Source organism: Citrobacter sp. On2M, assembly GCF_018035235.1.
In the GTDB taxonomy this organism is placed as follows: Bacteria; Pseudomonadota; Gammaproteobacteria; order Enterobacterales; family Enterobacteriaceae; genus Citrobacter; species Citrobacter meridianamericanus.
This window is the reverse complement of record NZ_WPCV01000002.1, coordinates 922745-980415: the sequence shown is the minus strand read 5'-3', so window position 1 is coordinate 980415 and position 57671 is coordinate 922745. Positions and strand designations below refer to the sequence as shown.

Genomic DNA, 57671 nt, shown 5'->3' with positions numbered 1-57671 from the left:
GCAAGGTTTGCGCCCCGTCAGTTTCGTTTACCACCAGCTCAATCACCGTTGCCGCCGGAGTACGCCAGGCGTCAGTCAACGCACTCTCCAGTTGCTCCCAGTTTTCCGGACGCTGGTATTTAAGGTCAAACATGGCGGCAGCATGCTCAAAATGCACGTTCTGCGGCATCAGATAAAACCGTTCGCGTTCGTTTGCTGGCGTCGGCAGCAGGGAAAAAATTTGTCCGCCGTTATTATTGACCACGATCAGGACAAACGGCGCGGAAACCTGACGCAATAACGCCAGCGCATTGAGGTCATACAAAGCAGATAAATCGCCGACGATAGCCAGCGTCGATTTCGCGCTGGCGCGCTGTACGCCGGCTGCAGTTGACAGCAGGCCGTCAATGCCGCTCGCGCCACGATTGCTATAGACCGGGTAACCAGCCGGAAGCTGCGACAGCGCATCAATCAGGCGCACCACCAGGCTGTTGCCCACGAACAGCTGCCCCTGTTCCGGTAAATAGTCGCGAATGCGATGGGCCAATTGCGCTTCACCAAACGCGTCACGACGGGCCTCTACCGCCTGCCAGGCCAGTTGCGCCAGGCGAGGGATCTCCACACACCAGGGCTGGCGTTTCTCCGCCGGATGCAGTTCCAGCCAGTCACCAACCTTCGCGACCAGCCTGCGCCCACGATGGTGAGCCGGATCGAGACGACCTTCGATATTATCAATAATCCAGTATTCCTGCGGATCACAGCTGGCCTGCCATTGCAGGAGTCGTTTTCCGGTCAGGCTGCTGCCAAGCTGCACCACAATCTGCGCCTGCTGTAATTCAGCCACCGCTTTCGCATTCCCGAGCCACAGGTCGGCGCACGGCAACGGTTGTCCGGTTTGCGACAGAACATCGCCAATCAACGGCCAGCCTAGCATCTGCGCCCATTGCGCGACTTTCTTACCTTCTTCCGCGCTCATGCGTCCCGCAATCACGACGCCGCGTTTTTGCCGCCAGAAAAACCAGTCACGCTGTTTGTCGCTCTCCAGCCGACGTGCTTCACGCAGCCAGGGCTTATCATCCTGCCACCAGTCGCCAAGGCGCTGCTGCCAGGCGATCCCCGTTTCGTCCATGTCTCCATACAGCGGCTCCGCAAACGGGCAATTGATATGCACCGCCCCGCTGTGCAGCGCAGCTAAAGCGTTATCAATGGTGGATACCAGCCAGCTTGCCGGAATATCTTGAGTCGGGCGCGGTAAAGAGAGCGTCTGCGACGGATGCGAAGCAAACATACCGGTCTGACGGATTGCCTGGTTAGCGCCACAGTCGATAAGTTCAGGAGGTCGGTCAGCCGTGAGTAAAATCAGTTTTTCACCAGTCAGGCCCGCTTCAATCAACGCGGGATACAAATTCGCTACCGCCGTACCGGACGTCACAATCACGGCGACAGGCTGTCGGCTGACTTTTGCCAGACCTAAGGCCAGATGCCCAAGACCACGCTCATCAAAATGAGTATGGTGGATAAAAGCAGGATTTTCCGCGGCTGCCAGCGTCAACGGTGTAGAACGAGAGCCAGGGGCAATACAGACATGCCTGACGCCGTGGCGAGTGAGTGCTTCAAGAATGACCGCCGCCCAGCGTCGGTTAAATGCGCTTACTGACATGAGATTGTCCGGTATCAATATTGCGACACAGTATAAAGAATCGAATAAATGGATTTTTGATATGAGTCGGTAATGTGTGACTCATTAGGCTTCCATCTGTAATAAAGTACGTAAACCCGCCGCTTTGTTGTCTATTTCTTGCCATTCCTGCTCAGGATCTGAGCCATGCACGATCCCTGCCCCGGCATACAGGCGTACCACGTTTGCGCTAATTTTTGCCGAACGTAATGACACGCAAAACTCACTTTGCCGCAGTGAAAGATAACCCGCAGAACCGGCATACCACTCGCGCTCAAAGGGTTCATTATGTTGGATAAAGTCTCGCGCCAGTTCACGCGGGATCCCTGCGACTGCCGCCGTGGGCTGGAGCTGCATCAGGCAAAGCGTATCGTCGGCCTGATTCAGTTCCGTCCAGATACAGCGGCGCAGATGCTGCACTTTGCGCAGTCTGAGCACCTGCGGCGGCAGCACGTCGAGAGTTTGCGTACAACCTTGCAGACGCTGGCAAATATCTTCGACCACCAACATATTCTCGCGTTGATTTTTATCATCTTTCATTAACCATTCGCCCAACTGCCAGGCCCGATGATCCTCAGGGTGGTTGGCAACGGTTCCGGCCAGAGCTTCAGTACGCAGAGCCTTGTCACGCCGCCGATACAGACGTTCAGGGGAAGATCCAAGAAAAGCGGAATCGGCGGAGAATGCCATAAAGAAATGGTAGCAGTTCAGGTTTAAGCGACGGCTGGATGCCATCATGGCCGCGGCATTAACCGACTGAGAAAACTGTAAGTCGGTCGCTCGCGCCAGCACGACCTTATCGAGTTCTTCCCTATTGATCGTTTGCGTGGCGAGTTTTATCAGTTTTGTCCAGCCCGCTTTGTCCGGCCAGTTCTGCTCGCCGGTCAAACTGAGACGCAATGCGGGTAGCGGCTTAACATTGGCGAGCGATAAGATAAACGCCACTGCCTGCGCGGCGTCGTCACGCAGCGATACGTCGCTGTAAAGATGTAGGCGTAAGCTCGCCACCCCGGCACAACGTCGCCATTCCAGTCGCGGCAGCAGCAAATTGCCGCGCTGGGGCTCAAAGGCATTCAGACCCCAAATACGCAGGTCGGGATGATTATCATGCTGGTGTAAAAAATGCTGAGCTGATTCCAGCGAGGAAAATGCGGCGACGGCTCCCAGTACGGCGGCCTCTTCGTCGCCGTTACGCTGCTGCCAGTAAAACTGGGGCCAGACGGGTTGACTGGCCAACCATCCTAAAGCGTCAAACGCATCATTCAGTGGGAAAGGTATGTCGTAAATACGAATTCCAGGTGCGGCTGGTATCTCTTGCGACAAATGACGCATCAGACTTTCCAGCGCAGTAGTGATTGAATGCACGCGGACCTCTCCCTGTTAAAAACCTCACATTATACGGGGTACTGAACAGAAAAAGCAGTACCCCCAGTTAGGGAGTACGTATAAATGCGCTGACGGAATGGAATTTATCGCCGTGCTAACAATAATCCCATCACTAAACCGACCGTTGCGCCAACGCCGATTCCGCGCCAGGGCTTTTCGTGCACATAGTCATCCGCCCGGCAAACGGCTTTTTTGGCGCGGTAATAGTAACTGTCAGAAGCGTGGCTGACGCGATTTCTCACTTCTTCTAACGCCCGCTCTGCCCGCGCTTTTAACTCCAGGTACTTTTGATCGGCTGGATCGCCCGAAGAACGCAACACTTCCTCCAGCGTTTCACTCAATAATTCCAGATCGTCATCGATGCGTGATTCATAAGAATGAAAAGACATTTTATTCTCCCTTTCTATTGACGTACCCGCTAACTATAGACAATCAGACGTATTTGCGCCTGTTTACGCGCGATGCGCTTCCCGCGCCATACCAATGTGTGGAATACCGTCTTCGTCATAGACATCCGTCACCGGAACAAAGCCAAAGCGCGCATAGAAAGATTGCAAATGCGCCTGCGCCCCCAGATACAGCGCCATGTGCGGCCAGTGTTGCGTACAGGATGCCAGCGTCTGAGTCATCAGTTGTTGCCCCAGTTTTTCACCACGCAGCGCTTCGCTTACAATCACCCGTCCAATCACCACCGGCTCCAGCTCGTCATCGCTTTTCAGAATCCTCGCATACGCCACCAGCTCATCGTTATGCCAACCCAAAATGTGCCGATTCTCACCCATCAGGTCATCACCATCCACATCCTGGTATGGACACTGTTGCTCAACAACAAACACCGCACAGCGAAGCTGGAGAATCGCGTACAACTGCTGTGTATTCAGCTTTGCATGGTGGAGATCTTGCCAGTGAATCATCGTCTGCCCCTTTGTTGTGATAACCTGAACACCCTGCCTTATTGATGGCGAAAAGTGTAACGCGAAAATGGAATTACTATTTTTAGGCACGTCTGCGGGAGTCCCCACGCGCTCACGCAATGTAACGGCAATTTTACTGAATCTGCAACACCCGACACAGGCGGGGCTGTGGCTTTTCGATTGTGGTGAAGGTACGCAGCATCAAATGCTCACCACGCCATTTAATCCGGGAAAACTCGATCGTATTTTTATCAGCCATCTGCACGGCGATCACTTGTTTGGTTTACCGGGGCTGCTGTGCAGTCGTTCAATGGCTGGGAACGTCCAACCGCTAACGCTCTACGGACCCAAAGGGTTGCGGGAGTTTACCGAAACCGCTTTACGTCTGAGCGGCTCCTGGACCGATTATCCGCTGGAAATTGTGGAAATCACCGCAGGTGAGATTGTCGATGACGGCCTGCGTAAAGTCACGGCGTATCCCCTGGAGCATCCTCTGGAGTGTTACGGTTTTCGTGTTGAAGAACACGACAAACCCGGTGCGCTTAATGCCAGCGCCCTGAAGGCGGCAGGCGTTAAATCGGGCCCGTGGTTTCAGGATTTGAAAGCCGGGAAAACCATCGTACTGGAAGATGGTCGCACAATTAACGGTACCGATTTCCTCTCCCCGGCAACCCGAGGAAAATCCGTGGCTATTTTCGGCGATACCGGACCTTGCGCATCCGCCATTGCCCTGGCGCGAGGTGTGGATGTAATGGTGCATGAAACCACCCTGGACGCCTCAATGGAGGAAAAAGCCAACAGCCGTGGGCACAGTTCGACCCGACAAGCCGCACAGCTGGCTTTGGAAGCCGGAGTGGGACGCCTGATCATGACCCACGTTAGCTCACGCTATGATGAAAAAGGCTGTCAGCGTTTGCTTGAAGAGTGCAAAGCGATTTTTCCAGACACGGAACTGGCTCACGATTTCGCCATTTTCACCGTTTAGTGCTCCATTTTTCCGCCTCAGTGCCGATAACAGTGGAAAGGCTGGCTTTCACACTGAGGACAGGATGAACAATTTCCAGAAAGATATTGACGACAGGACAAACCTAACCCTGTCTAACCGTTTTGAACTGCTGCTGTTTCGCCTTGGCAAATCCGTTGAGGAGCAGAAATCAGAGCTGTTTGGCATCAACGTATTCAAACTGCGTGAAATCGTACCGATGCCGACCTTTACGCGTCCGGCAGGCATGAAGGCACCACTTTTGGGGATGGTTAATATTCGCGATCAGGTCATCCCGGTGATTGACCTGCCTGCCGTCGCAGGCTGTAAGCCAGAGACCGGACTCAACATTCTGTTGATCACGGAATATGCCCGTAGCGTCCAGGCGTTCGCGGTGGAGTCAGTGGAAAACATCATGCGTCTGGACTGGCAACAGGTGCATACCGCCGAGAAAGCCGTCAATGGTCGCTACATTACCAGTATCGCCTGCCTGGACGACAATAAAGAAACCAACAACCTGGCGCTGGTACTCGATGTTGAGCAAATCCTGTACGACATCGTACCATCGAACCACGATCTGCGCGCAACAGAGCTGAAAACCAATAAGTTCAACATTACGCCGGGTGCGGTGGCGATAGTGGCAGATGACTCAAAAGTGGCTCGCGCGATGCTGGAGAAAGGGCTTAACGCCATGGAGATCCCACACCTGATGCATGTGACGGGCCAGGATGCGTGGGAAAAAATTCAGCAGCTAACTGAAGAAGCGGAAGCAGAAGGCAAGCCAATTAGCGAGAAAATTGCTCTGGTGCTCACCGATCTGGAAATGCCGGAGATGGATGGTTTTACGCTTACCCGTAAGATAAAAACCGACGAACGCCTGAAGAAGATCCCTGTCGTTATTCACTCCTCGCTTTCCGGTAGCGCTAATGAAGATCACGTCCGCCGAGTGAAAGCCGATGGCTACGTGGCCAAATTCGAAGTCAATGAGCTTTCTTCAGTAATCCAGGAAGTGATGGATCGCGCGGCACACAATCTTGAGGGACCGTTGGTAAGCAGACAGCTTTTGAATTAAATATTTTTCACGCATAAAAAAACCCGCCAAGGCGGGTTTTTTCGTTATTGCATGTAGCCTTACATCAGCGGAGCCGCTAACTGCACGATGCTGATCAGCGGTTGCGGGTAGATACCCAGCACCAGTACCAGCAGGGCAGAAATCAGCACCACAATACCGCCCGCGCTGTACTGCCAGTTGGATGGCGCATCGCGGTTCAACTGCTGTGGTGCGCTCAGATACAGGCTTACGGCAACGCGCAGGTAGTAGTACAAACCAATCGCGGAACCGACAACCACGGCAGCAACCAGCCACCACAGGTTAGCCTGCACACCGACCGCCAGTACGTAGAACTTACCGATAAAGCCCAGCGTCATCGGGATACCTGCCAGAGAAAGCATCATCACCGTCATCACTGCTGCGAGGATCGGACGATGCCAGAACAGGCCACGGTAGGAGAACAGAGAATCGGCATCCGGACCACGATACGGGCTGGACATCAGGCTGACCACACCGAACGCGCCGAGGCTGCTGAACAGGTAACCGGCCAGATAAACGCCAACGGCTTCCATCGACATCTCGCCGCTCTGCAGGGCAATCAGCGCCACTAACAGATAACCGAGGTGAGAGATAGAAGAGTAACCAAGCAGACGTTTGATATTGGTCTGACTCAGCGCCATCAGGTTACCAAAGATGATGGAAGCAAAGGCAATCACGCCCAGAACGATACGTACCGCTTCGCTATCACCGACCGGTGCGTACAGGAACAAACGCATTACCACGCCGAAGATAGCGATTTTGCTCGCCGTCGCCAGGAAGGTGGAAACCGGAGCCGGAGCTCCCTGGTAGACGTCTGGCGTCCACAGATGGAACGGAACCAGCGAAAGTTTGAAACCGAGGCCAACAATCATCAGACCGAAGCCCGCCAGCAGCAGCGGTTCGCTCAGCATGCCATCGCCGAGGCTCTTACCGAGCGCGACAAACGACAGATTGCCAGACTGCGCGTACACCAGCGCCATACCGAACAACAGGAAGGAAGAGGCTGCGGCAGACAGAATGGTGTATTTGATACTGGCTTCCAGCGAACGTTTCTGACGGAATGCATAGCCAACCAGACCAAACAGCGGCAGAGAAATAAGCTCAATACCAAGGAACAGCGCCGCCAGATGGTTAGCGTTAGCCAGCAGAATACCGCCGAGCGCCGCAATCAGTACCAGCAGGTAGAACTCTTCCCGGTTGTCGTCGTAGCCTTCCAGCCACGGGTAAGCGAAGGTACAGGTGGCAAGACTCGCCAACAGCACCAACCCGGTGTAGAGCATGGCGAAACCGTCAACCCGCATCAGCGGGGTGACGTCCATGGCGCCCGCCTGGCCAACAAACCAGAGCGAAACCAGCGCGGCGTTAAGCCCAATGACCGATAACGTGGCATTGAGGAAGTGATTGCGTCGCCACGCAATGGAGAGCATCACAACCACCACCGTCAAGCCGACGATCAGCAGCGGTAGCAGCGCAATCAGGTGTTGTGGAGTTATTGTCATGGCGATTTACGGCCTTGTAGTAGTAACGGAATTAACAAACCACTGCTGGATGTTGCTCATCGCAGAATGCGAGGTATCCAGAATCGGCTGCGGATAGAAGCCAAGCAGTACCAGAAGCACGACCAGCAACAGGATGATAAACAGCTCACGCAGCGACATCCCTGGCAGTTCAACACTGGCAATCTGGCTCTTCGCCTTACCGAAGTAAGCGCGATGCAGCATCGCCAGCGAGTAAACGGAGGCAAACACCAGACCAAAGGTTGAGATCACGGTAATAACCGGAACCACCTGGTAGCTGCCGAAAAGAATCATAAATTCGCCAACGAAGTTACCTGTACCCGGCATACCCAGCGTACACACTGCGAAGAACATTGACAGCGCAGGCAACCATTTCATTTTGCCCCACAGGCCGCCCATCATACGCATATCACGCGTGTGCAGACGTTCGTACAGCTGACCACACAGGATGAACAGGCCGGCTGCGGACAGACCGTGCGCAATCATCTGAATAACCGCACCCTGGTACGCCAGCTGGCTGCCGGTGTAGATAGCAATCAGCACGAAGCCCATGTGCGATACGGAAGTGTAGGCAATCAGACGTTTGATATCGTACTGATTAAAGGCCATCCACGCGCCGTAGAAGATACCGATAACGCCCAGCCACATGGCGATAGGCGCAAACTCCGCCGACGCGTTCGGGAACAGCGGCAGAGAGAAGCGCAGCAGACCGTAGGCCGCGGTTTTCAGCAGAATCCCCGCCAGGTCAACAGAACCTGCGGTCGGTGCCTGGGAGTGCGCATCCGGCAACCAACCGTGCAACGGAACTACCGGCATTTTCACCGCGAAGGCGATGAAGAAGCCCAGCATCAACAGATATTCCACGCCGTGGGACATCGGGGTGTTCAGCAGCTCTTCATAGTTGAAGGTCCACACGCCGGTCGCTTTGTAGTGCACAAACACCAGCGCCAGGATGGCAATCAACATCACCAGACCACTCGCCTGGGTATAAATGAAGAACTTGGTTGCCGCCGTGATACGCGTTTTACCGTCAGAGGCTTTATGCCCCCACAGCGCGATCAGGAAGTACATCGGCACCAACATCATTTCCCAGAAGAAGAAGAACAGGAACATGTCGATGGCAAGGAATACGCCGATTACGCCGCCTAAGATCCACATCAGGTTCAGGTGGAAGAAGCCCTGATATTTTTCGATTTCATTCCAGGAGCAAAGTACCGCCAGAACACCGAGCAGACCGGTTAGCACCACCATCAGCAACGACAAACCGTCGATAGCAAGATGAATAGAGATGCCAAAACGTGGGATCCACGGCAGGACAAACTCAGACTGCCACTGCGGAATGCCAGCGGATTGCGTCAGTGAATAGCCGCCCTGCAACCACAGTTGCAGGCCAAGCGCCAGCGTCAGTCCCATGGTAATCAGCGCGATCCAGCGCGGCACCTTCACGCCAAAGCGTTCGGTCTGCCAGCACAGGAAGCCACCGATAAAGGGAATCAATATTAGCCAGGGTAGTAACATGGCGATTTTTATTCCTTTTTAAGGCCCCTAACAGAGGCCTGATTTTCAACGAATTTGGATAAAATTCACTTTACGATCAACGCAGTACCATCAACAGTGCCAGCACAACAACGGCGCCGATGCTCATTGATGCCACATACCAACGCAGATAGCCGTTCTCGCTGAGCAGCAGGCCTTTACCTGCAAAGCGAGACAGGATCGCCGGAATGTTCATCATTGAGTTCAGCGGATCGCGTTTCAGCAGCCATGCCACGCCAAGGAACGGCTTGACGAACACTTTGTCGTACAGCCAGTCGAAGCCCCAGGCGTTATACCACCAGGTACCCAGCAAACGGCCCGGCGCACTGTTGGCAATCGACGTCACCAGCGTGCGTTTACCCAGCCACAGCCATGCTGCGATCAGGATGCCCGCAATCGCGACGATACCGGAGGTAATTTCCAGCGTCATAACGCGCCCATGCTCAAGCTCGGTCGTCGCAGGCAGTACACCATGAAGCGGCGGCACAATCAGCGCGCCAACGAAGGTGGACAGGATCATCAGCACAATCAGCGGCAGATGATGGGTAATCCCCTTCCCGGCGTGAGCGTGAATTTGTTCTTTTCCGTGGAACACGATGAAAATCATACGGAAGGTATACAGAGAGGTCATGAACGCACCGACCAGACCTGCCACCATCAGATTGATATGACCGTTCGCCATCGCACCGGCCAGAATCTCATCCTTACTAAAGAAGCCTGCGGTAATCAGCGGTAGAGCCGAAAGCGCCGCGCCACCGACCAGGAAGCAGGCGTACACCAGCGGAATAGACTTACGCAGGCCGCCCATCTTGAAGATGTTCTGTTCGTGGTGGCAGGCCAGAATAACCGAGCCGGATGCCAGGAACAGCAGCGCTTTAAAGAAGGCGTGCGTCATCAGGTGGAAAATCGCCGCATCCCATGCCTGAACCCCAAGCGCCAGGAACATGTAGCCAATCTGGCTCATGGTGGAGTAAGCGAGAACGCGTTTGATGTCGGTCTGTACCAGCGCAGCAAAACCCGCCAGCACCAGCGTGATAGCACCGATAATCCCCACCAGATGCAGGATTTCCGGGGTCATCAGGAACAGGCCGTGCGTACGTGCAATCAGGTAGACACCAGCGGTAACCATCGTTGCGGCGTGGATCAGCGCGGAGACAGGCGTTGGACCCGCCATCGCGTCGGCCAGCCATGTTTGCAACGGCAGCTGCGCAGATTTACCGACCGCACCGCCCAGCAGCATCAGGGTCGCCCACATCAGCATGTTGTTGCCGTCTGCAAAGTGCGCAGGTGCCAGCTCCACCATCTCGCGGAAGTTAAGCGTACCCAGCTCGTTGTAGAGAATGAACAGCGCGAAGGCGAGGAACACGTCACCGACACGGGTCACCACGAAGGCTTTCATAGCCGCTGCGCCATTCTTCGGATCGGAGTAATAGAAACCGATCAGTAAGTAAGAGCACAGGCCCACACCTTCCCAGCCCAGGTACATCAGCAGCAGGTTATCCGCCAGTACCAGTACCACCATGCTGGCGATAAACAGGTTGGTGTAGGCGAAGAAACGGGAGTACCCCTCTTCCCCGCGCATATACCAGGAGGCGAACATGTGGATCAGGAAGCCGACGCCGGTTACCACCGAAAGCATGGTCAGCGACAGACCGTCCAGCACCAGGTTAAAACCGATGTTGAAATCACCGACCGACATCCACGTCCACAGCGGCTGGCTGTAGACCTGCTGGCCATTAGCAAAGAAATCAACGCCAACAAACGCAGTGACCAGCGCCGCCAGGCCAATCGACCCAACGCCCACAGTCGCGGAGAGATTTTCTGACCAACGACCGCGAGAGAACGCCAGTAATACAAAGCCAATAAATGGCAGAATAATGGTTAAGGCAAGCATGTTCATCCACGCATCTCACTTACTGAATCAATGTTCAGGTTCTGGCGACGGCGATGAAGTTGCAGCAACAGCGCAAGTCCAATGCTCGCTTCCGCAGCCGCAAGGCTGATGGCGAGAATGTACATCACCTGACCATCGGTCTGGCCCCAGTAACTTCCGGCGACCACAAAGGCCAGCGCGGAGGCGTTAATCATGATTTCCAACCCGATCAGCATAAACAGCAGATTGCGGCGGATAACCAGACCGGTCAAACCCAGGACGAATAAAATCGCAGCGAGGATCAGTCCATGTTGTAAGGGGATCATGCGTGCTCCTCCGTTTTTCTTTTCGCGCGGTCATCGGTGCGATTGCTCAGCACTTCACCTGAACGCTCTTCGCGCCCCACGTGGAAGGCCACAACCAGACCCGCCAGCAGCAGCATCGAAGCCAGTTCGACCGCCAGTACATACGGTCCGAACAGGGAAATCCCGACTGCCTTCGCGCTAATTGGCGTCCCGTCGATGCCCTGATCGTTAACGCCCAGAATGGCGTAAACAATGACCACCAGCATGATGGCCGACAGAATCGCCGGTCCAATCCACACTTGAGGTTTCAGCCACTGGCGTTCCTGTTCAATTTCAGAACCACCGAGGTTGAGCATCATTACCACGAATACGAACAGCACCATGATGGCGCCCGCGTAGACGATAATTTCCAACGCACCCGCGAAGTAAGCGCCTAACGAGAAGAACACCCCAGAAATCGCCAGCAGCGAAATAATCAGATACAGCAGTGCGTGTACCGGATTGGTGTGGGTGATCACCCGCAAGGTTGCGAGAATGGCTATCAGGCCACAGATATAAAAAGCGAACTCCATTGCCCCTCTCCTTACGGTAACAGGCTCTTGACGTCGATAGGCTTGGCTTCGTTCTCAGCTTCGCCCTTATCTTTGCCGTCGATTGCCATACCTGCCATCCGGTAGAAGTTATATTCCGGGTATTTGCCCGGACCGGAGATCAGCAGATCCTCTTTCTCGTAAACCAGGTCCTGGCGCTTGTACTCACCCAGCTCGAAATCTGGAGTCAGCTGAATAGCCGTTGTCGGACAGGCTTCTTCACACAGGCCGCAGAATATGCAGCGTGAGAAGTTAATGCGGAAAAACTCCGGATACCAGCGGCCATCTTTGGTCTCTGCTTTTTGCAAAGAAATACAGCCTACCGGACACGCTACCGCACACAGGTTACAGGCAACGCAACGCTCTTCACCGTCTGGGTCACGGGTCAGAACGATACGGCCACGGAAACGGGGCGGTAGATAGACCGGCTCTTCCGGGTACATCTGCGTTTCGCGTTTCGCGAACGCATGCAGGCCGATCATCCAGATACTGCGTACCTGAGTGCCGAAACCTACGAACAATTCTTTTAAGGTCATGGTCTTTGTGTCCCTTATTGCGCCTGCCAGAGAATGACAGCCGCCGTTACCAGCAAGTTGACGAGCGTCAGCGGCAGACAAACTTTCCAGCCGAAGGACATTACCTGGTCATAACGAGGACGCGGTAACGACGCACGAATCAAAATGAACATCATCATGAAGAACGCGGTTTTCAGCGCGAACCAGACGAATGGCGGTAAGAACGGGCCATGCCAGCCACCGAAGAACAGGGTAACCATCAACGCAGAAATGGTGACAATACCGATGTACTCACCCACGAAGAACAGACCGAATTTCATACCGGAATATTCAATGTGGTAACCATCTGCCAGTTCCTGCTCGGCTTCTGGCTGGTCAAACGGGTGACGGTGACACACCGCCACACCCGCGATGGCAAAGGTGACAAAACCAAAGAACTGCGGAATTACGTTCCAGATATCAGCCTGGTTGTTGACAATGTCGGTCATGTTAAATGAACCGGCCTGTGCCACCACGCCCATCAGGGAAAGTCCGAGAAACACTTCGTAGCTCAGCGTCTGCGCAGACGCACGCATCGCACCGAGCAGCGAGTATTTGTTGTTGCTCGACCAGCCGGCGAACAGCACCGCGTATACCGCGAGGCCTGCCATCATCAGGAAGAACAGGATCCCGATGTTCAGGTCGGCAACCACCCAGTTCGGACTCACCGGCACAATGGCGAAGGCCAGCAGCAGCGAAGTGAAGGCGATCATCGGAGCCAGGGTAAAGATGACGCGATCCGAGAATTTCGGGATCCAGTCTTCTTTAAAGAACATCTTGATCATGTCCGCAACCAGCTGGAGCGAACCACCCCAGCCAACACGGTTCGGTCCGTAACGGTTCTGGAACAGACCCAGCAGACGACGTTCGCCAAAGCTCATGAATGCCCCGCAGGTGACCACCACCAGCAGGATCACCACAGCTTTGAGAATGCTCAGCAGGATCTCAATCAGATCGGGTGTAATCCAACTCATTGTTGTGCCTCCTGCAGATCCTCAAGACGCGCACCTGCCAGAACTGGTGCGATGCCCGGCATACCCATCGGCAAACCAACCTGCCCTGCCGTTAATCCTTCAGCGATTTCAACCGGCAGCGTGACCGTAATACCATCGTAGCTGAAAGAAACGCGCGTACCGGCATTGACACCTAACTTCGCGGCATCTGCCGGGTTGAGTTTAATGTACGGCTGCGGCATACGGGTCTGGAAGACCGGCGCACGCTGGGACATTTCGTCACTACCAAACAGGTGATAGTAAGGCGCGATACGCCACTGACCTTCCTGAGCCTGGAAGCTCGCCGGAACGGTCGTGAAATAATCCATACTCCCCGCGGAAGCTTCGATCAGACGCACACCCGGATCGCCATGGCGCAGTTTACCGCCCACTTCATCCTGGAACTTGTTCCACGCCTGTGGGGAGTTCCAGCCTGGAGCCCAGGCAAACGGAATTTGTGAACGCGGCGCAGACGGCTGGTTGTTCCCTTCCATAGAGAAAGCGAACATGGTGTCTTTGTCCTGCGGCTGACGCGGTTCGTGTACGCTGATGTTGGCGCGCATTGCGGTACGCCCACTGTAGCGGTGCGGTTCACGCGCCAGTTTCTGTCCACGGATACGGAAGCTTGCGTCCGGTGCGGCATCTTTAATACCCGCCAGTTGCGGCAACTTCTCAACGACCGCGTCGATAACGTGGTCGAGCTGCGTCCAGTCCACTTCACGGCTCTGCACGGTGCTGTGCAGCGAGTGCAGCCAGCGCCAGCTTTCCAGCATTACGGTGTTGCTGTCGTAGTAGGATGGGTCATAAACTTGGAAGAAGCGCTGGGCGCGGCCTTCGTTGTTAATCACCGTACCATCGCTTTCGGCGAAGCTTGCGGCGGAAAGCACCAGATGGGCGTTTTCCATAATCGCGGTGCGCTGATGGTCAACAACCAGTACCAGCGGCGCTTTCGCCAGCGCGGCATCAACGCGGGCGGCTGAAGCATGGCGATGCAGGTCATTTTCCAGCACCACAACGGCATCAGCGCGACCTGTTTCCAGCTCGGTCAGCGCATCGTCAAGAGACCCCCCCCCCATCATGCCGAGGCCCATGCTGTTAACCGAGCGAGCAATCATGGTGATGCCGACGTCTGCGCCACGGCCTTTCAGCGCCTTCGCCACGTTGGCTGCAGCCTGAATCACTTCGGCGCTACCTGCGTTGGTACCGGAAATAATCAGTGGTTTCTTCGCCCCGGCCAATGCCTGAACGATAACGTCAATTTTGTTCTGCAGGTCACGGTCGATACCGTCAACCGCCGGAGCGTTGTTATCCAGCGCGTGGGCGATAGCGAAACCTAAACGCGCCTGATCTTCAACCGGCGCACGGTAGGTCCATGCCGCGATGTCATCCAGACGGGTGTTATCGACGTTGGTAACGAACAGCGGGTGCTTGGCGCGCTGGCCGATGTTAAGGATGGCCGCGATCTGCCAGTCAGCCACTTTTTGTGCCGCCGCCATTTCGCGAGCTTTCCCTTTCACCGCCTGACGCACCGCCAGCGCAACGCGCGCACCAGTCTGGGTCACATCTTCACCCAGCACCAGGACTGCATCGTAAGACTCGATTTCGCGCAGTGCCGGCGTATGAATGCCGCTGTCACGCAGCACGCTCAGTGCCAGTTGCAGACGCTCCAGCTCACCCTGAGCAATACCGGTATAGAAGTTATCCGCACCGACCAGCTCACGCAGCGCGAAGTTACTCTCAACGCTGGCGCGCGGAGAGCCGATACCGATCACTTTCTTCGACTGACGCAGAATGTCAGCCGCGCCCTGCATCGCCTGTTCGGCGTTGAGGGTGATCAGGTCATCGCCACGGCGCTGTACTGGCTGACGCGGACGGTCTTTCAGGTTCACGTAACCATAACCGAAACGACCACGGTCACAGAGGAAGTAGTGGTTAACGGTACCGTTGTAGCGGTTTTCGATACGGCGCAGTTCGCCATAACGCTCACCCGGGCTGGTGTTACAACCAATGGAACACTGCTGGCAGATGCTCGGCGCAAACTGCATATCCCATTTACGGTTATAACGCTCGGAGTGCGTTTTGTCGGTAAACACGCCGGTCGGGCAAATTTCTACCAGGTTACCGGAGAATTCGCTTTCAAGCGTACCGTCTTCCGGACGACCAAAGTAGACGTTGTCATGTGCGCCATACACGCCCAGATCCGTGCCATCAGCATAATCTTTGTAGTAACGCACGCAGCGATAGCAGGCGATGCAGCGGTTCATTTCGTGAGAGATGAACGGCCCCAAATCCTGGTTGCGGTGTGTACGCTTCGTGAAGCGGTAACGACGGAAGCTATGACCAGTCATGACGGTCATATCCTGAAGGTGGCAATTACCGCCCTCTTCGCAGACCGGGCAGTCGTGCGGGTGGTTGGTCATCAACCACTCGACGACGCTTTCGCGAAACTGCTTCGCTTCTTCGTCATCAATTGAAATAAAGGTGCCTTCGGTGGCAGGTGTCATACAAGACATCACCAGGCGACCACGCGTATCTTCCGCGTTCTGATATTGCTTCACCGCACACTGGCGGCAAGCACCGACGCTTCCCAGCGCCGGGTGCCAGCAAAAGTACGGAATATCAAGGCCAAGAGATAGACAAGCTTCCAGCAGGTTGTCCGCTCCGTTGACCTCATATTCTTTGCCGTCTACATGAATCGTAGCCATAGTCAGCATGCTTCCAGTTGGCTTAGTCAGAGACTAAGCGTTAATCGAATTACTTATCGCGATGCAGGGGTAAGCCTGTAATCACCAGCGCTCTTTCAGCAGGTTCGGCTGAATACCACCAATAGCGTGGGTATTGCTGAAGGTCTGCTTGATGCCAGCTTCGAATTCTTCGCGGAAATATTTAATGGCGCTCTGTAGCGGTTCCACCGCCCCCGGTGCGTGTGCACAGAAGGTTTTACCCGGGCCGAGGAAACGACACAGTTGCTCAAGTGTCTCGATATCCCCAGGCTGGCCTTCGCCACGCTCCAGCGCGCGCAGAATTTTCACACTCCACGGCAGACCATCACGGCACGGCGTACACCAGCCACAGGACTCGCGGGCAAAGAACTCTTCCAGGTTACGCACCAGCCCAACCATACCAATCTCGTGGTCGACGGCCATCGCCAGCGCAGTACCCAGACGGCTACCCGCTTTACCGATGCTTTCGAATTCCATCGGCAGGTCGAGGTGTGCTTCAGTCAGGAAGTCAGTCCCCGCACCGCCAGGCTGCCAGGCTTTGAACTTCAGGCCATCGCGCATACCGCCCGCGTAATCTTCGAGGATCTCACGCGCGGTAGTGCCGAACGGCAGCTCCCACAGTCCCGGATTCTTCACGCGACCAGAGAAGCCCATCAGCTTGGTGCCAGCATCTTTGCTCTTCGAAATGTTCTGGTACCACTCCACGCCGTTTGCGAGGATAGCCGGTACGTTACACAGGGTTTCGACGTTGTTAACGCAGGTCGGTTTACCCCATGCACCAGAGCTTGCCGGGAACGGCGGCTTGGAACGCGGGTTAGCACGACGACCTTCGAGGGAGTTAATCAGCGCGGTTTCTTCACCACAGATGTAACGACCTGCCCCGGTGTGCACAAACAGTTCGAAATCGAAGCCAGTGCCCATAATGTTTTTGCCAAGCAGACCGGCTTCGGTCGCTTCAGCAATCGCGCGGCGCAGATGCACGGCCGCTTCGATATATTCCCCGCGCAGGAAGATGTAACCGCGGTACGCTTTCAGCGCAAACGCGGAGATCAGCATGCCTTCCACCAGCAAGTGCGGTAGCTGTTCCATCAACAGGCGGTCTTTATAGGTGCCCGGCTCCATTTCATCGGCGTTACACAGCAGGTAACGGATGTTCATGGATTCGTCTTTCGGCATCAGGCTCCACTTAAGACCGGTGGAAAAGCCCGCGCCGCCACGCCCTTTCAGGCCAGCGTCTTTTACCTGATTAACGATTTCATCCGGTGACAGTCCGGTCAGGGCCTTACGCGCACCTTCGTAGCCATTTTTGCTACGGTATTCGTCCAGCCATACCGGCTGTTTGTCATCACGCAGACGCCAGGTCAGCGGATGCGTTTCGGGAGTACGGATAATGTTTTTCATTTATACCGCTCCAGCAGTTCGGGAATGCCTTCCGGGGTCAGGTGAGCATGAGTATCTTCATCGATCATCATGTTCGGCCCCTTGTCGCAGTTCCCCAGGCAACAGGTTGGCAGCAACGTAAAACGACCGTCAAAGGTCGTCTGCCCCGGCTTGATGTTGAGTTTTTTCTCAAGCGCAGCCTGGATCCCCTGGTAACCATTGATATGGCACACGACGCTGTCGCAATAGCGGATCACGTGGCGACCGACCGGCTGGCGGAAGATCTGGCTGTAGAACGTGGCAACACCTTCTACGTCGCTGGCCGGGATACCCAGCACATCAGCGATCGCATAGATCGCCCCATCCGGCACCCAGCCACGCTGCTTCTGAACGATTTTCAGCGCTTCAATGGACGCCGCACGCGGGTCTTCGTAGTGGTGCTTCTCGTGCTCAATCGCTTCACGCTCAGCCGCACTCAGCTCAAAAGCCTCGGTTTGTGGTTGTTGATTCTCGTGCATAATTAGCGGTCCACATCTGACATAACAAAATCGATACTACCCAGATGGACGATCAGGTCGGACACCAGGCTGCCACGTACCGCTACCGGGATCTGCTGCAGGTGCGCATAGCTCGGGGTACGGATACGGGTACGATAACTCATGGTGCTGCCATCGCTGGTCAGGTAGTAACTGTTGATACCCTTGGTCGCTTCCACCATCTGGAAGGACTCGTTTGCCGGCATAACCGGTCCCCACGAAACCTGCAGGAAGTGGGTGATCAGGGTTTCGATATGTTGCAGCGTGCGCTCTTTCGGCGGCGGCGTGGTCAGCGGATGATCCGCTTTAAACGGGCCTTCCGGCATGTTGTTGAGGCACTGCTCAAGGATGCGCAGACTCTGGCGGAGCTCTTCAACTTTCAGCATCACGCGGGTATAGCAGTCGGACACGCCGCCGCCAACCGGAACTTCAAAGTCAAAGTTCTCATAACCAGAGTACGGACGTGATTTACGCACGTCGAAATCAATACCAGTCGCACGCAGCGCAGCACCGGTACAACCCCAGTCCAGCGCTTCTTTTTTACCATATGCGGCAACACCCTGAGAACGGCCTTTCAGGATGGTGTTGCGCAGTGCGGCTTTCTCGTAAGAATCCAGACGTTTTGGCATCCAGTCGAGGAAGTCACGCAGCAGTTTGTCCCACCCGCGCGGCAGATCGTGTGCTACGCCACCGATACGGAACCAGGCTGGGTGCATACGGAAACCGGTGATCGCTTCCACTACGTCGTAGATTTTCTGACGGTCGGTAAAGGCGAAGAATACCGGAGTCATTGCGCCGACGTCCTGAATGAACGTGGAGATGTACAGCAGGTGGCTGTTTATGCGGAACAGTTCGGAAAGCATAACGCGAATCACGTTCACGCGATCCGGTACGGTAATGCCCGCCAGTTTCTCAACCGCCAGCACGTACGGCATTTCGTTAACGCAGCCGCCGAGGTACTCAATACGGTCGGTGTACGGGATGTAACTGTGCCAGGACTGACGCTCGCCCATCTTTTCAGCACCACGGTGGTGGTAGCCGATGTCAGGTACGCAGTCGACGATTTCTTCGCCATCAAGCTGCAGCACAATACGGAACGCACCGTGAGAAGACGGGTGGTTAGGACCGAGGTTGAGGAACATGAAGTCCTCGTTTTCGGTGCTACGCTTCATGCCCCAGTCTTCTGGTTTGAAGGTCAGCGCTTCCATTTCCAGATCCTGTTTGGCTTTAGTCAGCTCAAACGGATCGAATTCGGTCGCACGCGCCGGGTAGTCTTTACGCAGCGGATGACCTTCCCAGGTATGTGGCATCAGCAGACGCGTCAGGTGCGGGTGACCTTCGATGTCGATGCCAAACATTTCCCAGGTTTCACGCTCATACCAGTTGGCATTCGGAAATAGTTTGGTGAAAGTCGGTACGCGCAGATCGTTTTCAGACAAAGCCACCTTGAGCATGATATCGCGATTGCGTTCAATGGAGATCAGGTGATAGAAAACAGAAAAATCCGCGGCGGGTAACCCTTCGCGGTGCGTACGCAGACGTTCGTCCATGCCGTGTAAGTCAAACAGCATGACGTAAGGTTTCGGCAGTCTCTTTAAGAAATCGCCAACTTCCAGTAATTGTTCACGCTTGACCCAAACAACGGGTACCCCGGTGCGAGTCGCCTGAACGGTAAAGGCATCCGGCCCAAAACGGTTGCGCAGTTCGCCAATGACCGGGTCATCAAGGTGATCCCGTGTTTGCCATACGGCGTCTTGCGCGGTTAAGTCGGTCATATTGTTCACCATTGCAAATGGTCCGTGGTGGTCGGCAGTGCTTCGCGCTATTTATGTAGTGGTAAGCGAAGGAAGTGCTGCTGCCGACAGGCGCAAATTAAATCTCGTCTGGTGTACGAAGATTCGTTACAGCAATACGTTCGCCGCGTTTACGCTCGCGTTCTGACTGCATATTGGCGCGATAAACGCCCTGATCGCCAACCACCCAAGAGAGCGGGCGGCGTTCTTTGCCAATGGAATCTTGCAACAGCATCAGAGCCTGCATATACGCTTCCGGGCGCGGCGGGCATCCCGGGATGTACACATCGACTGGAATGAATTTATCAACGCCCTGCACCACAGAATAGATGTCGTACATACCGCCAGAGTTAGCGCAGGCGCCCATGGAAATAACCCATTTAGGTTCCAGCATCTGATCATAGAGACGCTGAATTACTGGCGCCATTTTGGTAAAGCAGGTTCCGGCTACGACCATCAGGTCAGCCTGACGCGGCGATGCACGCAAAACTTCAGCACCAAAACGGGCCACATCGTGCACGGCGGTAAACGAGGTCACCATCTCAACGTAGCAGCAGGAAAGGCCAAAGTTATATGGCCAAATTGAGTTTTTACGGCCCCAGTTAACCATGTCATGCAGCTTGCCCATGAACACGTTTTTGTTAACTTCCTGCTCCAGGGGGTCGGTTACGATCTCCTGTTTTTGCAGGGGGTAACGGTCGTTCTCACCGTTAGGATCTATGCGGGTGAGCGTATAATCCATCTTAATGCCTCGCGGTTAGCGTTGACGATTAGCGATACTGTTCGTTTCCGGGTTCATACGCTCGCGGCGTGAACGCGCGGGCGTCCAGTCCAGCGCGCCAATACGCACCAGATAAACCAGACCTGCCAGTAACACAAAAATAAAAATTGCAGCTTCCACAAAGCCAATCCAGCCGCTTTCACGGATAGAAGTTGACCATGCGAACAGATACAGCGCTTCAACGTCGAAGATAACGAAGAACATGGCTACCAGATAAAACTTGGCAGACAGGCGCAAGCGGGCGGTGCCGACCGAGTCGATACCTGATTCAAACGGCACGTTTTTAGATCTCGCGCGCGCGCGACCACCTAAAAACCAGCCGCCGACGAGCATCAGGCAGCACAGGCCAATGGCAACAATAAGAAAGATAGCGAATGCCCAGTGATGAGCGATGATTTCAGTGGATGTTGACATACTCATTGCTTACTCATCAAAAGTAGCGCCAAATTCTCTGCTCTTTTCGGCAGATGAACGCCACATCGATTCATGGGGAGGAATAAAAAAAACCTTACAATCACTGTGAAAAATCATTTTAGACAGCTAATTGATAGGGTTTTTTACTCCTTTCTATAACCTTTTGTCAACTTTAACAAAAGTTTCCTCACATTATTTTACACTACTCCAACTTCATTAACATAAAGTGCTCTTTAGACCCATTTAGATCGTATCATCGGTCATTTTTAATGTTGTTGAATCGTGTCCGTAGTGAAGTAAAAAAATGATACCCGTCTATTTTGACAGGAATTCACACAGATGCCTCCCCCTAAATGGGAGTATTTTCTTGATCTGTGACACGCTTTTGTTAATTCACCATAAAAAACAGCAACAATTTCTCTAGTTTTTTAACATGGAAACAATTAGTAACGCGGTTGTTTATTTTTCACCCTCCCATCAGACTGTTTCTTTACTCGCTGATTTTGTTAAGTTTTAGTATAGCAAATGACCTAAATCGGCAATATTTGCATATAAAAAGAGCCACTGGATGTTTTTTCATCATCAGTGGCTCTTTTTCACACTTACATTTTAAACTGTTTTTTTGTGACGCGTTACTCAAAGTCGCCTTCAACAATCATCGAGTCATCTCCCCCTTCAGGGGTAAACTGATTGTATTGCCAAGGATTTTGATATGTTTGCATCGATTTAAAAATAACGTCTGCTAACTCATTTTGCACGCTCGGGTCGCTGCATAACAGATACTCAGTGTCAGGCAATGGCGGTAATCCGTCCGCTACACCCAGTACACGTAGATCCGGACTCATCATTTCAACAGGCCGCGCAGTAACACCGAGCCCTGCTTTTACCGCCGCACGAACTGCAGGCAACGTAGAAGCAACATAAGCCAAACGCCACGGGATCTGCGCAGCATTCAATGTTGCCAACACGATATCGCGAAACGGGCTCGGATCGTCAAGCAAAACCAACGGTACCGGCTCACCTTTTTGCAGGATATATTCAGCTGCGCAGTACCAGTGCGTCGGGGAGGTGCGTAGATTCAGGCACTCAAAATCTCCTGGACGATTGGTGGTCACCACCAGGTCCACTTCCTGCGACTTCAGCATATCCACCATATAAGCGTTACGTTTGACTCTCACATCAAGCGCAAGCTTCGGATAAACCGAACTTATACGGTTAAGCAGAAAAGGCAGTATGGTATCGGCGGATTCATCAGAAGCACCGATAGTTAACACTCCCTGAAGATTGTTAAACATTAATGATGAGCATGCCTCATCATTAAAACGCAGTATTTTTCTGGCGTAACCCAATAGCTGGATACCATGTTCAGTCAGCAATTTGTTGCGTCCATGGCGCGCGAACAACTCTTTTCCCACGAGCTGTTCAAGACGCTGCATTTGCTGACTCACCGCAGACTGAGTTCGACATACCGCAGCTGCCGCAGCCGCGAAGGTATTCAGATCGGCAACAGCAACAAAGGTTCTCAGCAGATCGAGGTCGAGGTTAATGATCGGACGATTTGCATTTATCATAGTTTTTCACTTACTCGCGGGTCATACCGGGTTAATGCTGTGCATTTAGAATCAAACAACTCCATTTGTAATGTGCCTCCCTTGCGGTTTCGCTTAGTGTAACCAAGTGAAAATAAGGATGTATTTGGTTAAACAAACGAAACAATGCTCTTTCTGAGCTATTTTAATACCCGTGATATTCATTCGGAATATAGCAACGAGAAAGAATCGTATTTTTAGCTGCCGGATGATTCAGGCTAATGGGAAACATGTAAATTTTGTAAATATAAAAAATGGTTAACGAACAATAATTTACACATTAAAAACAAATTTTTCAGTATGTTAGAAACAACCAACAAACATTTGAATTATCTTAAAAATCTTACTACACACCATTTGATGGGAGTTATCTTAACCTAAAACCACTATATTTATAAGTGTTATCGCGAATAATTCCGGGCAAATTGGTGCTATGTCAGAACAGCGGTTTTCGTATTATTATCCCATTCAATTTGATACTGTTTAAATATTAAATAATAATTAATTAAGAACCTCTCAATTCATTAATTATGCTTAACAATGAGTTCACACCGCATCACGTCGGGATCACACCGATAACAGAATTCTGAGACAAAACCTCAGTATTTTCGAATTACGTCAGACAGTTTAGATATCGACTACCTATTGTTTTACAGCATCAACTTTTTTTGACCAGACAAACGACCACACCATCACCACCAAAGCAAAACATAAAACCATAACAACAACAAAATACAGATTATCACTCCGTAATAACTTAATTATTTAGTCGTTAAAAGTTAATTACACCCCCGATGCTTTTCAAAATCTTCTCCTGGAGACCCTTCAAAACTTACCGGTGTGGGAGTACATTGTGCTGGCTGACTTCCACGGCAGGGAGTGGCATTCACAGCTAAAAAGGTCAACGTTCATGTCCCCCATTGAAAAATCCAGCAAATTAGAAAACGTCTGTTATGACATTCGCGGCCCGGTTCTGAAGGAAGCAAAGCGTCTGGAAGAAGAAGGTAATAAAGTTCTGAAACTGAACATCGGCAACCCCGCACCATTCGGGTTTGAAGCGCCAGATGAAATTCTGGTGGATGTGATCCGCAATTTGCCAACAGCGCAAGGGTATTGCGATTCAAAAGGCCTTTATTCTGCCCGCAAAGCGATCATGCAGCATTACCAGGCTCGTGGGATGCGTGATGTCACCGTGGAAGATATTTATATCGGTAACGGCGTTTCTGAATTGATTGTGCAGGCCATGCAGGCTCTGTTGAACAGTGGGGACGAAATGCTGGTTCCTGCTCCTGATTATCCGCTGTGGACGGCGGCGGTATCGCTCTCCGGCGGTAATGCCGTACACTATCTGTGTGACGAATCGTCAGATTGGTTCCCGGATCTGGATGATATCCGCGCCAAAATTACGCCGCGTACACGTGGGATCGTCATAATCAACCCAAACAACCCAACCGGTGCTGTTTATTCTAAAGAGCTGCTGATGGAGATTGTTGAGATTGCTCGCCAGAACAACCTCATCATCTTTGCAGATGAGATTTACGACAAAATTCTCTACGACGACGCAGAACATCACTCCATCGCCGCTATGGCTCCGGACCTGCTGACCATCACCTTCAACGGTCTGTCAAAAACCTACCGCGTTGCGGGGTTCCGTCAGGGCTGGATGGTGCTTAACGGACCGAAGAAACATGCCAAAGGCTATATCGAAGGCCTTGAAATGCTGGCTTCAATGCGTCTGTGTGCCAACGTCCCTGCGCAACATGCCATTCAGACCGCGCTGGGAGGATACCAGAGCATCAGCGAATTTATTATGCCTGGCGGTCGTCTGTATGAACAACGCAACCGTGCCTGGGAACTGCTCAATGACATTCCCGGCGTCTCCTGTGTGAAACCGCGCGGTGCGCTGTATATGTTCCCGAAAATCGACGCTAAGCGCTTCAATATTCATGACGACCAGAAGATGGTGCTGGACTTCCTGTTGCAGGAAAAAGTACTGCTGGTTCAGGGGACGGCGTTCAACTGGCCGTGGCCGGATCATTTCCGTATCGTCACACTGCCGCGTATTGACGATATTGAGATGTCGCTGAGTAAATTTGAGCGTTTCTTGTCAGGATATCACCAGCTGTAATAACAGAGAGTGCTACCGAGATTTGCATCCGGTAGCACTCTCTGCGCAAAATACCTTTACTGAAGTCACTGAGTAAGGGTCGTTATGAAGCAGAGCCATTTTTTTGCCCACCTCTCCCGTCTGAAGCTCATTAACCGCTGGCCGCTAATGCGCAATGTGCGCACCGAAAACGTGTCTGAACACAGCCTGCAAGTTGCCATGGTTGCTCATGCGCTGGCCGCGATCAAAAACCGCAAATTTGGTGGTCAGGTTAATGCTGAGCGTATTGCCCTGCTAGCGATGTATCACGATGCATCAGAGGTGCTGACCGGCGATCTCCCTACCCCGGTGAAATATTTCAACTCGCAAATTGCTCAGGAATATAAAGCGATAGAGAAAATTGCCCAGCAAAAGCTGGTCGATATGGTTCCCGATGAGCTGCGCGATATTTTTGCCCCGTTAATTGACGAACACGCATACAGCGAAGATGAAAAATCGATCGTCAAGCAGGCTGACGCCCTGTGCGCATACCTGAAGTGTCTGGAAGAACTCTCCGCCGGTAACAACGAATTTCTGCTGGCCAAAACACGGCTGGAAAAAACGCTGGAGTCGCGACGCAGTGAGGAGATGGACTACTTTATGGATGTATTTGTCCCGAGTTTTCACCTTTCATTAGATGAAATCAGCCAGGATTCACCATTGTAAGTTTGCGGCGACGTTGCCTTATCTGGCCTACACAGGCAACGTCGCCGGGGAAGCATTAAAACGGAAACAGCATCGGGATCATCACCACACACACCGCCATTACAATGATGGTAAACGGTACGCCGATCTTCACGAAGTCGCTAAAGCTGTAGTTGCCCGGTCCCAGCACGAGCGTGTTAACCGGCGAAGACACCGGCGTCATAAAGGCTGCGGAAGCTGCCATCGCAATCGCCATCGCGAAAGGATATGGTGAAACCCCCATCGACTTCGCCGCCGCTAACGCAATCGGCGCCATCAACACCGCGGTCGCGGTATTGGAGATAAATAACCCGATGGTTGCACACAGCACGAACAGGCAGCCCAGCATCATGTATGGGCCATATCCACCGCCGACATCCATCAGGCCTTTCACTACCAAATCGACGCCGCCGGTTTTTTGTAAAGCCAGCGCGAAAGGCATCATCCCGACGATCAAAATAATACTTGGCCAGTGAATCGCCTTGTAGGCACTTTCGGCATCGATACAGCGAAATTTCCCCATCAGCAGACAAGCAATGATCGCAGCAACCGTATTGGGAATTTCATCAGTGAGCATCAGAGCGACCATCAGCACCAGGCAGAAAATCGCATGCGGCGCCTGGCTGTGCGCCGGAGAAGCTTCACTGACTTCCGCGGGCATATTCAGCACCACAAAATCGCGCCCTTTTTGGCCCAGAAGAGTAATGAGTTTCCAGTTGCCCACCACTAATATGATGTCGCCCATTAGCAGCGGCTCATCCACCACCGCGCCGGCCAATGCAGCACCATCACGTTTCAGCCCAACGACATTCAGGCCGTAACGTGTACGAAAAGCAATTTCTCGTACCGTTTTGCCAATCAATTCCGATTCAGGGATCAGCGAAATTTCTGCCATTCCCACATCAAGCGCCTGCTCGGAGAAGTATTCACCGCGCAGCACCATCGGCTCCAAAAACTGTTCACTGCAAAATTCACGCAAGTCGACATCGGCCGCAGACATATCAATCAGCAATACGTCACGGGCGCGAAACTCAGAAACCCCGTTTACGTCAACGATCACACGACGAAAACGCCGCCAGCGTTCAACGCCAATCACGTTTGCCCCGTAGCGCTCACGCAGCTTCAGGTCGTCCAGACGCTGGCCGATCATCGGAGAACCTGGGCGAATCGCCAGGCGACGCGCGCGCCCGGTCAGGCGATATTCTTTAATCAGATCGCGAAACGTCCGACGCTTCCAGCCGTCTCCCGACGGCCCGGAATCTTCCCCCTTGAGCATAAAGCGCATCAGCAGCATATAAATTATGCCGAGAACCAGAACAACCAGCCCCAGTGGGGTAACGCTAAAAAAACTGAAACCGTTGAGTCCTTCACGTAACAGTTCACTGTTTACGACCAGGTTGGGCGGCGTCGCCACCAGCGTCATCATGCCGCTTATTAATCCGGCAAAGCTCAGCGGCATCATCAGGCGTGAAGGGGAAATTTCCATGCGCATGGAAACGCTTAACACCACCGGAATAAAGATGGCGACTACGCCGGTGGAGCTCATAAATGCTCCAAGCCCGGCAACGGTAATCATCAACAACACCAGCATTTTGACTTCGCTGCTGCCGGCCACCTTCACCAGCCAGGCTCCCATTACCGTCGCCACCCCGGTACGCACCAGGCCGTCGCCGATAATGAATAAAGCCGCTATCAAAATAACGTTAGGATCGCTGAATCCGGAAAAAGCTTCTGTGATGCTCAATGTTCCACTCAGAACAAAGGCAATAATGACCAGCAAAGCGATCGCGTCCATACGCACTCTGCCAGTTGCAAACAAAACGACGGCAATCGCCAGCAATGAGAGAACCCATATCAATTCACCGTTCACAACATATCCTTGTTAAATGAGAGGGATGAGTCGATTCTGCCATAAAAAAGCCCCAACAATCTGGGGCTAAATCATGATCAGGTATTTCTTACAACGACCACATTTCCGTTAGGTTGTTTGGTCACAGAAATATGTTCCAGACTGGTCAGAGAAAAATCGACCTCATCCAGACGCGGCGTGTCCGCAGGCGCATTGACCGCGATCACATGACACCCAGCCGTCAGTCCTGAAAGCACCCCGGCGGGCGCATCTTCCACTACCGCGCACTCGTGCGGCGCAAGCCCCAGAAGCTGTGCGCCTAACAGATAAGCGTCTGGCTCTGGTTTCCCTCTTTTTACCCGTTCGGCGGTGACAAACACTTCAGGCGCAGGAAGCCCCGCGACACGATGGCGCGCTCGTGCGACTGGCATAGAACCGGAGGTCACAATCGCCCATGGAATACCCGCTTTATTGAGGTGATTGAGCAACTCAACCGCCCCCGGCAGCGCGGTGATCCCAGCGGTTTCTGTCGCTTCGATCTGCTCCAGGCGGGTGAACTCCGCAGCGATCTCTGCCTCAGATTTGCCCACCATAAAGTGTCGCAGAGAGGTAATGGCCTGCTTGCCATGAATAAAACCGAGCACTTCAGCATGATCGAGGCCAAAACGATCGGCCCAATTGCACCACGCGCGTTCTACTGCGGGTAAGGAATCGACCAGCGTTCCATCCAGATCAAACAGAAAACCTTTGCACTGCACGCTCGCCCCCTCAGGCATTAATGATTTGGTTAATTTCATTCGCGCTCAAATGATACTGGCGCGGGCAAGAGTGCCAGACGTTCAACATACGCTGATATTTTTCCCACATCGGGGTCTGAGCGTTGAAGCCATGCGTCCCCGCATCAAAGTGGGTATAGCGACCTTCCACATTCACCATAAAGCGAACGTATCCGAGAAAACGGGCTTCCGTTGCGGCGTCAAAACCGAGGAAGGTCACGCGGCGCTCATCAATGGCCTGTGCATCCTTAAGATTAGTCCAGGACACATGTAATGCGTGATACATCTCCATAATATCGATAATCGTACGACAGGTTTCTTCCGTCAGCTCACCAAACTCACGATCCAGCTCGCGCATCTGCAAGCCGTAACCGCGTTCAATAATCGTCTGCAAACGACGATAACGCTCGGCGTTAGTGGGATCGAGCATAGTCATCATTTTGTACTGATTAGACAAAATCAGACGTTGAGCGTTGGTCATTTCCATTTGGGACTCCTGTATCACTACTACTGCGATGAAAAAAAAGAAGGCATCTTGTGCCTTCTTTTATATGCGTAATCAGGGGTCAATTACAAATCATCGAGGAAAGTTTTATCCAGTTGTTTGAAGGCGCGCTTAAGCGTGTCAGCCAGCGCCTGATAATCAGGCTTTCCTTCGACCGGAGAGAGCGCCTGCCCGGCTTCCTGCAATTTACCCCGAACTTCGTAGAACCAGTTGAGTATTGAAGGCGGCAGCGGCGTCACGGAACGTTTACCCAGCCACCACATGCCCTGCATCGGCAGGCTAAGCGCAAACAGCGCGGTCGCAACGGCCGGTCCCAACTGCCCCCCTAGCGCAATTTGCCAGCATAAGGTGAAGACGGCGATAGGCGGCATAAAACGGATTGCGTAACGCGTCATACGGATCACGCGGTTCTCTACAAACACGGGCGCGAGGCGCTTTTCCATTGGCCACGTCTTTGCGTAGTGCTGCCCCCGGCGAAACAAGCTAAAAAAATTGACGGAACGATTATCCGGTGTCGACATGGCGGTTACCTCAACTTCACATATAAAAATTAAAAAATTTGTGCAAAACAACAACTGCAATGGACATCGTTCAAAACATTTTGTCTTTGATACCCACATTCAGGTATCCTGTGCCGGCCTGTAAGGCCATTAGTCCAAAATCATTGAGTCGTCAAATTGACACATAGTATGCCATTGGCTGAAAAATACGCAAAATGACATAGACTCAAAGGTATTTATTCCATCGTGCCCAAAAAGACTATGGCGCATGATGTTAATCATAAACGTCGGTGTCATCATGCGCTACGCTCTATGACTCCCTGACGTTTTTTTAGCCACGTATCATAAATAGGTACTTCCATGTCGAGTAAGTTAGTACTGGTTCTGAACTGCGGTAGCTCCTCACTGAAATTTGCCATCATCGATGCAGTAAACGGTGAAGAATACCTTTCTGGTTTAGCCGAATGTTTCCATCTCCCAGAAGCACGTATCAAATGGAAAATGGATGGCGGTAAACAAGAAGCGGCTTTAGGTGCAGGCGCCGCTCACAGTGAAGCGCTGAATTTTATCGTTAATACTATTCTGGCACAAAAACCAGAACTGTCCGCTCAGCTGACTGCAATTGGTCACCGTGTTGTTCACGGCGGCGAAAAATACACCGGCTCTGTGGTTATCGACGATTCCGTTATTCAGGGTATCAAAGATGCAGCCTCTTTTGCACCGCTGCATAACCCTGCACACCTGATCGGTATTGCTGAAGCGCTGAAATCCTTCCCGAATCTGAAAGACAAAAACGTGGCCGTATTCGACACCGCGTTCCACCAGACTATGCCGGAAGAATCTTACCTCTACGCCCTGCCGTACAGCCTGTACAAAGAACACGGCGTTCGTCGTTACGGCGCGCACGGTACCAGCCACTTCTTCGTCACTCAGGAAGCGGCAAAAGTGCTGAACAAACCAGTTGATGAGCTGAACATCATCACTTGCCACCTGGGCAACGGCGGTTCTGTATCTGCTATCCGTAACGGTAAATGTGTTGATACCTCCATGGGTCTGACCCCGCTGGAAGGTCTGGTGATGGGTACCCGTTCCGGTGACATTGACCCGGCGATCATCTTCCACCTGCACGACACGCTGGGCATGAGCGTTGACCAGATCAACAAAATGCTGACCAAAGAGTCCGGCCTGCTGGGTCTGACCGAAGTCACCAGCGACTGCCGTTATGTTGAAGATAACTACGCGACTAAAGAAGACGCTAAACGTGCAATGGACGTTTACTGCCACCGTCTGGCGAAATACATCGGTTCTTACACTGCGCTGATGGATGGTCGTCTGGATGCTGTTGTCTTCACTGGTGGTATCGGTGAAAACGCCGCGATGGTTCGTGAACTGTCTCTGGGCAAACTGGGCGTTCTGGGCTTTGAAGTTGACCATGAACGTAACCTGGCCGCACGTTTCGGCAAATCTGGGTTCATCAACAAAGAAGGTACCCGTCCTGCGGTGGTTATCCCAACCAACGAAGAACTGGTTATCGCGCAAGACGCGAGCCGTCTGACCGCCTGATTTCACACCGCCAGCCTAGCTGGCGGTGCTGTTTTGTAACCCGCCTGAAACGGGCGGTAACGAAAGAGGATAAACCGTGTCCCGTATTATTATGCTGATCCCAACCGGAACCAGCGTCGGTCTGACCAGCGTCAGTCTTGGCGTGATCCGCGCAATGGAACGCAAAGGCGTTCGTCTGAGCGTCTTCAAGCCGATCGCTCAACCGCGTGCCGGTGGCGATGCGCCAGACCAGACTACCAGCATCGTCCGTGCTAATTCTTCTCTGCCAGCCGCTGAGCCGCTGAAGATGAGCCACGTTGAATCTCTGCTCTCCAGCAATCAGAAAGATGTGCTGATGGAAGAGATCATCGCGAACTACCACGCGAATACTAAAGACGCTGAAGTTGTCCTGGTTGAAGGCCTGGTCCCAACCCGTAAACATCAGTTCGCGCAGTCTCTGAACTACGAAATCGCGAAAACGCTGAATGCAGAAATCGTCTTCGTTATGTCTCAGGGTACCGATACTCCGGAACAGCTGAACGAGCGTATTGAACTGACTCGCAGCAGCTTCGGCGGCGCGAAAAACACCAACATCACCGGCGTAATCGTGAACAAACTGAACGCACCGGTTGATGAACAGGGCCGTACTCGCCCGGATCTGTCTGAGATTTTCGACGACTCTTCCAAAGCGAAAGTGATCAAAGTTGATCCGGCTAAACTGCAGGAATCCAGCCCGCTGCCAGTTCTGGGCGCGGTGCCATGGAGCTTTGATCTGATTGCCACTCGTGCAATCGATATGGCGCGTCACCTGAACGCCACCATTGTGAACGAAGGCGATATCAACACCCGTCGCGTGAAGTCTGTGACCTTCTGCGCACGCAGCATTCCGCACATGCTCGAGCACTTCCGCGCAGGTTCTCTGCTGGTGACTTCCGCTGACCGTCCGGACGTGCTGGTTGCTGCATGCCTGGCAGCGATGAACGGCGTAGAAATTGGTGCTCTGCTGCTGACCGGCGGCTACGAAATGGACGCGCGTATTACTAAACTGTGCGAACGTGCATTCGAAACCGGCCTGCCGGTATTCATGGTAAACACCAACACCTGGCAGACCTCTCTGAGCCTGCAGAGCTTCAACCTGGAAGTTCCGGTTGACGATCACGAGCGCATCGAAAAAGTTCAGGAATACGTTGCTAACTACATCAACGCTGACTGGATTGAATCTCTGACCGCAACGTCTGAGCGCAGCCGTCGTCTGTCACCACCAGCGTTCCGTTATCAGTTGACCGAGCTGGCGCGTAAAGCGGGCAAACGCGTCGTTCTGCCAGAAGGCGACGAACCGCGTACCGTTAAAGCGGCGGCTATCTGTGCTGAACGTGGTATCGCAACCTGCGTACTGTTGGGTAACCCGGATGAGATCACCCGCGTTGCGGCCTCTCAGGGCATTGAACTGGGCGCTGGCGTAGAAATCGTTGATCCGGATGTAGTTCGCGAAAGCTACGTTGCTCGCCTGGTCGAATTGCGTAAAAACAAAGGCATGACCGAAACCGTTGCCCGCGAACAGCTGGAAGACAACGTAGTTCTCGGTACCCTGATGCTGGAACAGGACGACGTTGACGGCCTGGTTTCTGGTGCCGTTCACACCACCGCGAATACCATTCGTCCGCCGCTGCAGCTGATCAAAACTGCACCGGGTAGCTCACTGGTATCTTCCGTATTCTTCATGTTGCTGCCGGATCAGGTTTACGTCTACGGTGACTGCGCGATCAACCCGGATCCGACTGCAGAGCAGTTGGCAGAGATCGCGATTCAATCCGCTGATTCCGCAACTGCTTTCGGTATCGAACCGCGCGTAGCGATGCTCTCCTACTCCACTGGTACTTCTGGTGCAGGTAGCGATGTAGAGAAAGTACGCGAAGCAACCCGTCTTGCGCAGGAAAAACGTCCTGACCTGATGATCGACGGTCCGCTGCAGTACGATGCCGCAGTTATGGCTGACGTAGCAAAATCCAAAGCGCCGAACTCTCCGGTTGCTGGTCGCGCTACCGTGTTCATCTTCCCGGATCTGAACACCGGTAACACCACCTACAAAGCGGTACAGCGTTCTGCCGACCTGATCTCCATCGGGCCGATGCTGCAGGGTATGCGTAAACCGGTGAACGACCTGTCTCGTGGCGCGCTGGTAGACGATATTGTCTACACCATCGCTCTGACCGCGATCCAGTCTTCCCAGCAGCAGTAATCTGCCATGCGTGCCGGATGCCTTATCCGGTACACATCCTGCTTATCAAACCGGAAATAACTGATATTTCCGGTTTTTTTATATCTGATTTCCCGTTGGCCTGATCTGAATGATTTACCAGGATGCGCTGCATCAATGAATAACTATTCTTCTGTTTGCATACTTACCCTCTTTTGCATTGCAACAGGGATAGTCTTTCATGTCAGCAGTAACAGAAACACGGCCAGCTAAAAAGTGGGCGATGCCCGACACGCTGGTGATTATTTTTTTCGTCGCCATTTTGACCAGTCTGGCGACATGGGTAGTTCCCGTCGGGATGTTCGACAGCCAGGAAGTGCAGTATCAGGTTGATGGGCAAACCAAGACTCGCAAGGTCGTTGATCCCCATTCATTCCGCATTCTGACCAATGAAGCCGGTGAAGAGCAGTATCACCCGGTTAAATTCTTTACCACCGGTGATGAAAGTCCTGGCCTGATGAACTTCCCGTTTGAAGGGTTAACCTCCGGTTCTAAATTCGGCACCGCTGTTGGCATCATCATGTTTATGCTGGTTATCGGTGGCGCGTTTGGCATCGTGATGCGCACCGGAACTATCGATAACGGCATCCTGGCGCTCATCCGCCATACCCGAGGGAACGAGGTCTTGTTTATCCCGGTGCTGTTTATTCTCTTCTCTTTAGGTGGCGCAGTGTTTGGTATGGGAGAAGAGGCCGTCGCCTTTGCGATAATTATCGCGCCGCTGATGGTACGCTTGGGTTACGACAGTATCACCACCGTGCTGGTAACCTATATTGCCACCCAAATCGGTTTTGCCAGTTCCTGGATGAACCCGTTCTGCGTGGTGGTCGCGCAGGGCATTGCGGGCGTCCCGGTGCTTTCCGGCTCAGGTTTGCGTATCGTGGTATGGGTCGTTGCCACGATGATTGGTCTGACCTTCACGCTGGCCTACGCGGCGCGCATCAAAAAGAATCCGCTGCTGTCGCGCGTTCATGAATCAGACCGTTTCTTCCGCGAACAGCAGGATGAGGTCATTGAGCGCCGCTTCACGCTCGGCGACTGGCTGGTGCTGATGGTGCTGACGGGCGTGATCGTGTGGGTCATTTGGGGTGTTATCGTCCACGCATGGTTTATTCCTGAGATTGCCAGCCAGTTCTTCACCATGGGTCTGGTGATTGGCATTATTGGCGTCGTCTTTCGGCTGAACGGCATGACGGTCAACATAATGGCATCCTCATTTACTGAGGGTGCGCGCATGATGATTGCTCCTGCCCTGCTGGTCGGTTTTGCCAAAGGGATATTACTGTTGGTAGGCAATGGTGAGGCGGGCGATGCCAGCGTGCTGAATACCCTGCTGCACAGCATCGCCAACGGTATTAGCGGTCTGGATAACGCCATTGCGGCGTGGTTTATGCTGCTGTTCCAGGCAGTGTTTAATTTCTTCGTCACTTCCGGCTCCGGGCAGGCTGCGTTGACCATGCCGCTGCTGGCACCATTGGGTGATCTGGTTGGCGTAAACCGTCAGGTCACCGTTCTGGCATTCCAGTTTGGTGACGGATTCAGTCATATTATCTATCCTACGTCGGCATCACTGATGGCAACGTTAGGCGTTTGTCGGGTGGATTTTCGTAACTGGCTGAAAGTAGGCGCCACGCTGTTAGGACTGCTGTTTATTATGTCCAGCGTGGTGGTGATTGGCGCGCAGATAATGGGTTACCATTAAAAAAGATTGCCCGGCCTACACGATTTCTAGACGCTGTAGGCCGGATGAGCCGATTCTATTCAGCTTCTTCCTGATTTTCAGCTTTCGCCCCTTCATTCTTGGCGTTGCGGGTCATCCACAGCGCCAGGGCTTTCAGTGAGTCCGGCGTAAATTCGTCGCAGCGCGCGGTGATTTCTTCGGGCGTCAGCCAGCAAACTTCACTGACCTCTTCTTCCTGAAGCGCAAACGGTCCATGGGAAACACAGCTAAACAGCCCGCCCCATACGCGACAGTTCTGGTCTTCAAAATAAAACTGCCCATGCTCGGCAAACGGTACGCCCGCAATCCCCAGTTCCTCTTCCGCTTCACGGCGCGCTGAGTCCAGTAACTGTTCGTCAGCCTGCACAACGCCGCCAGCGGTAGCATCCAGCATACCGGGCAAAAAATCTTTTGTCTCAGTACGACGCTGAACCAGAATTTTGCCCATACCATCGTGCACGACGATATATGTCGCACGATGACGTAAGCGCTGCGCCCGCATTTGTTCCCGGCTGGATTGTGCGATGACTTCGTTGTCTTCATTCACAATATCCACCCATTCCGTACTTGCCAAACGACGCTGTTCCACCATCAGGAAACCTTCTTTTTTCTTGCGCTCTTACGGCGCGTTTATGTTTGTGGGGTAAATTACGGATTAATCTCGACCTGTGCAATAATACTTTGATCATTGAGTGCCATTACGCTGAGAACATTATCATCCAGAATCCCGTAACTTGCCGCAAAGTCCCCTTTCGGGATGCTTACCGAGCCAGGATTGAAGTGATAAATGTCTCCTTGTCGCTCAGCGACGGGCAGATGAGTATGTCCATAAACCAGCACATCTCCCACGTTTAGCGCAGGCATATTTTGCGGACCAAAAAGATGTCCGTGTGTCAAAAATAATCGCTGGTTTTCTGTCAGAATTTGCTGCCACGGCGCTGTCATCGGAAAATGCAGGAGCATCTGATCCACTTCGCTGTCGCAATTGCCACGTACCGCGATAATCTGCGCTGCCAGCTCGTTCAACCGCTCGGCAACCTGCGCGGGCGCATAGCCTTGCGGTAGTGCATTGCGCGGCCCGTGGTTTAAAACATCACCCAATATCACCAGCCATTGCGCACCGCTCGCGGCAAACCGTTCGAGTACGCGTTCCGTGGCTGGCAACGAACCATGAATGTCCGATGCGAACATCAGTTTCATCACTCACCCCTCGTTGAAAAGTACCTTGTAATGATACTGGATTACGACCCGTTTTTCAGCAGGAACGCTTCGCTGAAAGCGCGATAAAACGCTGGATTGAAGCGCGCTGCCACTGGAAGGCGGCGTATTCTGCAAGCGCTTCTGGAACCTCATCACCGTTAAGGACCAGACGATTAAGCATTAGCGCTAAATCGCAGTCGGCGATACACCATTCACCAAATAAATTCTGTTTACCGTGGCTCAGTAAACTGCTCGCAGTGGCGAACAATTTTTCTGCACTGGCTTTTCCGGCTTCGCTCAATGGCGCTTTTTTCACGCCAGCAAAAACCACATCCGTTGAACGTTCTTCACGAATAGGCATCAGATCGCTGCGGATCCACGCCTGTACCTGGCGAGCCCGCGCGCGTTTTTGCACATCATGTGGGTAAATACGCTCCCACTGCGGCGGCGCAAAGCTATCTTCCAGAAATTCAGTAATCGCTGATGATTCACTCAGCTCGAAACCGTCGATTTCAAGAACCGGTACGCGGCGCGTCAACGCATACCCTTGCCATGAAGGTTGCAAGTGTTCGCCGTTGTTGAGATCAACCGTTTTCAGCGTAAAAGGCAGTCCTTTCTCTTGCAGAGCGACATAAACAGACAGCACGTAAGGGGAGAAAAAATTGGCATCTGACCACAGCGTAATTGCAGATTTGCTCATAATGTCCTCTGAAGTGTATTGGCTTGCTTTCAAAATATAGAGTCTTTCTCTCGCTGTCACTTGATGAAAACTCACGTACGCCAACAAGCTCTATACTTGTTATGACCCGGTTCATGACAAAAGGGACGCTGAAAATGATCGATCTCTATTACACCCCATCGCCAAACGGTCACAAAATCACGCTGTTTCTTGAAGAGGCACAACTGCAATACCGTTTGATTCATGTCGATATCAGCAAAGGCAATCAGTTTCGCCCTGATTTCTTGCAGATCTCGCCGAACAATAAAATCCCGGCCATTATCGACAGTGCCCCGATGGACGGCGGAAGGCCCATCAGCTTGTTTGAGTCCGGAGAAATTTTACTCTATCTGGCGGAGAAGAGCGGTAAGCTGCTGAGTGGTGAATTACGTGAACGTCACACTACGCTGCAGTGGCTGTTCTGGCAGGTCAGCGGCCTGGGACCTATGTTGGGTCAAAATCATCATTTTAGCCATTACGCCCCACAAACCATTCCCTACGCCATTGAAAGATTTCAGATTGAAACTCAGCGCCTGTACAACGTGATGAATAAACGACTGGAAACGTCCCCATGGCTAGGAGGCGATCACTACAGTATTGCCGACATTGCCTGCTGGCCGTGGATCCACGCCCATCAGCGTCAGCGCATCGACCTCGACAACTACCCGGCGGTCAATAACTGGCATGAACGCATTCGTACGCGTCCTGCGACTGAACGCGCCATGCAGCACGCACAAATCGAGAAGCGATGACGCAATTCGGTTCTCGTGTATCATGCAAAGGTTCATACATGGAGGAAACCTGCAATGTCACAACCTGACGCTATTATTCGTATAAAAAACCTTCGTCTGCGCACCTTTATCGGCATCAAAGAAGAGGAGATCCTGAATCGCCAGGATATTGTCATCAACGTTGCCATTCACTATCCGGCAGACAACGCCCGTACCAGCGAAGATATCAACGACGCGCTGAATTATCGCACTATCACCAAGAGCATCATTGCCCACGTGGAGGGTAACCGCTTCTCATTGTTAGAAAAATTAACTCAAGATGTGCTCGATATCGCACGCGAACATCACTGGGTCACTTATGCTGAAGTGGAGATCGATAAACTTCATGCATTGCGTTACGCCGACTCAGTTTCCATGACGCTGAGCTGGCAGCGCTAAAACATAACCCGGGAGGCGACATGCAGATTCTGATTACCGGCGGTACTGGCCTGATTGGGCGTCATCTGATCCCCCGCCTGCTGGAGTTGGGGCATCAGATAACCGTAGTAACCCGTTCTCCTGATAAGGCGCGTCAGATTTTCGACTCCCGGGTTAGGCTGTCCAAAGGGTTAGAAGAGCGGCAAAATCTCAATGATATTGATGCCGTCATTAACCTTGCCGGAGAGCCGATTGCCGACAAGCGCTGGAGTGCGCAACAAAAGGAGCGTCTGTGCCAGAGTCGCTGGGGGATTACGCAGAAACTGGTCGATTTAATTAATGCCAGCGAGACGCCGCCCGAGGTGCTCATCTCCGGTTCCGCCACCGGTTACTACGGCGATTTGGGCGAGGTTGTGGTCACGGAAGAAGAGCCGCCGCACAACGAATTTACCCATAAGCTATGCGCCCGCTGGGAGCAAATTGCCAGCACCGCGCAAAGTGACAAAACCCGCGTGTGTATGTTGCGTACCGGCGTGGTATTGGCCTCTGCTGGCGGGATTCTCGGGAAAATGGTCCCGCCATTTCGTCTTGGCTTAGGCGGCCCTATAGGTAATGGACGCCAGTATATGGCCTGGATCCATATTGATGATATGGTCAACGGCATTATCTGGCTGCTGGATAACGATCTGCGCGGCCCCTTCAATATGGTTTCACCGTATCCGGTACACAATGAGCAGTTTGCCCACGCGCTGGGCCATGCCTTAAACCGCCCAGCCATTCTGCGCGTTCCCGCTGGCGTAATACGTCTACTGATGGGCGAGTCTTCCGTGCTGGTTCTCGGCGGACAGCGGGCGTTACCCAAACGCCTGGAAGCGTCCGGTTTTGCATTTCGCTGGTACGATTTAGAAGAAGCGCTGGCGGATGTGATCCGATAATCCCGAAGCCCTATTCATGGTCGCCGTTGTGGTGGTAAGGTTATAGACCAGAATTCCGCAATGGCGACGTTATGGCGATAATATCGACTCCCCGACTTACCCTCTCCTTATTTAAATTTTCTGACTGGTCATTTTTCCAGAGATTACGTGAATGCCCGGAAGTCATGCGTTATATGGGCGACATTGCCCCGGCGAAAGATACGCGTCTGTTATTCGCCAGACGTCTGGCTGCACAGCATACTTTCGTCATCCGCGAACATAACAACTCAACGCCTCTTGGCGATATTGGCCTGCAGATCAGTCATTTATACCCACACGAGGCCGACCTCGGCTACGCCATCTTGCCCGAAGCTCAGGGAAAAGGGATTGCCAGCGAAGCCGTGACGGCGGTGTGCCAGTACGCTTTCGAGCACACGGCCGTCACGGCGATAAACGCTTACGCACTCGCGGAAAATAAGGGTTCTGTTCGTATACTGGAAAAAACGGGCTTTGTGCGTACGCAGGTACTGGAAAAGGCGTATGAGATTGATGGCATCGCATACGACGACTGGGTTTATCGCCTGGAGCGCGATGCGTTTAAGCTGTAGTGCCCGGAAAGCGTAACGCCTCCGGGCAGCTCACTTATTTCAGCGAGCCCTTGAGAAACTGCTGCAAGCGCGGGCTTTGCGGATTACCGAATACCTGCTCCGGGTCGCCCTCCTCCTCAATTTTCCCCTGATGCAGGAAAATCACGTGCGTGGAGACATGCCGAGCGAATCCCATTTCGTGGGTCACGACCACCATGGTTTTCCCCTCTTCGGCCAGCTGTTGCATAATGCGCAGCACTTCGCCTACAAGCTCTGGGTCAAGCGCCGACGTAGGTTCATCAAATAGCAACACTTCCGGTTCCATCGCCAACGCCCGTGCAATGGAGACGCGCTGCTGCTGTCCGCCAGACAGGTGCACCGGATATTTGCCCTGCGCGCGCTCATCAATGCCCACTTTAGCCAGATACTTCACTGCTCGTTCGCGGGCTTCTTGTTTGCTCAGCCCCAACACCTGGATCGGCGCTTCCATCACGTTTTCCAGCACCGTCATGTGGCTCCACAGATTGAAGTGCTGAAAAACCATCGTCAGTCGCGTACGCAGCAGGCGCAGCTGATTTTTGTCCGCAACCTTGAGCTGGCCATCTTTGTCACGCACCAACCCAATGTTCTGACCACTGACCACAATCGTCCCGGCACTTGGCTTCTCAAGAAAGTTAATGCAGCGCAGGAAGGTACTTTTACCGGAACCTGACGAACCAATAATACTGATAACATCACCCGCATTGGCCTGCAGCGATACCCCTTTCAGCACTTCATGTTCGCCGTAGTGCTTATGTAAATCGATAACGTTTAATTTATTTTCAGACATCGTGTTACTCGAATCATTTAGAGGATACATGCTGCAACCAGCGTTTTTCCGCTTTACGGAACAGACTGATCAGGACATACGAAATAATCAAATACAGTACAGCGGCAATACCGAAGGCGGTAAACGGCTGATACGTTGCCGAGTTGATATCACGGGCGATCTTCAACAAATCAGGCACCGTGGCGGTAAATGCCAGCGCCGTGGAGTGCAGCATTAGAATCACTTCATTGCTGTATGCCGGCAGCGCAATACGCAGTGCGGAAGGTAAAATAATGCAGCGATACAGTTTAAACGACGAGAAACCGTAAGCCCGCGCGGCTTCAATCTCACCATGGGGTACAGAACGAATAGCCCCGGCGAAAATCTCTGTGGTGTAGGCACAGGTATTCAGCGTCAATGCCAGCACGGTACAATTCAGCCCACTGCGGAAAAACGCGTTAAGGAAGTCCGTTCCTTTGACGATCTCCAGCGTATACATCCCGGAATAAAACACCAGCAGTTGAACGTACAGCGGCGTGCCACGAAAAATATAGGTGAACAGCCAGATGGGAAACTGGATAAATTTATTACTGGAAACGCGACCAATCGCCAAAAACAGCGCCAGAATCCCGCCCATCACCACCGACGAAATCAGAAGCCAGAGAGTGATAGCAACGCCAGTGTAACGATATCCATCAGTCCACAGCAGGGACTTCCAGTATTCCTGAATAATCTCAATCACAGGTCAGCCCTCTTCACACCCACGGAATAGCGGCGCTCAAGGTACAGCAGCACACCATTAGATACCGTGGTAAACACCAGATAGATGACCCCGCACACCACGGCAAAATAGAACGGCTCCCAGGTACTTTTCCCGGCAAGCTGAGTGGCTTTCACTACGTCCTCAAGTCCGAGCAACGACACCAGAGCCGTGGCCTTAAGAATGACCTGCCAGTTGTTGCCAATCCCCGGTAAGGCATAACGCATCATCGCCGGGAACATAATGCGGCGAAAGATTTGTGAGCTGGTAAAACCGAATGCCGTCGCGGCTTCGATATGGCCTTTTGGCACGGCCATAAATGCGCCACGAAATGTTTCGGTAAAATAGGCGCCGTAGATAAACCCGAGCGTAATAATACCCGCGACCATTGGATCGATATCAATCTGGCCGATACCGATTGCATCGGTTATGGTATTCAGCGCAATTTGTAACCCGTAGAAGATGAGCAGCATTAAGACAAGATCGGGCACTCCGCGGATAAGCGTTGTGTACCCTTCGAAAATAAGCCCCATTGCCCGCCTTTGCGACAGCTTAGCTCCCGCGCCGACAAGACCTATCAGAACCGCCAGTACCACCGAGCTGAGTGCCAGCTCAAGCGTAACAATTGCGCCCTGTAAAATAACACCTGAAAAGCCATACAACATGCTGCCTGTCCTGTCGTGTGTGGTGGAGTAATAAGCCTCTTTTGATTTCAGACTAACCGTTAAATGCCGGATGGCGGCTTTGCCTTATCCGGCCTACAAAATTACCGTAGGCCGGATAAGCGCAGCGCCATCAGGCGTAAATTCAACGCGTCAAAAATCTACGGGCTTTATCAGCACCTGCGGTGATTAACCGCCGTAAACATCAAAATCGAAGTATTTTTTTGCCAGTTTCTCGTAAGTCCCGTCAGCGCGCATTTCAGCAAAGGCTTTGTTCAGTGCTTCGCGCAGCTCGTTATCGTCTTTGCGCAGCCCCATACCGGTACCCACGCCGAATAACTTCTCGTCTTTCACAGACGGGCCGCCGAATTTGTAATCTTTACCGACCGGCTGTTTCAGGAAGCCTTCGCTGGCCGCGACTTCATCCTGGAATGCGGCGTCAATACGCCCTGCTGTCAGGTCAGAATAGATATTGTCTTGTCCCTGATAGGAGACAATTTCAATGCCTTTTGGCGCCCAGTGTTCGTTGCCGAACGTTTCCTGAGTTGTGCCCTGCAGCACGCCAACACGTTTACCTTTCAACGATTCAATGGTCGGCTGAATAGCAGAATCTTTAGCGACAACCAGACGCGAGTCGGCTGCATAAAGCTTGTCGGTAAAGGCGATTTCCTGCTGACGTTTTTCAGTAATGGAAAGCGAGGACATGATCGCATCGATTTTCTTCGCTTTTAGCGAAGGGATCAGCGCGTCCAGCGGGTTTTCCACGAAGGTACATTGTGTATTGATACGTTTGCACAGCTCTTTTGCCAGATCGATATCAAAACCGACTAATTCACCCTGCGCATTTTTCGATTCGAACGGCGCATAAGTCGGATCCGTACCGATACGAATTTTTTGCGGAATGGCGGCAAATGCTGCGGTAGCACTGGAGAAAGCCAGAACCAGAGAAAGAGACAACACCAGTTTTTTCATAACTATCCTCAACAGACTGTCTTTTATAGGGGATCTTTACAGGACCAGGTGCAGTTATCGTGCCATTAATCAGGCCGACAAGGCAAAGCATTCTGCCCTGTCGGCGGTATTTATTTGCATGAAAAGCGCTTAAGTATGCACTCATGCTTATTATGTCAGCGACAACAGCACCAAAACAGTGCACTCAATGTATTATGCACCGCAATAGTTACCCGCAATGGTGCAGTCAATTCCCCGCTGCGACGTATTAATCGCCGTAGACATTAAAGTTAAAATACTTACTCGCCATTTTGTCGTAAGTGCCGTCTTTGCGCAGTTCACCCAGCGCTTTATCAAAAGCAGCTTTCAGCTCGGTGTCATCTTTGCGCAAACCAATCCCGGTTCCGTCGCCAAAGTATTTTTTATCTTTCACCGAAGGACCTGCAAAGTCGTAGCCCTTACCGGCAGGCTGCTTCAGGAAGCCTTCGCTGGCCGCGACTTCATCCTGCAGCGCTGCGTCAAGACGCCCCGCCGTCAGGTCAGAATAGATGAGGTCCTGGTTCGCATAGGCCACCACATCCACGCCTTTGCTACGCCAGTTGTCATTGGCATAGGCTTCCTGAGTAGAGCCTTGTAGCACACCAACGTGTTTACCCTTAAGGGAATCCAGAGTCGGTTTAATCGGAGAACCTTTCGCGGCGATCAGACGTGAGTCTGCTGCGTAAAGCTTGTCGGAGAACGCAATCTCTTGCTGACGTTTCTCGGTGATAGAAAGCGAGGAGATAATGGCATCAATTTTTTTCGCTTTCAGCGACGGAATTAGCGCATCAAAGTCGCTGGCAACCCAGGTACATTTGATCTGCATGCGCTTACACATCTCATTTCCCAGATCGATATCAAAGCCGACAAAGTCGCCTTTAGCATCCTTAGAGGAAAAAGGTGCGTACGTTGTATCTGTACCAATACGAACCGTCTGCGGAAGTGCTGCGTGGCTGGCCGCGGTGGCACAGAGTCCTACCAGCAAAGACAAAGCAAGAACCGTCTTCTTCATACATAACCCTCAGGTGGCGTAATTTTATTATGTTTTACGTTGTGTTGTGTGTTTGCAGACTTTTTCATGCAGGTCTTATGCCATTTTGGCGTCGATGAGGATATTCGACGTTAAATATGTTAATAAAACGTTGCAACAATGTCCTGATTTTGAAGATAGCAGGTCTGGCGGTTGAACCGCAGCGTTTCGTTGGGTTTTAGCGAATTAAATGTTGAGGATATGATCGCGGTTACAAAATTGCCCTGAAACAGGGCAATGGATGTTTCTTTGCACGCGAATAGAACGGATTACGCCCCTTGCCAGCGGGTGAACAGATCCTGCGCAAGGGAGATATCAAACTGGTCAAGTACGCGGTTAACCGTTTGATTAATCACATCATCGAGCGTTTGCGGGCGATGATAGAATGCCGGGACAGGCGGCATAATCACCGCGCCAATTTCTGCCGCCTGGATCATCAGCCGCAGATGCCCCAAATGTAGAGGCGTTTCACGCACGCACAGTACCAGCGGACGACGTTCTTTCAACACCACATCTGCCGCACGGGTAAGCAACCCATCGGTGTAGCTGTGGACGATGCCGGAAAGCGTTTTAATTGAACACGGCAGGATAACCATTCCAGCGGTCTGAAAAGAGCCGGAGGAGATGCTGGCGGCAATATCTCGCGAATCATGAGTCACATTCGCCAGGGCCTGCACGTCGCGCACGGAGAGGTCCGTTTCCAGCGCCAGCGTCTGCCGGGCAGCGGCGCTCATCACCAAATGGGTTTCCACATCGGTAACGTCACGCAAAACCTGTAGCAAGCGCACGCCGTAAATTGCCCCGCTTGCGCCACTAATCCCTACAATGAGTCGTTTCATTTTACTTTTCCATCACTTGATGGGCTAACTGTGCCGTATTTCTTTACCGCAGACAACCTGGAATCACTCTCCTCTTCAGTCCGCAAAGCAGGTTTTAGCGCATACCATGAAACCAGAATACAAACCATAAAAGCCAGTTCTACCAGCATGATCACGCCCCCTTTTTCACTGAACCAGGTTCCCACCATAATGGCAACATTTGTAACAATAACAAACCTGGCCATCCAGGGAAAAAACGGTGAACGATAGCGCAGTAAATCAGGGGAATACTTCCCGTCATTCACAGCCTTGCGAAACTGATACTGACACCAGCCAATAGTAATCCACGCCAGACAACCCACCTGCCCGGTACTGGCAATCAACAAAATATAGAATTTCTGTGCAGGAATATAGCGAGTCAGCATCGATACCAGAGCCAGCATTACTGTTATCAGAATAGCGTAAACAGGCACACCGCTGGCGTTAGTCCTGGCGAAAAAACGGGGGGCGAAACGGTCGCCCGACATTGACCATAACATGCGTGAACTGGCATAGATTGCGGAATTCGCCGCTGACACAGCAGCAGAGAATATGACTAGCGTCATCAGGACATCTGCGCCAGGCATACCGACATGTGAGAATACCCACACGAAGGGGCTGGTTCCATCGGGTATCTTTCCCTGCGGATAAACCAACGCCAGAACAGCAATCGCCAGACCGTAAAACAGAATAATACGCAGACCGATTCCAAGAATCACCTTGGGTAAGACACTATGCGGCGACTCCGTTTCGCCTGCCGCGTTTCCAACCAGCTCAACGCCCTGGAACGAATAGATGACGATTGTCATGCAGACCAGAATTTGCTCCCATCCGTGGGGAAACCACAATCCTCCACTTTTTAACGTTGGATGCCAGTTCGTGTCTCCTGACAGCGAGAAGATCATTACCCCACCCGCCGCGATAAAAAGCACTATCGCGAAAACTTTAATCGCAGATAACCAGTATTCACATTCGCCGAAACTTTTCGCCGAACAGAGATTGATCAGCGTTAACACGACAAGAATGATAAGACAGAAGAAGTGGATAGGAATAACGGGGAAAAATTGATGGGCAATGAAGCCCGCAGCAGTCAGATCCGCCGCCAGGGAAAACACCCAACTCAGCCAATATAACCAGCCAATGGTATAGCTCCAGATGGGATTGGGCATGAACATCAACGCATAATGCTGAAATGAGCCTGAGTGGGGAAATGCGCAGGACAGTTCGCCAAGGCACATCATAGTTGCCAGCATAATCGCACCAGCGAACAGATAAGCCAACAATGTTCCAGCTGGTCCAACGCTATTCAGCGGTTCGGCTATGCCGATAAACAAACCTGTACCGATTGTCCCGCCGAGCGACATCATCAGCAAATGACGCTTTTTGAGGTTTCGTCGTAATCCATTTTCAGGTTCGACGGGGGGTAGCGCTTGCAGGGTACTCATGGTCACTCCCTGTCTCAGAAAGGGTCAGAGACGCCGCCACATATGCACTACTGTGGCGGCAGTGGCTTAACGAATAAACCGCGTGGCAACGCCCTTCGTCTGACAGGCCATCAGAAGCCCTGTGTAGTCGAGTTCAAAGCGGATGATATCCCCGACTTTCAGCGGCTGCTCGCATGCTTCAATATCCACCAGCGTATGATCGCTGGTTTGTCCCAGAATGGTGATATTGTCATCGCAAGGCACACAGTTATCGGAAGGGACATCCTGTCGACCAAATGCCAACAACGCCCGCAAACGCGTGCCATGATCGACAAAGGTTTTTGTTTGCAGAAAGGCGTCTACGCCAAGTTCTCCAACGGGTATTGTTGGCTTGCTGTTCAGCTCAATAATCTCTGCCTCAAGGACATACATGTCGGAACAGGCTTTTTCCACCGGTTTTGTAGAGTGATGAAATTCATTCAGATACTTCATCTCGACATATTCAATGCCGAACTCATGTAGCCCCCCAATACGCAGGTGGTTTAACCCCTTAGGCCAAATACCTTTATCCAGTAAATGGTAGCTGGTGCAATTACCGGCAGAGAGTCGGCGAACTGCCACACCGCTGTCCTGCTCGACTCGTGCGGCCAGTGCCAGAAAATCTTCACCATTTTTTACCGTCGGCAAGACCGTGCCATAGCAGTTGAAGTTGGTTCCCAGGCCATACAGTTCCAGGCAAGGCAATTCCTGAATGAGCCGGATGGTGCTGAGAATGTGTGAATACTCGGTGAACCAGATACCTTCGCGTAAATCCCCCATATCCACCATCAGCAACACCTGATGCGTTTTCCCCTGGCGTTGGGCTTCCTGAGATAGCGCCCGCAGGATGATGGGTTCGCTGTTCAGACTGATATCGGCATAACGGATAACATCTTCAATCTCACTCAGGCAAGGACTGCGGAGCAGACAGGTTGTACAGCCGATTTCACGGATTTTTTTCAGGTTATAGGTCCGCGATTCTGCAATCACCTTAATGCCGCCATCAAATACCGCCTGTGCGGTTTCAATACAGCCATCAAAAACTTTATTGACGGCCATGACCTCAATCCCACTGCTGGCTAACAGCGCTTTTTCCGTTCGGGCATTTTCTTCCAGCTTGCGTAAATTGATTTCCAGGATTGGCATATACATTTTATTTTCCTCCTGCCACGCTCAGACGAGCGTTACGTTTCTGGGCCCGGTGATAGATACATTCAGCAACGATGACGGCCAGCAACGCGCCACCCACGATCTTGCCGGCGTACTGGAAATATCCTCCCATATCAATTTGTGAAGGCGGGATAAACAGTAATGCGACAGCAAAAGCAATAGAGATAAATCCAAGTGCAGGCAGGACGGCAGGTAAGACTTTTCCAGGGATTTTGAAGCTTCTGGGCGTATCCGGTTGCGTCTGACGCAAACGCCAGAATGCCGGGAACATCACCAGATAAGGAATGAAATAGGTGATGGTCGTCAATGCAGTCAGCATCCAGTATGCCGCGGCGACGCTCGGGGAGATAAAGGTTGAGAAACACAATACCGTAACGATTATTGCCTGAACAATCAGCGCAAAGGCTGGCGTTTTCCAGACTGGATGCAACCGGGCAATTTTATCCCCTAACAAATTATCCTCACGCGAGGCTTCCTGAAGCATGTAGATAGGACCTACCAGCCAGGAGTTGATCTGGCCTAATGCACCAAAGAACATGCAGATTGCCATTACCGGGATCAGCCAGGGCATATGTAACGTATCCGCCGCGGCATGCATTGCCTGCATCACACCCGCCACAATATCGGTTTTTCCCGCGGGTAACAGTGTGTTCAGCGCCCAGGTACCAACCATGTAAATCCCAACAATAACGGCTGCAGAAACCGCCATCGCGCGCGGGAAATCACGTTGCGGATTGCGCGTACGTCCGGCAATCATTGGCGCGACTTCCAGCCCGGCGAAAGCAAACATCATGCTCGACAGAAAGACGATAGTATCCCAATGGCTCAGATCAGGAACCCAGTTCGCCGCCGTCGCATAATCGGTTTGCATCTTATGCCCGGTCGCCAACCACACAATAGCCAAGATAATCAAAATGGCGGATGGGATGAACACGCCGCACCAGGCGCTGACGCTATTGATAATTTTGGTCCACTCCATGCCGCGAATATTCATTAACGTCAGCAACCAAAAAATCACCGCCGAACCAATACCAATAAAGGCCTTATTCTCCGCGAGGCCCCCGCCTATCATGTACCCCAACGCCGTAAAACCGAACTGAAGCATCAAGGGAAAAAACAACACGCAGGAAAAGAGGAAGCACACCACCACTATCCACGCGATACGTTTCCCAAACGCCTCTTTGATCCAGACGAATATCCCGCCATCTTTCGGCCATCCGGTCGACAGTTCACCGCACACCATCGCCAGAGGAAAGAACAGACAGAATGCGGCGATCACCCACAGCAACATTGCTGAAGCGCCGTAGGGCGCGACATTGGGTATTTGCCGCAAACTCAGAATGGCAATGACATTCATAAAGACAATATCTTTGATGCCAAGTAAGCCAGAACTATTGTTACTCATGGCCATCTCCTGTTATGCACTCAGGGGCATCACTGCCCTCTTCGAATCACCTGACTCACGGACTCCAGCCGCTGCCGGAGTCCCAAAATGAGATTTAATAAATGTCGTACTTGACCATATCTTCGTAACTGTCTTCCCGACGGATTAAGCGGTCTTTACCCTCTTTGTCTATCATCACAACAGCTGAGCGTGGGCGGTTGTTATACACGGTTTGGCTTTCGATGGTATAAGCGCCCGCATCCAGAAACGCGACGATATCGCCGATTTGCGTGTTCTGCGGCATCAGGAACTCTTCCCCCTTCACGCCCATATGGAAATAGTCACCGCCATCACACAGCGGTCCGGCGAGTTTGATCCACGCATCGTGAGCATCGGTCATTCTGGAGACGTTGTAGACGTAGAAGAACCAGTCAAAATGCTGGCTGTCTGACAGCACGCTGTATCCAGCATCAACAAATTTCCATTCAACATGACATTCCACATTGCCGTTCAGGTCGTAGTTCGTTTTACGTTTTTCACAGGCAACTTCGGTTAACAGGACCGCAGCCGAACCGGTCACTTTACGCCCAGGCTCAATGCAGATCTCCACATCCGTACGCCATTTATGAACTTCACGAATAACCGCATCAGCAAAGTCCTGCGCCGTTATCCCGGCATACATGTTGTCTTTCAGCGGATCACCATTCTCTTCATCATATTTGTAGGGCACAGGGATACCGCCGCCTACGTTGATAAGATCAAATTTAATGCCCAGAACCTCTTCCAGGCGTCGGGATTCATCCACCAGCACTTTTGTCGCTTTGGCAAACGGTTCCGACTCCGGCACCTGGTCGCCCACATGCATGTGCAATCCGCGCAGATGGACATAAGGCATTTCCAAAATCCGCCGACAGGTTTCTTCCGCTTGCTCCAGATCCAGCCCCGATTTAGCGTGAAAAGCCGTCACCAGCTCTGCATGTGTCGCAGAAGGAACGTTGGGTTCCACGCGCACGCAGACATTGGCAACTTTCTTCAATTTACGGGAGATCGCGTCGATATGATCCAGTTCATATAGGCTGTCGACGTTGATCAGGTACAGATCGTTGGCAATGGCATATTCCAGATCTGCAGGTTTTTTCACTACGCCGTTAAAAACGATCTGATCGCCACGAAAGCCAATTTCCAGGCATTTACGCACTTCATACTGCGAATTTGCCTCTGCACAAATTCCTGCGTCACGAATGGCCTGAAGAACGCCCATTACTGAACAGGTTTTAGAAGCAAAAAAAGTTTTAGTGTTTTTGTGGGCAGCGAACGCCTGCTGAATTTCGTTGATATTACGAATGATCTCTGACTCAGAGAACACATAGAACGGGGTAGGATACTTGCGTGCTAACGCATCCAGATCCACGCCTTCAAAACACAAGTGCCCCTCTTTTTGCTGGAAACGGCGATCGTTCTTTATCAGCTGCTCACGTAACTGGTTGTAGTTTTGAATAATCGAATCAGTCATAACATCCTCTGCTTATTTTCATCACAAGAATCCACATTCATTTGATGGATATATAGCAACAGGCATGCCATGTTTTTATTTATTAAAAATCAATACGTTATAAATAATAGCGAATTATATTTTTTGTCACTTAGCATGTTATTCATCAAAACGACGAAAATTCGTCATCTCTATAATGATGCAGTGAAAAACAGGAAAAGAAGGAATCCGGCTATGGCTTCGACCAACAAAGAGCTGGCTGCAGCACTTAAAATATTCTCCCGCTTCTTCGACCTCATCCACCAACCCCTGGCGGTGATCAATGAACGTGGCGAGTATGTCTACTACAACCAGGAAAGCGCGGATCTGGATGGATATAGCATTGAGCAGGCATTAGGAAAACATATGCTGGACGTCTATCCGAGCATGAAAGAGACGCAAAGCACCATGCTTTCATCATTGAAGAAGGGCGTGGAATATATTGGACACTACCAGATTTACTATAACGCACGCGGCCAGGCGGTAGATTATCAACATACCACCGCCCCGCTCTGGTCAAGCGATGGCAGCATGATTGGCGTGATTGAAATTGGCAGGAATATGTCCGGCGTCAGGCGGCTGCAGGAGCAGGTTGTTGAACTAAACCATCTGCTCTATGCCGATCGCCATGAAAAACACCACGCAATCATTACTGAGAATGCGGAAATGCTGCACAACATTGCGAAGGCAAAACGTCTGGCAGCCAGCAATATTCCAGTGACTATCGTTGGCGAAACAGGAACCGGTAAAGAGCTTTTTTCTCGTCTCATCCATCAATGTAGTAAACGCGCTGACAAACCTTTTATTGCCCTGAACTGCGGCGCACTCCCGCCGACGCTCATCGAAAGTACACTTTTTGGTACTGTCCGCGGTGCGTACACCGGAGCAGAAAATAGTCAGGGGTATCTGGAACTGGCCAACGGAGGAACGCTCTTTCTGGATGAACTAAACGCGATGCCCATTGAGATGCAAAGTAAGCTCCTGCGTTTTCTCCAGGATAAAACGTTCTGGCGGCTGGGCGGTCAACAGCAGATCCATTCTGATGTACGTATCGTTGCGGCAATGAATGAAACGCCCGCACGGCTGATTCAAACAGGTAAGCTACGCGCAGATCTGTTTTATCGTCTGAATGTGGGTATGCTCACCCTTCCGCCTTTACGCAAACGTCCGGAAGATATTGCGCTACTGGCTAATTATTTCATCGATAAATACCGTAATGATGTGCCGCAAGATATACATGGTCTGAGCGAAGCCGCACGTATTGCCTTGTTACATCATACCTGGCCCGGCAATGTCAGGATGCTGGAAAATGCCATCGTGCGCAGCATGATTATGCAAGAAAACGACGGAATGCTAAAAAAAATTGTCTTTGAAGAGGAAGAATTAAGCTTAGGGGTTACGGATATCCCAACCGTTGTCAGCCGCCCAGTACGCGCGGAGTCTGAGGGAGATGGCTCCCTTGATGTACAGGTAGCCAGGTTCGAAAAAAGCCTGATTGAAACGGCACTAAATACCTGTCAGGGAAATATTGCCGCTGCGGCACGCAGTCTCAATATTTCTCGAACGACGCTGCAATACAAGGTACAGAAATACGCTATTCGCTTCGGCGTAGTTAGTGACTGATGAAAGCCAGCGACATTTTGCCGCTGGCGATATCATTAACCTTCGTTGTGCATCTCAAGGTTTTCCGCTTCGTTCTGACGCAAAATCGCTTTGGCGTCGTCGTTACGCAGGGAGTCGAGGAAATCGAGATATTGCTGGTCGACATCTTTGGTGACGTACACGCCGTTAAACACTGAACATTCAAACTGCTGAATATCCGGGTTCTCAGCGCGAACGGCTTCAATCAGATCGTTCAGATCCTGGAAGATAAGACCATCTGCGCCAATTATCTGGCGAATCTCGTCCACTTCGCGACCATGTGCAATCAGCTCCGTCGCCGTAGGCATATCAATACCATAAACGTTCGGGAAGCGAATTTCCGGGGCAGCAGAGGCCAGATACACCTTCTTCGCTCCGGCTTCACGCGCCATCTCGATAATCTGTTCAGAGGTGGTACCGCGTACAATAGAGTCATCCACCAGCAGTACGTTTTTATCACGGAATTCCGCACGGTTGGCGTTCAGCTTACGGCGCACGGATTTACGGCGCAGCTGCTGGCCCGGCATGATAAAGGTACGGCCCACGTAGCGGTTTTTCACAAAACCCTGACGGTACGGCTTACCGAGAATGCGGGCAATTTCCAGCGCGATATCGCACGAGGTTTCCGGAATCGGGATCACTACGTCGATGTCCAGATCTTCCCACTCACGAGCAATTTTTTCGCCAAGCTTGGTACCCATGTTTACACGGGCGCTGTAGACGGAAATCTTGTCGATAAAAGAGTCAGGACGTGCAAAGTAAACATACTCGAACAGGCACGGATTGCTGACTGGGTTATCCGCACACTGCCGGGTAAACAGCTGACCTTTTTCGGTGATATAGACCGCTTCGCCAGGAGCTACGTCACGCAGGAATTCAAAGCCCAGCGTATCCAGTGCTACGCTCTCGGAGGCCACCATGTACTCGGTACGACCATCGCCAATATCACGTTTACCCAGCACCAGCGGACGGATGCCGTTCGGATCGCGGAAGGCAACCATACCGTGACCGATAATCATCGCCACGCAGGCATAGGCACCGCGGATCTGGCGGTTGGTTGCCGCAATAGCGGCAAAAATATTATCGGCTTCCAGCGGGTAGTGGCGGAAGTTATCCAGCTCACTGGCGAAAATATTCAGCAGAATTTCTGAATCTGAAGTGGTATTGATGTGGCGGCGCTTTTCTTCAAACAGCTTTTTACGCAGCTCATGCGCGTTGGTCAGGTTGCCATTGTGGGCAAGCGTGATGCCATACGGTGAGTTGACATAGAAAGGTTGAGCCTCGGAGGCGCTGGAGCTGCCAGCCGTTGGGTAACGCACATGACCGATGCCCATGTTGCCCTGCAAACGCTGCATGTGGCGCGCTTCAAAAATGTCGCTCACCATTCCGTTCGCTTTACGCAAGCGGAAGCAGTTGTTGGCATCAATGGTGATGATGCCAGCGGCATCCTGGCCACGATGCTGGAGCACCGTTAACGCGTCATAAATCGACTGGTTTACCGGCATAACACCGGCGATACCGACAATACCGCACATACGTCTTTTCCTCGTTCAGCAACAACCCAAAGTTTATACTTTGGGCAAGAAACTTGACGAGCTTTGCAGATAGTCAAAGAACCATCTGATGATGAAACTGAACTGCGGGATCAGCTGCGACTTACTCCAGTCTTCACTTTTCGACAGACCGGTAAACGTATCGAGAAAGAACAAGATGGCGGCGACAATCAGCGCTCCGCGCAGAGCACCGAAGCAGATCCCCAACACTCTGTCGGTTCCCGACAGACCTGTTTTCTCTACCAGTTGGCCTATCACAAAGTTAACGATAGCGCCGACGATAAGTGTCGCGATGAACAGTATCGCGATAGCAATCCCATTTCGAACCAGTTCGTCTTCAAAGCCCGTAAACCAGACAGACAGGTAAGTGTAGTAATGGCTGGCGACAAAGAAAGCACAACCCCAAGTCACCAACGATAATGCTTCACGAACAAAGCCACGGATCAGGCTAACCAGACAGGAAAAACCAATCACCGCGATAATGGCGTAATCAATCCAGACCATATGTGTCCCACGATTTTACGCCCTGTCGTCCTGTTCGGGGCGCATTCTAACAGAAAAAGAAAACGTTTGCGTAGGGATTTCCTTTCCACGCGTAAATAAAAATGGCGCTGAAAAAATCTTCAACGCCATACCGTTTTATGCCTCTTCGGGCACTGCCGGATAGCGGTGAAAACACCGTATCCGGCCAGAATAAGAGCTGCGCCGTAAATAGCGCAATCCCTTAATTAGGGGTGTACCCCATCACGACGCCACTCAGACCAGAGAGCTTCTGCAGCTCGCCCAGCGAGCTCTTCAGCTTATCTTTGGAGGCGTCCGGCCCGACGAGAATGCGGGTTATTTTACCCTGCACCGGCGTTGACGGGGAAGTATATACCCGGAAGCCCGCGCCACGAAGTTTACCCACGATCTCATTGACCTTATCCGCATTTTTCAGCGCCCCGAGCTGTACGACGTACGCCTTGCCGGTTGGCGCTGGCGGTTCTTCAGCGGCCGGTTTAGGTGCTGGGGCCGGTGCAGGCGTCGGAGCGACGGCAACAGGCTGCGGCTTCGGTTTAGGCTTCGGCTGCTCTACGGGCGCAGGGACAGGATCCAACTCTGCGCTGTTGGCCGTCGTCAAACGTGAAGGATCTAAGGATGGCGCGGCAGCATCACCCGCACGCACCTCTTCTGCCGCCCCTTCCGGCGGCTGGGTCGGCAGCGCCTGCGTTGCCGCAGGCATCATGTCTGGTTCATCGCGATCGCCGGGTTTCGGCACCAGAGGGATCGCCGCAAACTCATCCTGATAATGCTTTTTCTGCCCGTCAAGCAACCCGGGGAGCACAATCACTCCCAGCGCGACCAGCACAATTGTGCCGACTAATCGATTCTGAAACTTACTCGCCACCGCTTCTCCCCACGTCTATTACTTCCATGACATGTGCGACAGTGTGAAACGATCCACACACCAACACGGTATCTTCAGGCTTCGCCTCAGCCAGTGCCGCAGACCATGCCTGCGCCACGCTGTCATAGGCGTTGCCTTTGCCCAGATGCTCCAGCAATTGTTCTGCCGTTGCGCCACGCGGCCCTTCCAGGGGCGCACAGTACCAAACGTCAACCACGCTTTTTAACCAGGCTAACGTACCGGCAATGTCTTTATCATGTAGCATACCGATAACCGCAAGTACACGCCCGCTTTTCACTAACTTTTTCAGACGTCCGGTCAGATATTCCGCCGCATGCGGGTTATGGGCAACATCGAAAATCACTCGCGGCGACTCGCTCACAATCTGGAAGCGTCCGGGCAAAATCGCGTGTTTGATGCCGTCACGAATGGCCTGCTCGCTGACTTTTAGCCCGCTTGCGCGCAGCGCGGCCAGTGCGGTAGCAGCGTTAGGTTGGGGAACCTGTGGCAACGGCAGATGCGCCAACGTTCCGTGATTATCCGTAAACGACCAGTCGTTCTCAGTTACCGCATAGCGCCAGTCCACGCTGCAGCGTTGCAAAATTGCCCCGCACTCTTGCGCGACATCCGCGATGGTGTAAGGCATTTCCGGTTCGCCAACGATAGCCGGTTTCTCTGCGCGGAAAATTCCCGCTTTCTCACGACCAATGCTTTCACGATCCGGGCCCAGCCAGTCGGTATGATCAAGCGCAATACTAGTGATCACAGCCACATCAGCATCAACGATATTGGTGGCATCAAGACGCCCGCCCAGCCCCACTTCCAGAATAACAACATCCAATTGCGCCTGTTTAAACAACCAGAGCGCTGATAGCGTACCGTATTCAAAGTAGGTCAGAGAAATGTCGCCACGCGCGTCTTCGATCTCAGCAAACGATGCGGTATGCGCTGATTCCGACAGTTCACGCCCCTGCACGCGCACGCGTTCCGTGTAGCGCACCAGATGCGGCGAACTGTAGACCCCGACTTTATAGCCTGCTGCGGTCAGCACAGATTCCAGCGTACGACAGGTCGTGCCTTTTCCGTTGGTTCCTGCCACCGTAAACACAAATGGCGCGGGTTTCAACACACCCAGTTTGCGCGCCACCTGGCTTACACGCTCAAGGCCCAGATCGATGGTTTTACTGTGCAGGTTTTCCAGATAAGAAAGCCACGACGCCAGGGGCGACGCGGCTTGAGGAATACGTTTATTGTCCATGATGCCTGTAATTTTATTACGTAGAAAAAAGCAAAAGGCAGCGCCAGTTGGCCCTGCCCTTTTTTACTCGTCGTCCTTCAAGCTGCAGGTGTATTGGCTGCTCTCGCTCACCCGAATCACTTGCCAGCGCAAGCTCATCGGGGTTCACTCTCTTGCCGCCTTCCTGCAACTCGAAATTCATAGAGTAAGTTATCAGGCCTCTGATTCCTGATCGGGTACCGGAGGTACCACCTCGCCGTCACGCGGCTCATCCGGATTCGGCGCAGGAAGATTCATCAGCTTCGCCAGAATGCTTGCCAGTTTCAGGCGCATTTCCGGACGGCGGACAATCATATCGATAGCGCCTTTTTCAATCAGGAACTCGCTGCGCTGGAATCCCGGCGGCAGTTTCTCACGTACGGTTTGCTCGATAACACGCGGACCCGCAAAACCAATCAGTGCTTTCGGTTCGGCAATATTGAGATCGCCCAGCATTGCGAAGCTTGCGGAAACACCGCCCATCGTTGGGTCGGTCAGTACAGAAATATACGGTAAACCGCGTTCCTGCATTTTCGCCAGCGCGGCAGAGGTTTTTGCCATCTGCATCAGAGACATCAGTGCTTCCTGCATACGCGCCCCGCCAGAAGCGGAGAAGCAGATCAGCGGACAGTTATCTTCCAGCGCCTGTTCGACGGCACGGACAAAACGCGCGCCGACCACAGAGCCCATGGAGCCGCCCATAAACGCGAACTCGAATGCCGCAGCAACGACCGGCATACCATGCAGCGTGCCTTTCATTACCACCAGCGCATCTTTCTCGCCGGTTTCTTTCTGCGCAGAGGCCAGTCTGTCTTTGTACTTTTTGGAGTCACGAAACTTCAGCACATCTTTCGGCTCAAGTTCGCTACCCAGTTCCACAAGAGAACCTTCATCTAACAGGCTATGCAGGCGATTGCGCGCCGACATGCGCATATGATGGTCACACTTCGGACAGACCTCAAGATTACGTTCCAGCTCAGCACGGTATAAAACCTGACCGCAGCTATCACACTTGGTCCACACCCCTTCAGGAATGCTTGCCTTGCGGGTGGGAGTAATGTTGCTTTTAATTCGTTCAATCCAGCTCATTGGTGACCTTTCTGCCTGAACCCTAGTCAGCTTTGTTATAAGGGGCGCATAATGCCATTTTTGCCCCTAACAGACCATGAATGTTGCACATTAAAACATAACAGCCCGAAACTTTGGATAAAAAAGTGGTCGAACCGCTGAGTTACTTTCTATTTTGCAGCCCGTGACGCAGCACGCTTATGGCGAATCACTTCAATTACGCCCGGCAATACGGAAAGGACAATAATCGCCACAATCAGTAATTTCAGGTTTTCCTGAACGATCGGCAGATCGCCGAACAGATAACCTGCATAGGTAAACAGCAAGACCCACAGCAGCGCGCCTGCGACGTTATACATCGCAAAATGACGGTAGGACATGTGCCCCATACCGGCAACAAACGGCGCAAATGTCCGTACGATGGGTACGAAACGCGCAAGAATAATGGTTTTACCACCATGACGCTCATAGAACGCATGGGTTTTATCCAAATAGCTGCGACGGAAAATTTTGGAGTTCGGGTTGCTAAATAGTTTTTCACCGAACAACCGGCCAATCGTGTAGTTCACCGCATCGCCCACGATCGCCGCCACAATCATCAATACCACCATCAGATGAACATTAAGATCGTTAGTTGGCAGCGCAGAAAGCGCACCAGCAACAAACAGCAGCGAGTCTCCCGGCAGGAACGGCGTCACCACCAGCCCGGTTTCACAGAACAGGATCAGAAACAGAATCGCGTATACCCAGATACCGTATTCCGCGACCAGCTCCGCCAGGTGCACATCAATGTGCAGGATAAAATCAATAAGAAAGTAAATCAGGTCCATAGTTTTGCCTTTATACGACTCAAATTAGTCCGCCAGAAATAGCGGGCCCATAGGCGGTTTTGGCAGGTCGAACCGTTCCGGGTAATCTACTGCAACCAGATAC

General features: G+C 52.4%; 54 protein-coding genes (2 of these 54 running past the window's edge). 12 read left to right on the top strand and 42 right to left on the bottom strand.

Translation table 11 applies throughout. The annotated features are described in order from the left end of the window. The 4 genes from menD to On2M_RS06800 form a co-directional block, all read right to left on the bottom strand. On the bottom strand, positions 1-1639 hold the 5' portion of the coding sequence (gene menD, locus On2M_RS06815) for a 2-succinyl-5-enolpyruvyl-6-hydroxy-3-cyclohexene-1-carboxylic-acid synthase (protein ID WP_210904535.1). 32 nt of this gene lie to the left of the window's left edge; the window shows 1639 of its 1671 coding nt (coding positions 1-1639); the start codon lies at positions 1637-1639; the stop codon falls past the left edge of the window. A gap of 84 nt (positions 1640-1723) precedes the next feature. After that, entirely contained in the window at positions 1724-3022 is a 1299-nt protein-coding gene (gene menF / locus On2M_RS06810; protein ID WP_151219918.1) for an isochorismate synthase MenF, read from the bottom strand. A gap of 104 nt (positions 3023-3126) precedes the next feature. After that, on the bottom strand, positions 3127-3432 hold the full coding sequence (gene elaB / locus On2M_RS06805; RefSeq protein ID WP_003027683.1) for a stress response protein ElaB: 306 nt from the start codon (positions 3430-3432) through the stop codon (positions 3127-3129). A gap of 63 nt (positions 3433-3495) precedes the next feature. Then, positions 3496-3957 (bottom strand): GNAT family N-acetyltransferase, encoded by a 462-nt coding sequence (locus On2M_RS06800; protein ID WP_187253459.1) that lies wholly within the window; start codon positions 3955-3957, stop codon positions 3496-3498. Between the two features lie 67 nt (positions 3958-4024). Here On2M_RS06800 and rbn point away from each other — a divergent pair, with 67 nt between their 5' ends. Together rbn and On2M_RS06790 are read left to right on the top strand one after the other, a co-directional pair. Beyond that, the gene (rbn, locus tag On2M_RS06795; protein ID WP_187253460.1) at positions 4025-4942 is read left to right on the top strand and encodes a ribonuclease BN; all 918 of its coding nucleotides are present in this window, start codon (positions 4025-4027) and stop codon (positions 4940-4942) included. Between the two features lie 64 nt (positions 4943-5006). Then, positions 5007-6011, top strand: a complete 1005-nt coding sequence (locus On2M_RS06790; RefSeq protein WP_151219921.1) for a chemotaxis protein — start codon at positions 5007-5009, stop codon at positions 6009-6011. Between the two features lie 59 nt (positions 6012-6070). Here the strand turns inward: On2M_RS06790 and nuoN are convergent, their stop codons facing one another. From nuoN to lrhA, 14 genes are all read right to left on the bottom strand, one after another. Then, positions 6071-7528, bottom strand: a complete 1458-nt coding sequence (gene nuoN / locus On2M_RS06785) for an NADH-quinone oxidoreductase subunit NuoN (protein ID WP_048211072.1) — start codon at positions 7526-7528, stop codon at positions 6071-6073. 6 nt (positions 7529-7534) lie between these two features. Further along, positions 7535-9064 carry an NADH-quinone oxidoreductase subunit M gene (gene nuoM / locus On2M_RS06780; RefSeq protein WP_003027692.1) on the bottom strand — a complete coding sequence of 510 codons (1530 nt, stop codon included), beginning with the start codon at positions 9062-9064 and terminating at the stop codon, positions 7535-7537. 76 nt (positions 9065-9140) lie between these two features. Then, the gene (gene nuoL / locus On2M_RS06775; protein WP_210904534.1) at positions 9141-10982 is read right to left on the bottom strand and encodes an NADH-quinone oxidoreductase subunit L; all 1842 of its coding nucleotides are present in this window, start codon (positions 10980-10982) and stop codon (positions 9141-9143) included. Further along, the gene (nuoK, locus tag On2M_RS06770; protein WP_000612644.1) at positions 10979-11281 is read right to left on the bottom strand and encodes an NADH-quinone oxidoreductase subunit NuoK; all 303 of its coding nucleotides are present in this window, start codon (positions 11279-11281) and stop codon (positions 10979-10981) included. The genes nuoL and nuoK overlap by 4 nt, the downstream gene beginning before the upstream one ends. Continuing rightward, positions 11278-11832 (bottom strand): NADH-quinone oxidoreductase subunit J, encoded by a 555-nt coding sequence (gene nuoJ, locus On2M_RS06765; RefSeq protein ID WP_003028059.1) that lies wholly within the window; start codon positions 11830-11832, stop codon positions 11278-11280. The genes nuoK and nuoJ overlap by 4 nt, the downstream gene beginning before the upstream one ends. A gap of 11 nt (positions 11833-11843) precedes the next feature. Beyond that, complete coding sequence (gene nuoI / locus On2M_RS06760; protein ID WP_003028062.1) at positions 11844-12386, bottom strand: NADH-quinone oxidoreductase subunit NuoI; 543 nt, start codon at positions 12384-12386, stop codon at positions 11844-11846. A gap of 14 nt (positions 12387-12400) precedes the next feature. Further along, complete coding sequence (gene nuoH, locus On2M_RS06755) at positions 12401-13378, bottom strand: NADH-quinone oxidoreductase subunit NuoH (protein ID WP_003028063.1); 978 nt, start codon at positions 13376-13378, stop codon at positions 12401-12403. Next, positions 13375-16101 carry an NADH-quinone oxidoreductase subunit NuoG gene (gene nuoG, locus On2M_RS06750; protein ID WP_210904533.1) on the bottom strand — a complete coding sequence of 909 codons (2727 nt, stop codon included), beginning with the start codon at positions 16099-16101 and terminating at the stop codon, positions 13375-13377. The genes nuoH and nuoG overlap by 4 nt, the downstream gene beginning before the upstream one ends. An 81-nt stretch (positions 16102-16182) precedes the next feature. Further along, a complete protein-coding gene (gene nuoF / locus On2M_RS06745; protein WP_187253461.1) occupies positions 16183-17520 on the bottom strand; it encodes an NADH-quinone oxidoreductase subunit NuoF in 1338 nt (445 codons plus the stop codon). Next, positions 17517-18017 (bottom strand): NADH-quinone oxidoreductase subunit NuoE, encoded by a 501-nt coding sequence (nuoE, locus tag On2M_RS06740; RefSeq protein ID WP_003028069.1) that lies wholly within the window; start codon positions 18015-18017, stop codon positions 17517-17519. Before nuoE ends, nuoF begins: the two co-directional genes overlap by 4 nt. Before the next feature lie 2 nt (positions 18018-18019). Then, the gene (gene nuoC, locus On2M_RS06735; protein WP_151219925.1) at positions 18020-19822 is read right to left on the bottom strand and encodes an NADH-quinone oxidoreductase subunit C/D; all 1803 of its coding nucleotides are present in this window, start codon (positions 19820-19822) and stop codon (positions 18020-18022) included. 85 nt (positions 19823-19907) lie between these two features. Further along, on the bottom strand, positions 19908-20570 hold the full coding sequence (gene nuoB, locus On2M_RS06730; protein ID WP_003028075.1) for an NADH-quinone oxidoreductase subunit NuoB: 663 nt from the start codon (positions 20568-20570) through the stop codon (positions 19908-19910). A gap of 15 nt (positions 20571-20585) precedes the next feature. After that, positions 20586-21029: an NADH-quinone oxidoreductase subunit NuoA gene (gene nuoA / locus On2M_RS06725; RefSeq protein ID WP_003028077.1), complete on the bottom strand. Its 444-nt coding sequence runs from the start codon at positions 21027-21029 to the stop codon at positions 20586-20588. A 626-nt stretch (positions 21030-21655) separates the two neighbouring features. Next, the gene (gene lrhA, locus On2M_RS06720; RefSeq protein WP_151219927.1) at positions 21656-22594 is read right to left on the bottom strand and encodes a transcriptional regulator LrhA; all 939 of its coding nucleotides are present in this window, start codon (positions 22592-22594) and stop codon (positions 21656-21658) included. Between the two features lie 928 nt (positions 22595-23522). Between lrhA and alaA the strand changes: the two genes are divergently transcribed. Together alaA and yfbR are read left to right on the top strand one after the other, a co-directional pair. Then, entirely contained in the window at positions 23523-24740 is a 1218-nt protein-coding gene (alaA, locus tag On2M_RS06715; RefSeq protein ID WP_005129483.1) for an alanine transaminase AlaA, read from the top strand. An 84-nt stretch (positions 24741-24824) separates the two neighbouring features. After that, positions 24825-25424: a 5'-deoxynucleotidase gene (gene yfbR, locus On2M_RS06710; protein WP_151219928.1), complete on the top strand. Its 600-nt coding sequence runs from the start codon at positions 24825-24827 to the stop codon at positions 25422-25424. A 55-nt stretch (positions 25425-25479) separates the two neighbouring features. Here yfbR and On2M_RS06705 read toward each other — a convergent pair whose 3' ends face one another. From On2M_RS06705 to yfbV, 4 genes are all read right to left on the bottom strand, one after another. Continuing rightward, positions 25480-27312, bottom strand: coding sequence for an SLC13 family permease (locus On2M_RS06705; RefSeq protein WP_151219929.1), 1833 nt, complete (start codon positions 27310-27312; stop codon positions 25480-25482). Between the two features lie 77 nt (positions 27313-27389). Continuing rightward, a complete protein-coding gene (locus tag On2M_RS06700; RefSeq protein ID WP_210904661.1) occupies positions 27390-28067 on the bottom strand; it encodes a sugar phosphatase in 678 nt (225 codons plus the stop codon). Continuing rightward, on the bottom strand, positions 28060-28554 hold the full coding sequence (locus tag On2M_RS06695) for a YfbU family protein (protein ID WP_003028086.1): 495 nt from the start codon (positions 28552-28554) through the stop codon (positions 28060-28062). Before On2M_RS06695 ends, On2M_RS06700 begins: the two co-directional genes overlap by 8 nt. A gap of 83 nt (positions 28555-28637) precedes the next feature. Further along, complete coding sequence (gene yfbV / locus On2M_RS06690; protein ID WP_003028087.1) at positions 28638-29093, bottom strand: terminus macrodomain insulation protein YfbV; 456 nt, start codon at positions 29091-29093, stop codon at positions 28638-28640. Between the two features lie 339 nt (positions 29094-29432). Here yfbV and ackA point away from each other — a divergent pair, with 339 nt between their 5' ends. From ackA to yfcC, 3 genes are all read left to right on the top strand, one after another. Next, on the top strand, positions 29433-30635 hold the full coding sequence (ackA, locus tag On2M_RS06685; protein ID WP_003028092.1) for an acetate kinase: 1203 nt from the start codon (positions 29433-29435) through the stop codon (positions 30633-30635). A gap of 76 nt (positions 30636-30711) precedes the next feature. After that, on the top strand, positions 30712-32853 hold the full coding sequence (gene pta, locus On2M_RS06680) for a phosphate acetyltransferase (protein WP_151224765.1): 2142 nt from the start codon (positions 30712-30714) through the stop codon (positions 32851-32853). Between the two features lie 199 nt (positions 32854-33052). Further along, positions 33053-34573, top strand: coding sequence for a putative basic amino acid antiporter YfcC (gene yfcC, locus On2M_RS06675; protein ID WP_048211065.1), 1521 nt, complete (start codon positions 33053-33055; stop codon positions 34571-34573). Between the two features lie 55 nt (positions 34574-34628). Here yfcC and yfcD read toward each other — a convergent pair whose 3' ends face one another. Genes yfcD through yfcF form a run of 3 tightly spaced genes read right to left on the bottom strand, consistent with a single transcriptional unit; the run spans position 34629 to position 36491 of the window. Next, positions 34629-35183, bottom strand: a complete 555-nt coding sequence (gene yfcD / locus On2M_RS06670; RefSeq protein WP_151219930.1) for an NUDIX hydrolase YfcD — start codon at positions 35181-35183, stop codon at positions 34629-34631. 56 nt (positions 35184-35239) lie between these two features. Next, a complete protein-coding gene (gene yfcE, locus On2M_RS06665) occupies positions 35240-35791 on the bottom strand; it encodes a phosphodiesterase (protein ID WP_151219931.1) in 552 nt (183 codons plus the stop codon). A 55-nt stretch (positions 35792-35846) separates the two neighbouring features. Then, a complete protein-coding gene (yfcF, locus tag On2M_RS06660) occupies positions 35847-36491 on the bottom strand; it encodes a glutathione transferase (protein WP_210904532.1) in 645 nt (214 codons plus the stop codon). 134 nt (positions 36492-36625) lie between these two features. Here yfcF and yfcG point away from each other — a divergent pair, with 134 nt between their 5' ends. From yfcG to On2M_RS06640, 4 genes are all read left to right on the top strand, one after another. After that, positions 36626-37261 carry a GSH-dependent disulfide bond oxidoreductase gene (gene yfcG, locus On2M_RS06655; RefSeq protein WP_151219932.1) on the top strand — a complete coding sequence of 212 codons (636 nt, stop codon included), beginning with the start codon at positions 36626-36628 and terminating at the stop codon, positions 37259-37261. A gap of 54 nt (positions 37262-37315) precedes the next feature. Then, positions 37316-37678 carry a dihydroneopterin triphosphate 2'-epimerase gene (gene folX, locus On2M_RS06650; protein ID WP_151219933.1) on the top strand — a complete coding sequence of 121 codons (363 nt, stop codon included), beginning with the start codon at positions 37316-37318 and terminating at the stop codon, positions 37676-37678. A gap of 20 nt (positions 37679-37698) precedes the next feature. Continuing rightward, positions 37699-38592 (top strand): TIGR01777 family oxidoreductase, encoded by an 894-nt coding sequence (locus On2M_RS06645; protein WP_210904531.1) that lies wholly within the window; start codon positions 37699-37701, stop codon positions 38590-38592. A gap of 71 nt (positions 38593-38663) precedes the next feature. Continuing rightward, the gene (locus On2M_RS06640; protein WP_151219935.1) at positions 38664-39179 is read left to right on the top strand and encodes a GNAT family N-acetyltransferase; all 516 of its coding nucleotides are present in this window, start codon (positions 38664-38666) and stop codon (positions 39177-39179) included. A gap of 34 nt (positions 39180-39213) precedes the next feature. Here On2M_RS06640 and hisP read toward each other — a convergent pair whose 3' ends face one another. The 10 genes from hisP to On2M_RS06590 all read right to left on the bottom strand — a co-directional run bounded on the left by hisP (position 39214) and on the right by On2M_RS06590 (position 49795). Beyond that, positions 39214-39987, bottom strand: coding sequence for a histidine ABC transporter ATP-binding protein HisP (gene hisP / locus On2M_RS06635; RefSeq protein ID WP_061068225.1), 774 nt, complete (start codon positions 39985-39987; stop codon positions 39214-39216). A 13-nt stretch (positions 39988-40000) separates the two neighbouring features. Beyond that, positions 40001-40708, bottom strand: a complete 708-nt coding sequence (gene hisM / locus On2M_RS06630) for a histidine ABC transporter permease HisM (protein WP_003028116.1) — start codon at positions 40706-40708, stop codon at positions 40001-40003. Next, on the bottom strand, positions 40705-41391 hold the full coding sequence (locus On2M_RS06625; protein WP_210904530.1) for a histidine ABC transporter permease HisQ: 687 nt from the start codon (positions 41389-41391) through the stop codon (positions 40705-40707). The genes hisM and On2M_RS06625 overlap by 4 nt, the downstream gene beginning before the upstream one ends. Positions 41392-41577: 186 nt before the next feature. Then, positions 41578-42360 carry a histidine ABC transporter substrate-binding protein HisJ gene (gene hisJ / locus On2M_RS06620; RefSeq protein WP_003028120.1) on the bottom strand — a complete coding sequence of 261 codons (783 nt, stop codon included), beginning with the start codon at positions 42358-42360 and terminating at the stop codon, positions 41578-41580. Positions 42361-42607: 247 nt separating this feature from the next. Further along, positions 42608-43390 (bottom strand): lysine/arginine/ornithine ABC transporter substrate-binding protein ArgT, encoded by a 783-nt coding sequence (gene argT, locus On2M_RS06615; RefSeq protein ID WP_187253466.1) that lies wholly within the window; start codon positions 43388-43390, stop codon positions 42608-42610. Between the two features lie 287 nt (positions 43391-43677). After that, on the bottom strand, positions 43678-44247 hold the full coding sequence (locus On2M_RS06610; protein ID WP_210904529.1) for a UbiX family flavin prenyltransferase: 570 nt from the start codon (positions 44245-44247) through the stop codon (positions 43678-43680). Then, a complete protein-coding gene (locus On2M_RS06605; RefSeq protein WP_210904528.1) occupies positions 44244-45710 on the bottom strand; it encodes an amino acid permease in 1467 nt (488 codons plus the stop codon). The genes On2M_RS06610 and On2M_RS06605 overlap by 4 nt, the downstream gene beginning before the upstream one ends. Before the next feature lie 66 nt (positions 45711-45776). Next, positions 45777-46880 (bottom strand): alanine/ornithine racemase family PLP-dependent enzyme, encoded by a 1104-nt coding sequence (locus On2M_RS06600; protein WP_151224770.1) that lies wholly within the window; start codon positions 46878-46880, stop codon positions 45777-45779. A 1-nt stretch (position 46881) separates the two neighbouring features. After that, the gene (locus On2M_RS06595; protein WP_151219937.1) at positions 46882-48303 is read right to left on the bottom strand and encodes an APC family permease; all 1422 of its coding nucleotides are present in this window, start codon (positions 48301-48303) and stop codon (positions 46882-46884) included. A 94-nt stretch (positions 48304-48397) separates the two neighbouring features. Next, positions 48398-49795 carry an alanine racemase gene (locus On2M_RS06590; RefSeq protein WP_187253468.1) on the bottom strand — a complete coding sequence of 466 codons (1398 nt, stop codon included), beginning with the start codon at positions 49793-49795 and terminating at the stop codon, positions 48398-48400. Positions 49796-50008: 213 nt separating this feature from the next. On the opposite strand from On2M_RS06590, the gene On2M_RS06585 reads away from it, so the two are divergent. Further along, on the top strand, positions 50009-51436 hold the full coding sequence (locus On2M_RS06585) for a sigma-54-dependent Fis family transcriptional regulator (protein WP_187253469.1): 1428 nt from the start codon (positions 50009-50011) through the stop codon (positions 51434-51436). Positions 51437-51471: 35 nt separating this feature from the next. On the opposite strand, the gene purF is transcribed toward On2M_RS06585, so the two are convergent. From purF to truA, 7 genes are all read right to left on the bottom strand, one after another. Beyond that, the gene (gene purF / locus On2M_RS06580) at positions 51472-52989 is read right to left on the bottom strand and encodes an amidophosphoribosyltransferase (RefSeq protein ID WP_005129677.1); all 1518 of its coding nucleotides are present in this window, start codon (positions 52987-52989) and stop codon (positions 51472-51474) included. Positions 52990-53022: 33 nt separating this feature from the next. Next, positions 53023-53511 (bottom strand): colicin V production protein, encoded by a 489-nt coding sequence (gene cvpA, locus On2M_RS06575; RefSeq protein WP_005129678.1) that lies wholly within the window; start codon positions 53509-53511, stop codon positions 53023-53025. Positions 53512-53731: 220 nt separating this feature from the next. Continuing rightward, on the bottom strand, positions 53732-54394 hold the full coding sequence (gene dedD, locus On2M_RS06570) for a cell division protein DedD (protein WP_187253470.1): 663 nt from the start codon (positions 54392-54394) through the stop codon (positions 53732-53734). Then, positions 54384-55652 (bottom strand): bifunctional tetrahydrofolate synthase/dihydrofolate synthase, encoded by a 1269-nt coding sequence (gene folC / locus On2M_RS06565; RefSeq protein ID WP_151219940.1) that lies wholly within the window; start codon positions 55650-55652, stop codon positions 54384-54386. Before folC ends, dedD begins: the two co-directional genes overlap by 11 nt. A 192-nt stretch (positions 55653-55844) precedes the next feature. Next, on the bottom strand, positions 55845-56759 hold the full coding sequence (gene accD / locus On2M_RS06560; protein WP_210904527.1) for an acetyl-CoA carboxylase, carboxyltransferase subunit beta: 915 nt from the start codon (positions 56757-56759) through the stop codon (positions 55845-55847). Between the two features lie 149 nt (positions 56760-56908). Then, positions 56909-57568 carry a DedA family protein gene (locus On2M_RS06555; protein ID WP_103770339.1) on the bottom strand — a complete coding sequence of 220 codons (660 nt, stop codon included), beginning with the start codon at positions 57566-57568 and terminating at the stop codon, positions 56909-56911. A gap of 24 nt (positions 57569-57592) precedes the next feature. Next, positions 57593-57671, bottom strand: partial view of a tRNA pseudouridine(38-40) synthase TruA gene (gene truA / locus On2M_RS06550; protein WP_151219941.1) — the end only. The gene runs 734 nt beyond the window's last position; 79 of the gene's 813 nt are visible here — the last part of the coding sequence; its start codon lies off the right edge, out of view; it ends in the stop codon at positions 57593-57595.

Bases quoted from the DNA above. Each gene is read 5' to 3' on its own strand.
- hisP (WP_061068225.1), bottom strand. From the start codon at position 39,987: ATGTCTGAAAATAAATTAAACGTTATCGATTTACATAAGCACTACGGC.
- nuoJ (WP_003028059.1), bottom strand. From the start codon at position 11,832: ATGGAGTTCGCTTTTTATATCTGTGGCCTGATAGCCATTCTCGCAACC.
- nuoF (WP_187253461.1), bottom strand. From the start codon at position 17,520: ATGAAAAACATTATCCGTACTCCCGAAACGCATCCGCTGACCTGGCGT.
- On2M_RS06585 (WP_187253469.1), top strand. From the start codon at position 50,009: ATGGCTTCGACCAACAAAGAGCTGGCTGCAGCACTTAAAATATTCTCC.
- nuoG (WP_210904533.1), bottom strand. From the start codon at position 16,101: ATGGCTACGATTCATGTAGACGGCAAAGAATATGAGGTCAACGGAGCG.
- nuoN (WP_048211072.1), bottom strand. From the start codon at position 7,528: ATGACAATAACTCCACAACACCTGATTGCGCTGCTACCGCTGCTGATC.
- hisJ (WP_003028120.1), bottom strand. From the start codon at position 42,360: ATGAAAAAACTGGTGTTGTCTCTTTCTCTGGTTCTGGCTTTCTCCAGT.
- elaB (WP_003027683.1), bottom strand. From the start codon at position 3,432: ATGTCTTTTCATTCTTATGAATCACGCATCGATGACGATCTGGAATTA.
- nuoH (WP_003028063.1), bottom strand. From the start codon at position 13,378: ATGAGTTGGATTACACCCGATCTGATTGAGATCCTGCTGAGCATTCTC.
- On2M_RS06640 (WP_151219935.1), top strand. From the start codon at position 38,664: ATGGCGATAATATCGACTCCCCGACTTACCCTCTCCTTATTTAAATTT.
- nuoE (WP_003028069.1), bottom strand. From the start codon at position 18,017: ATGCACGAGAATCAACAACCACAAACCGAGGCTTTTGAGCTGAGTGCG.
- On2M_RS06800 (WP_187253459.1), bottom strand. From the start codon at position 3,957: ATGATTCACTGGCAAGATCTCCACCATGCAAAGCTGAATACACAGCAG.
- yfbR (WP_151219928.1), top strand. From the start codon at position 24,825: ATGAAGCAGAGCCATTTTTTTGCCCACCTCTCCCGTCTGAAGCTCATT.
- On2M_RS06600 (WP_151224770.1), bottom strand. From the start codon at position 46,880: ATGTATATGCCAATCCTGGAAATCAATTTACGCAAGCTGGAAGAAAAT.
- nuoC (WP_151219925.1), bottom strand. From the start codon at position 19,822: ATGGTGAACAATATGACCGACTTAACCGCGCAAGACGCCGTATGGCAA.
- yfcG (WP_151219932.1), top strand. From the start codon at position 36,626: ATGATCGATCTCTATTACACCCCATCGCCAAACGGTCACAAAATCACG.
- nuoL (WP_210904534.1), bottom strand. From the start codon at position 10,982: ATGAACATGCTTGCCTTAACCATTATTCTGCCATTTATTGGCTTTGTA.
- argT (WP_187253466.1), bottom strand. From the start codon at position 43,390: ATGAAGAAGACGGTTCTTGCTTTGTCTTTGCTGGTAGGACTCTGTGCC.
- On2M_RS06605 (WP_210904528.1), bottom strand. From the start codon at position 45,710: ATGAGTACCCTGCAAGCGCTACCCCCCGTCGAACCTGAAAATGGATTA.
- nuoA (WP_003028077.1), bottom strand. From the start codon at position 21,029: ATGAGTATGTCAACATCCACTGAAATCATCGCTCATCACTGGGCATTC.
- yfcE (WP_151219931.1), bottom strand. From the start codon at position 35,791: ATGAAACTGATGTTCGCATCGGACATTCATGGTTCGTTGCCAGCCACG.
- On2M_RS06700 (WP_210904661.1), bottom strand. From the start codon at position 28,067: ATGCCTGAGGGGGCGAGCGTGCAGTGCAAAGGTTTTCTGTTTGATCTG.
- On2M_RS06610 (WP_210904529.1), bottom strand. From the start codon at position 44,247: ATGAAACGACTCATTGTAGGGATTAGTGGCGCAAGCGGGGCAATTTAC.
- purF (WP_005129677.1), bottom strand. From the start codon at position 52,989: ATGTGCGGTATTGTCGGTATCGCCGGTGTTATGCCGGTAAACCAGTCG.
- On2M_RS06790 (WP_151219921.1), top strand. From the start codon at position 5,007: ATGAACAATTTCCAGAAAGATATTGACGACAGGACAAACCTAACCCTG.
- ackA (WP_003028092.1), top strand. From the start codon at position 29,433: ATGTCGAGTAAGTTAGTACTGGTTCTGAACTGCGGTAGCTCCTCACTG.
- On2M_RS06595 (WP_151219937.1), bottom strand. From the start codon at position 48,303: ATGAGTAACAATAGTTCTGGCTTACTTGGCATCAAAGATATTGTCTTT.
- On2M_RS06625 (WP_210904530.1), bottom strand. From the start codon at position 41,391: ATGTTGTATGGCTTTTCAGGTGTTATTTTACAGGGCGCAATTGTTACG.
- On2M_RS06590 (WP_187253468.1), bottom strand. From the start codon at position 49,795: ATGACTGATTCGATTATTCAAAACTACAACCAGTTACGTGAGCAGCTG.
- yfcC (WP_048211065.1), top strand. From the start codon at position 33,053: ATGTCAGCAGTAACAGAAACACGGCCAGCTAAAAAGTGGGCGATGCCC.
- yfcF (WP_210904532.1), bottom strand. From the start codon at position 36,491: ATGAGCAAATCTGCAATTACGCTGTGGTCAGATGCCAATTTTTTCTCC.
- nuoM (WP_003027692.1), bottom strand. From the start codon at position 9,064: ATGTTACTACCCTGGCTAATATTGATTCCCTTTATCGGTGGCTTCCTG.
- folC (WP_151219940.1), bottom strand. From the start codon at position 55,652: ATGGACAATAAACGTATTCCTCAAGCCGCGTCGCCCCTGGCGTCGTGG.
- rbn (WP_187253460.1), top strand. From the start codon at position 4,025: ATGGAATTACTATTTTTAGGCACGTCTGCGGGAGTCCCCACGCGCTCA.
- nuoI (WP_003028062.1), bottom strand. From the start codon at position 12,386: ATGACCTTAAAAGAATTGTTCGTAGGTTTCGGCACTCAGGTACGCAGT.
- accD (WP_210904527.1), bottom strand. From the start codon at position 56,759: ATGAGCTGGATTGAACGAATTAAAAGCAACATTACTCCCACCCGCAAG.
- lrhA (WP_151219927.1), bottom strand. From the start codon at position 22,594: ATGATAAATGCAAATCGTCCGATCATTAACCTCGACCTCGATCTGCTG.
- nuoK (WP_000612644.1), bottom strand. From the start codon at position 11,281: ATGATCCCCTTACAACATGGACTGATCCTCGCTGCGATTTTATTCGTC.
- On2M_RS06695 (WP_003028086.1), bottom strand. From the start codon at position 28,554: ATGGAAATGACCAACGCTCAACGTCTGATTTTGTCTAATCAGTACAAA.
- cvpA (WP_005129678.1), bottom strand. From the start codon at position 53,511: ATGGTCTGGATTGATTACGCCATTATCGCGGTGATTGGTTTTTCCTGT.
- alaA (WP_005129483.1), top strand. From the start codon at position 23,523: ATGTCCCCCATTGAAAAATCCAGCAAATTAGAAAACGTCTGTTATGAC.
- folX (WP_151219933.1), top strand. From the start codon at position 37,316: ATGTCACAACCTGACGCTATTATTCGTATAAAAAACCTTCGTCTGCGC.
- yfcD (WP_151219930.1), bottom strand. From the start codon at position 35,183: ATGGTGGAACAGCGTCGTTTGGCAAGTACGGAATGGGTGGATATTGTG.
- On2M_RS06555 (WP_103770339.1), bottom strand. From the start codon at position 57,568: ATGGACCTGATTTACTTTCTTATTGATTTTATCCTGCACATTGATGTG.
- On2M_RS06645 (WP_210904531.1), top strand. From the start codon at position 37,699: ATGCAGATTCTGATTACCGGCGGTACTGGCCTGATTGGGCGTCATCTG.
- nuoB (WP_003028075.1), bottom strand. From the start codon at position 20,570: ATGGATTATACGCTCACCCGCATAGATCCTAACGGTGAGAACGACCGT.
- yfbV (WP_003028087.1), bottom strand. From the start codon at position 29,093: ATGTCGACACCGGATAATCGTTCCGTCAATTTTTTTAGCTTGTTTCGC.